This is a genomic window from Streptomyces sp. NPDC102467 (assembly GCF_044765445.1).
Lineage (GTDB): Bacteria > Actinomycetota > Actinomycetes > Streptomycetales > Streptomycetaceae > Streptomyces.
Genome location: NZ_JBIWKA010000007.1, coordinates 150,714 through 207,223, shown reverse-complemented (window position 1 = coordinate 207,223; position 56,510 = coordinate 150,714). Strand labels below are relative to the sequence as shown.

Below are 56,510 nucleotides of genomic sequence, written 5' to 3'. Positions count from 1 at the left end.
ACCCGTACGGAACTTGGTGCCCTCCGCGCGCATCTGCTCGATGCGGCGGTTGATGTGGCGCTTCTCCATCTTGAACTCGGGGATGCCGTAGCGGAGCAGGCCGCCGATGCGGTCCGCGCGCTCGTAGACGACGACCGTGTGACCGGCCCGCGTCAGCTGCTGGGCGGCGGCGAGTCCGGCCGGGCCCGAGCCGATGACCGCGACGGTCTTGCCGGAGAGGCGCTCCGGGGCCTGGGGCGCGACGTCGCCGCGGTCCCACGCCTGGTCGATGATCGAGACCTCGACGTTCTTGATGGTGACGGGCGGCTGGTTGATGCCGAGCACACACGCCGACTCGCACGGGGCGGGGCAGAGCCGGCCCGTGAACTCGGGGAAGTTGTTCGTCGCGTGCAGCCGCTCCTGCGCCGCGGACCAGTCCTCGCGGTACGCGAAGTCGTTCCACTCGGGGATCAGGTTCCCCAGCGGGCAGCCGTTGTGGCAGAACGGGATGCCGCAGTCCATGCAGCGCGACGCCTGCTTGCTGATGATGGGGAGCAGCGAGCCGGGAACGTAGACCTCGTTCCAGTCCTTGACGCGCTCGTCCACCGGACGGGTCTCGGCGACCTCTCGGCCGTGGTTGAGAAAGCCCTTGGGATCAGCCATTGGTCGCCGCCTCCATCATCTTCTCGGTGATCGCGGTCTCGGAGAGACCCGCTCGCTCGGCGGCGTCCTTGGCGGCGAGCACTGCCTTGTACGTGCTGGGGATGATCTTGCTGAAGCGCTCCACCGACACCGCCCACTCGGCCAGCAGCTTCTCGGCGACCGTCGAGCCGGTCTCCTCCGCGTGGCGGCGCACGACGTCGTGCAGCCACTGCTTGTCGGTGTCGTCCAGGACGTCGACCGCCGCGACGCTCGCGCCGTTCACGTTGTCGCGGTTCAGGTCGATGACGTACGCGACACCGCCCGACATGCCGGCCGCGAAGTTGCGGCCCGTCTCGCCGAGGACCACCGCGTGACCGCCGGTCATGTACTCGCAGCCGTGGTCGCCCACGCCCTCCGAGACGACCGTGGCACCGGAGTTGCGGACGCAGAAGCGCTCGCCGGTGCGGCCGCGCAGGAACAGCTCGCCGCCCGTCGCACCGTAGGCGATGGTGTTGCCGGCGATCGTCGAGTACTCGGCGAGGTGGTCGGCGCCGCGGTCCGGGCGGACCACGATGCGGCCCCCGGAGAGGCCCTTGCCGACGTAGTCGTTGGCGTCGCCCTCCAGGCGCAGGGTCACACCGCGTGGCACGAACGCGCCGAACGACTGGCCCGCCGAGCCGGTGAAGGTGATGTCGATGGTGTCGTCGGGCAGTCCCGCCCCGCCGAACTTCTTCGTCACCTCGTGGCCGAGCATCGTGCCGACCGTGCGGTTGATGTTGCGGATGGCGACCTGGGCGCGGACCGGCTGGGCCTCGGTCTGGTCGCCCGCGGCGAGGGCGTCGGCGGCGAGCTTGATGAGCTCGTTGTCGAGCGCCTTCTCCAGGCCGTGGTCCTGCGTGATCAGCTGGTGGCGCACGGCGCCGTCGGGGAGTTCGGGAACGTAGAAGAGCGGCTCCAGGTCGAGGCCCTGCGCCTTCCAGTGGTTCACGGCCCGCTCGGTGTCGAGGAGTTCGGCGTGGCCGACGGCCTCCTCGATGGTGCGGAAGCCCATCTCGGCGAGGAGCTCGCGGACCTCTTCGGCGATGAACTCGAAGAAGTTCACGATGAACTCGGGCTTGCCTGCGAACCGCTCGCGCAGCGTCGGGTTCTGGGTCGCGATACCGACCGGGCAGGTGTCCAGGTGGCAGACGCGCATCATGACGCAGCCGGAGACGACGAGCGGCGCGGTCGCGAAACCGAACTCCTCGGCGCCGAGCAGCGCGGCGATGAGCACGTCGCGGCCGGTCTTCAGCTGGCCGTCGGTCTGTACGACGATGCGGTCACGCAGGCCGTTGAGCAGCAGGGTCTGCTGGGTCTCGGCGAGACCGAGCTCCCAGGGGCCGCCCGCGTGCTTGAGCGACGTGAGCGGCGAAGCACCCGTACCGCCGTCGTGGCCGGAGATGAGGACGACGTCCGCGTGCGCCTTGGAGACACCCGCGGCGACGGTGCCGACACCGACCTCCGACACCAGCTTCACGTGGATACGTGCGGCCGGGTTGGCGTTCTTGAGGTCGTGGATCAGCTGAGCCAGGTCCTCGATGGAGTAGATGTCGTGGTGCGGCGGCGGCGAGATGAGCCCGACGCCGGGCGTCGAGTGACGCGTCTTGGCGACCCACGGGTAGACCTTGTGGCCGGGCAGCTGGCCGCCCTCGCCGGGCTTGGCGCCCTGCGCCATCTTGATCTGGATGTCGTCCGCGTTGACCAGGTACTCGGAGGTCACACCGAAGCGGCCGGAGGCGACCTGCTTGATGCTGGACCGGCGCGCCGGGTCGTAGAGACGCTCCGCGTCCTCGCCGCCCTCACCGGTGTTGGACTTGCCGCCCAGCTGATTCATGGCGATGGCCATGGTCTCGTGGGCTTCCTGCGAGATCGAGCCGTACGACATGGCGCCGGTCGAGAACCGCTTGACGATCTCGGAGACCGGCTCGACCTCGTCGATCGAGATCGGCTGGCGGCCCTCGGACTTGAAGCCGAACAGGCCGCGCAGCGTCATCAGGCGCTCCGACTGCTCGTTCACCCGGCCCGTGTACTTCTTGAAGATGTCGTAGCGGCGCGAACGCGTCGCGTGCTGGAGGCGGAAGACCGTGTCCGGGTCGAACAGGTGCGGCTCGCCCTCGCGGCGCCACTGGTACTCGCCGCCGATGTCGAGCGCGCGGTGCGCCGGGGCGATACCGGTGACCGGGTACGCCTTGGCGTGACGGGCGGCCACCTCTTCGGCGATGACGTTCAGACCGGCGCCGCCGATCTTGGTGGTCGTGCCGCTGAAGTACTTCTCGACGAAGGCCGCGTCGAGGCCGACGGCCTCGAAGACCTGGGCGCCCCGGTAGGAGGCGACCGTCGAGATGCCCATCTTGGACATGACCTTCAGGACGCCCTTGCCGAGCGCGTAGATCAGGTTGCGGATGGACTGCTCGGCCCCGCCGTCCTCGTCCGCGGGCAGGAACGTGCCGGCGCGGACCAGGTCCTCGACCGACTCCATCGCCAGGTACGGGTTGACGGCCGCGGCGCCGAAGCCGATCAGCAGGGCCACGTGGTGGACCTCGCGCACGTCACCGGCCTCGACGAGCAGACCCACCTGGGTGCGCTGCTTCGTACGGATGAGGTGGTGGTGGACGGCGGCGGTGAGCAGCAGCGACGGGATCGGCGCGTGCTCGGCGTCGGAGTGCCGGTCGGAGAGCACGATCAGGCGGGCGCCGGCCTCGATGGCGGCGTCGGCCTCGGTGCAGATCTCGTCGATGCGGGCGGCGAGCGCGTCGCCGCCACCGGAGACCCGGTACAGGCCGGACAGGGTCGCGGCCTTCATGCCGGGCATGTCGCCGTCGGCGTTGATGTGGATGAGCTTGGCCAGCTCGTCGTTGTCGATCACCGGGAAGGGCAGGGTGACCGAGCGGCAGGAGGCGGCCGTGGGCTCGAGCAGGTTGCCCGCCGGGCCCAGCGAGGAGCGCAGCGAGGTGACGAGCTCTTCGCGGATGGCGTCCAGCGGCGGGTTCGTGACCTGCGCGAACAGCTGGGTGAAGTAGTCGAAGAGGAGCCGCGGGCGGGCCGAGAGGGCCGCGATCGGGGTGTCCGTGCCCATCGAGCCGATCGGTTCGGCGGCCGTCTTGGCCATCGGCGCGACGAGGATGCGCAGCTCTTCCTCGGTGTAGCCGAAGGTCTGCTGGCGGCGCGTGACGGAGGCGTGCGTGTGCACGATGTGCTCGCGCTCGGGCAGGTCGGAGAGCTCGATCTCGCCGGTCTCCAGCCAGTCGCCGTACGGCTGCTCGGCGGCGAGTCCTGCCTTGACCTCGTCGTCCTCGATGATGCGGTGCTCGGCGGTGTCGACGAGGAACATCCGGCCGGGCTGCAGCCGGCCCTTCTTGACGACCTTCGCCGGGTCGATGTCGAGCACGCCGACCTCGGAGCCGAGGACGACGAGGCCGTCGTCGGTGACCCAGTAACGGCCGGGGCGCAGACCGTTGCGGTCGAGAACGGCGCCGACCTGGGTGCCGTCGGTGAAAGTGACGCAGGCCGGGCCGTCCCAGGGCTCCATCAGCGTGGAGTGGTACTGGTAGAAGGCGCGCCGGTCGGCGTCCATGGAGTCGTGGTTCTCCCACGCCTCCGGAATCATCATCAGGACGCTGTGCGGAAGCGAACGCCCGCCGAGGTGGAGGAGTTCGAGGACCTCGTCGAAGGACGCGGAGTCGGAGGCGTCCGGCGTACAGATCGGGAAGATCCGGTCCAGCGTCTCCTGGCCGTGGCCGGCCGAGCCGAACAGCTCGGAGGCGAGCTGGGACTCGCGGGCCCGCATCCAGTTCCGGTTGCCCTTGACGGTGTTGATCTCACCGTTGTGCGCGACGAAACGGTACGGGTGGGCCAGCGGCCACGACGGGAACGTGTTCGTGGAGAACCGGGAGTGCACGAGCGCGATCGCGGAGGCGAAACGGCGGTCGGACAGGTCCGGGAAGAAGGGCTCCAGCTGGCCGGTGGTCAGCATGCCCTTGTAGACGATGGTGCGGGCGGAGAGCGACGGGAAGTACACGTCGGCCTCGCGCTCGGCACGCTTGCGCAGCACGAACGCCGCGCGGTCGAGGGCGATACCCGTGCTGCTGCCGTCCGCGACGAAGATCTGCCGGAAGACGGGCATCGTCGAGCGGGCGGTGGCGCCGAGCAGTCCCGGGGCGACCGGGACCTCGCGCCAGCCGAGGACCGTCAGGCCCTCTTCGGCGGCGATCGTCTCGATCCGCGAGACGTAGGACTCGGTGTCCTCCTCCGGCAGGAAGGCGATACCGACGGCGTACGCACCGGCCTCGGGCAGGTCGAAGTCGACCGCCTCGCGCAGGAAGGCGTCCGGCACCTGGGACAGGATGCCCGCGCCGTCACCCGAGTCGGGTTCGGAGCCGGTGGCACCGCGGTGCTCCAGGTTGCGCAGAACCGTGAGCGCCTGCTCGACCAGCGCGTGGCTCGCCTCACCGGTGAGGGTGGCCACGAAGCCGACGCCGCAGGCGTCGTGCTCGTTGCGCGGGTCGTACATGCCCTGGGCGGCAGGGCGAGCATCCATGTGCGACCGGTTCGTGGTGACCCGGCCGTTGTTGGAATGCTGGGACGGCTGGCGCGGCGTACGCATCGGCTCTCCCGTCGTCGTCGTGGCATTTGCGTGCCGAGGGACGACGTTGGCCCTCTGCGAATTACTGGATAAGTACTGCTGATGTGCTGCAGCAGTACTGCTGAAGTGCTCGTGAAGCTCATGCTGCTGCAAAATTTCGTGCAGGTTACATGATGGAACGTATCTCGGGAACCGGATACTCCGTTCCAGCATGCGGACACCGCGGGTGGCGGCGGAAGGTGGCCCTGGCGGACAGATCGGTGACCGGGGGGCCGACGGGCGGTGCGCGCCGCGGGCCTCATTGCCCACAGCGCTTACGGCTCATGCCCCGTGGTCAAGTAGTCGAAACAGTCCGGAAACGACTACTTATGCATTGCCCTGTATAGCCATCTTCCGGCCACGACCTGCGAACCGTCAACCTATTGCGGATCCGAAAAGAGTGCCCAGGAGATACGTCACACCCGCGGCGGCACCGCCCAGGGCCAACTGCCGCAATCCGCTGAACCACCACGACCGCGTCGTCACCCTCGCCACGACGGCCCCGCACGCGAAGAGCCCGAGCAGCGCGAGCACCACGGCCGGCCACAGGTCACTCGCCCCCAGCAGATAGGGCAGGACGGGCAGCAGGGCGCCGAGCGCGAACGAGCCGAACGAGGAGACCGCGGCGACCATCGGCGAGGGCAGATCGCCGGGATCGATGCCGAGCTCCTCACGGGCGTGGATCTCCAGGGCCTGCTCGGGGTCCTTCGACAGCTGCCGGGCGACCTCCGCGGCCAGCTCGGGCTCGACGCCACGGGACACGTACAGCTCGGCGAGCTCGCGCTCCTCGTCGGCCGGATGCTTGCGCAACTCGCGGCGCTCGACGTCGAGTTCGGCCTCGACCAGCTCGCGCTGGGAGGCGACGGAGGTGTACTCGCCGGCCGCCATGGAGAAGGCGCCCGCGGCAAGCCCGGACAGACCGGTGATGATCACCGTCTGCTGCGAGACGGCGCCGCCCGCGACACCGGCCATCAGCGCGAAGTTGGAGACGAGGCCGTCCATCGCGCCGAACACCGCGGGACGCAGCCAGCCCCCGTTGACGTCGCGGTGGGTGTGGTTGTCCCGATGCGCGTCGTGGAGTGTCGCCTCGGTCTCGATGATGGCCATGCTCGTGATCCCCGCTCCCCTAGGTCGTCTACAGAACCCGAAAGTACGCGCGAAAAAACGCCTCCGCTAGCAAGGAAGGCCGTACTTACCTGCGGTTTTGCGCCCTGCGCAACGCACAGAGCAGTCGCCGACCTGGGCCTTCCCGAACTCACCCGTGAGATGGATCACGCGATGGCTCCGTTGACGGAGCGGGAACTCTGACAGCAGGATCTGTAAACGTTTCCAGCTGCCGGAAACGTTTACAGGAATCAGGCGCAAGGGGGCAAAAGAGTGGCAAAAACAGCGGCGTCGCCCCAACGGGGCCAGCCGACGATCGTCTCCATCGCCGAGCGCGCGGGCGTCTCGATCGCCTCCGTCTCCCGCGTCCTCAACGGTCTGGGCGCCCGCCGCGACACCGTCGAGCGGGTCGAGCGCGCCGCCGCCGAGCTCGGCTACGTGCCGAACGCGGTGGCCCGCTCCCTCAAGGACGGCCGCACCCGGCAGCTCACCTTCGCGATGCCCGACATCGGCAACCCGGTCTACGTCGCGATGGTCCGCGCCATCCAGTCGGTGGCGAAAGCGGCCGGCTACCGCCTGCTCCTGCACTCCACGGACGCGGTCGTCGACGACGAGCTGGCCGTCCTGCGCAGCCTCGGCGACCGCACCAGCGATGGCCTCATCATCTGCCCCATCCGCATCACCGACGACCACATCGGGGCGCTCCGCGACGCGGCCGGTCCCGTCGTGGTCATCGGGTCCCTGCCGGACGACGTGCCCGTGGACAGCGTGCGCGCCGACTCCGTCGCGGGCGCCGCGCTGGCCGTACGCCACCTGTACGAGACCGGACGGCGCCGCATCGCCTTCGTCAACGGCCCCGCCGACACGGTCCCCGGCCACAACCGCCACCAGGGCTACCGGGCGGCGCTCGCCGACTGCGGCCTCGGATACGACCCGGCGCTCGTCGTGCACACCGACTTCGGCATCGGATCGGGCGCCGAGGCCACGGACGCCCTGCTGAACCGATCCCCCGACGCGGTCTTCTGCGCCAACGACCAGCTGGCGCTCGGCGCCGCCCGCGCCCTGCACGCCCGCGGCCTGCGCATACCCGAGGACGTCGCCGTCGCGGGCATGGACGACAGCGTCCTCGCGCAGGCCGGCTGGCCCCCGCTGACCAGCGTCGACCTCGGCTCCACCGAGCGTGGCCGACGCGCCGCCGAACTGCTCCTGGAGCGCCTCGGCACCCCTGACTCCCCCACTCCGCACAGCAGCACCGCCCCTCCCCGCCTCGTCGTCCGCGCCTCCACGGGCCGGGCGGCGCCCGACAGTTGAGAGTCGCGAGGTTCGATCCATGAGTCTCACCGCCTCCCGGGACAGTGCCGTCCCGGGCAGCCGCGGCACACCGCCGCCCCGCACCCCGGACCAGCGCAAGAAAGCGCTCGGTCTGGACCGGGGCGCCTGGTTCCTGCTGCTCCCCGCGCTGGTCCCGATCCTGATACTCAGCGTGGGCCCGCTCCTCTACGGCATCGCGCTGGCGTTCACCGACTCGCAGGCGGGCCGCACCTCACCGACCCGGTTCGTCGGCCTGGACAACCTCCTGGACCTGCGCCACGACAGCCTCTTCTGGGAGTCGTTCCGCATCGGCCTGATCTGGGCGGTGTGCGTCACGGCGCTGCAGTTCGTGCTGGCCATGGGCCTGGCCCTGCTGCTCAACGAGAACCTGCGCTTCCGCTGGCTGGCCCGCACGCTCGCACTCGTACCGTGGGCGATGCCGGAGGTGGTGGTCGGCATCATGTGGCGCCTCGTCTACCACTCGGACGCGGGCATCCTCAACAAGACCCTCACCCAGCTCGGCATGATCCACGAGAACATCGACTGGCTCTCGGACCTCTCCTACGCGCTGCCCGCGGTGATCGTCGTAGGCGTGTGGGCGGGCATGCCACAGACGACGGTCGTCCTCCTGGCAGGCCTGCAGAACGTGCCGCACGAATTGCGCGAGGCCGCCCAACTGGACGGCGCGGGCCTGTGGCGCCGCTTCACGACGGTCACCTGGCCGGCGCTGAAACCGATCGTCCTCTCCGTCACGGCGCTGAACTTCATCTGGAACTTCAATTCCTTCGGCCTGGTGTACGTCCTCACCCAGGGCGGTCCGGGCGGAAAGACCCGCCTGCCGATGCTGTTCGCCTACGAAGAGGCCTTCAAATACGGGCAGTTCGGGTACGCCGCAGCGATGGGCCTCGTCATGATCGCGGTGATCGCGGTCCTCCTCACCCTGTTCCTGCGCAAGCGGCTCAAGGAGGACGCAGCATGAGTACGACGCTCCCCAAGGTCCGCGCCCGGCGCGCGGCGGGCCGGGCAGGCCAGTACCTGTCCCTGCTCTGCTACCTGATCTTCCTGGCGTTCCCCCTCCTCTGGCTGCTGTCGACATCGTTCAAGTCCCCGCAAGAGCTGGGCTCGATCAACCCGACATGGCTTCCCCAGCACCCGAGCCTGGACAACTACAGAACAGCTTTCGACGCGCAACCGCTCCTCCACTCGGCACTGAACAGCCTGATCGTCGCGGTCAGCGCGTCGGTGATCTCGGTGGGCCTTGCGGTCCCGGCGGCGTACGTGATGGTCCGCTACCGGTCGCGGGTGAGCCAGGCGGGCACGGTCTGGATCCTGGTCAGCCAGATGTTCCCGTTCGTCCTGGTGATCATCCCGCTCTTCCTGGTCCTGAAGAACCTGCACCTGATCGACAGCATCCCCGGCCTGATCATCGTCTACGTCGTCTGGAACCTGCCCTTCTCGCTCTGGATGCTCCAGGGCTACGTGAAGTCGGTGCCGCGCTCCCTGGAAGAGGCGGCGGCGATGGACGGAGCGGGCCGCCTGCGCACGCTCACGAGCGTGGTGCTCCCCCTGCTGGCCCCCGGCCTGGTGGCGACGCTGATGTTCAGCTTCGTGACGGCCTGGAACGAGTTCTTCTTCGCCCTCGTGCTGCTCAAGTCCCCGGAGAACCAGACGATGTCGGTCATCCTCACCCGCTTCCTCGGCGCCGAGGGCGTCGCTGACCTGGGCCCGCTGGCGGCGGCCTCGGTCCTCGCCACCATCCCCAGCCTGCTCTTCTTCGGGCTGCTCCAGCGCAGGCTGGTGGGCGGCATGCTCAGCGGGGCGGTGAAGGGCTGATGCGCACCCGACGGATCACAGCGGCGGCCACGGCCACCCTCTGCCTCTCCCTCCTGGCCGGCTGCGGCGGCAACGGGAACACGACGAACGGCGAGGTCACCCTCGAATTCCTGAGCCTGGCCTGGCAGAAGGAATCGGTGGACGCCAACAAAGCACTGGTCGCCCACTGGAACGACACCCACGCGCACATCAAAGTCAAATACGTACAGGGCAGTTGGGACAACATCCACGACCAGCTCCTCACCTCCTTCGAGGGCGGCGAGGCGCCGGACATCTTCCACGACGACGCCTCCGACCTCACGGACTTCGCGAACGGCGGCTACCTGGCCGACCTGACGAAGTACCTCCCCGCCTCCTTGCGCAAGGACATCCCCCAGGCCTCCTGGGACACGACGACCTACGAGCACAAGACATACGGCGTCCCGTTCCTCCAGGAACCACGCGTACTGATCGCGAACACAAAGCTGCTGAAGCAGTCCGGTATCCGCCTCCCCACGGCCCAACACCCGTGGACCTGGGCCGAGTTCGAGACCGTCAGCAAAAAGCTGACGCACGACACCAACAAGGACGGCAAGCCGGAGAGCTACGGCGTGGCGTGGTCGATGAAGGAGCCGGTCAGCCAATCGGTGAACCTCTCCCTCTCCACCGACGGCAAGATCTTCTACAAGGACGAGGACGGCAAGAACGAGATCCGTTACGACACCGCGGACTCGGCCGTCGCCCAGCTCATCAACCGGCAGGTCAACAAGGACCGCACCGCACCCAAGTCGGGCCTCGGCATGGCGGGTTCGGACACGCTGCCCGGATTCTTCGCGGGCCGCTACGCGATGCTGCCGCTCAACTTCTCGTACCGCCAGCAGGTCCAGCAGCAAGCACCGAAGAACTTCGACTGGACGGTGCTCCCCATGCCGTCCGGTGCCGGCGGCCTGGCGCAGGGCACGGCCCCCCAGACCCTCTCGGTCTCCCAGGACAGCACGCACAAGCAAGCGGCGGCCGACTTCATCGCCTACCTCACGCAGGCCGAGCACCAGGTCCAACTGGCGCGCGGGGACTGGCTGTTGCCGACGAGCAGCAAGGCGCTCAAGGACCCGTCCCTCACCACGGACAAGTACGGCTGGAAGACGGGAGCCGACATAGCGGCGACCCTGCGCCCGTCCCCGGTGCTCGGGGTGCGCGGCTACGCGGAGTGGAAGGACAAGATCGCCACTCCGGCCTACCAGGAGTACTACAACGGCGCGTTCGGCATCGATGAGCTCCGCAAGCGCCTGGCGGCGGACGGCAACCACATCCTCGACCGCTACCAACGCTGAACCGAGCACGACCCCAGCACGACCCCAGAAAAGAGCACGAACACACCATGAGCGTCAGCGTCGACCCGGATCCTCCCGCGGACGGCACCGCGGAACCCCGCAGGCTGCGCACGGTCCCCCACCCGCCGCCGCCCGGCATGATCTCCCTGCGGGACCGGGCCAGAGGGGCGCTCCTCGGCCTCGCGGTCGGCGACGCGCTCGGCGCCCCCGCCGAGAACATGAAGCCGTCCCAGATCCGCGAACGCTGGGGCCGCATCGAGGGCTTCGTCTCCGCCGACCCGGCGGGGACGGACGACACCGAGTACGCGATCTTCTCCGGTCTGCTGCTCGCCGAGCACGGCGCGGCGCTCACCATCGCCGACGTCGAGGCGGCCTGGCACACCTGGATCGCGGACCGGGACGAGGGACCGTTCAAGGGCGCGGGGTTCAGCGAGCGCGGCACCCTGGAGAACCTGCGCAGGGGCCTCGCGGCGCCCATCTCGGCGCAGCACCGGCACGCGTGGAGCGACGGCCTCGCGATGCGGGCGGCACCTTTCGGTGTCTACGCGGCGGGCCGCCCCGCCGAGGCGGCGCGGCTGGTCTCGATCGACGGCACGGTGTCGCACGACGGCGAGGGCATCCACGGCGGCCGGGCGGTGGCGGCCGGGGTGGCCGCGGCGATGGTGAGCCACAATCCGGACGCGGTCGTGCAGGCGGCCCTCTCGGTGGTCCCCGACGACTCCTGGACGGCCCGTTCCCTGCACCGCGCGGTGTCGGCGGCGCGCCGGGCCCGCCGCGACCCCGACGGCACGCAGCTGTCCATGGAACGGGCGGTGCGCAAGGCCGTCGTCATCGGCGGCTACCCGTGGACGGACCTGGCGCCCGAGGCGGTCGGCCTGGCGTTCGGGGCGTTCGCGGTGGCCCGCGGCGACTTCCGCGAGTCCGTCCTCACGGCCGTGAACATGGGCCGCGACGCGGACACGACGGCGGCGGTGGCCGGAGCGCTGGCGGGTGCCCTGGGCGGCGAGTCCTCGATCCCGGCGCCCTGGTCGGAGGCGATCGGCCCGGTCCGCGGCAGCTGCCTCCCCTCCATGGCGGGCAAGCACATCCTCGACGTGGCGGACCGCCTGACCCCACCCCCACCGGACCGCGAGGGAGCAGTGGCATGACGCCGCGCGGGACCGCCCGGACCGGAGGCGCCCCCACCGGCGCGCACCCGAAACGCGGCCGCCCCACCGGTCCGCGCACGCAATGCGACGGGAGGGGACGTGTCGGGGTGCCCCCGCAGGACACCGCGGGAACTCAGCGCCGGATGACCGCCCATGGCGCAATCAGGGTTGGAGACCAATCCGGCCGAGGAGGCACCCCGACACGGCACCGCCCCACTCACCCCCGTAAGCAAGACGCTGCCAGACCCGGCAGCACCCCAACGCGGCCCCGCGCCCGCTCCACCCGCCCCCGTACGCAAGACGCGCCCAGACCCGGCAGCACCCCAACGCGACCCCGCGCCCGTTCCACCCACCCCCGTACGCAAGACGCGCCCAGACCCGGCAGCACCCCAACGCGACCCCGCGCCCGCCCCACCCACCCCCGTACGCACAACGCGGCCCGCCCGGGCCGCACACCACCGCACGACCGAGAGGCCACCCCGTGACGCCCACGACGACCGCCCAGGCGGACATGACGTCCCGCATCGAGGGCCTCCTGCTCGGCATCGCCGCGGGAGACGCGGCCGGCTGGCCGTCGGGACGACACCGCGCGGCCCGCCTCCCCGACTGGACCCGCCGCCTGACCCGCGAACTCGACACGTTCGCGGAGCAGAACGCCACCACGACGCTGCCCGTCCCGATCGCCCTCAACCAACCACCCGAACCCTTGCGCCTGGGCCCGTCCGACGACGCCGAATGGGCCGCGTTCACGGCCATCGCCGTCCTCGACGCGTACGGCGATGGCCTCGGCGACCTCCCCCCTGACCACCGCGTCCGATCCGCACTCGCCCTGGCCTGGAACACCCTCGCCGACGAGATCGCCGCGGCGGCGGCCAGGGCCGACGAGATCGAGTCGGCCGAGATCCCGCTGCGCGCCCGTATCTCCGTCCGGGCGGGCCTCGGCAACCTCGCCGCCGGACTCCGGCCGCCGGCGACCGGCCACGACAACCCGCACTACTTCGACGACGCGGCCTGCGTACGCGCCGCGGTCCTGGCGGTCGTCCACCCCGGAGACCCCGAACGCGCCGCGGACCTGGCCGAGTTCGACGCCCGTTACACCCAGGACGGCGACGGCGTGCACGGCGCCCGCGCGATGGCGGCGGCGGTGGCGACGGCCCTCGGCGGCGCGTCGGTCGACGCCTGCGTGGAGGCGGCGCTCGCCCAGCTTCCGGAGGGCACCGAGATCCACCGCAACGCGTACCGCGCGGTGGAGCTGGGCCGCACCACGGCAGCGGCCAGGCCGGGCCTGCCCGGCAACGCGTTCGCGCTGGTCCCGGTCCTGGAGCACGAGATCGTCGACCACGTCTACAGCTACGGCATCGCGGCGGCGGAGACGGTCCCGGTCGCCCTGGCCGTGGCGACGGCGGCCGCGGGCGCGGTCATCGAAGCGGTCCCGACGACGGCCTGCCTGTCCCGCGTGGCGGACTCGGCCCCCGCCCTGGCCGGCGCGCTCACCGGTGCGATCGGCGGCGCGGACGCGCTCCCGGGTACCTGGCGCGACGCCTGCCGCACGCTCGCGGGCTGCGCGCTCCCCCACCTGGCGGGCACGGACCTCATCGAGCTGGCCGCACGCCTGGCGGCCACGCACACCGGTCTCACCCTCAACTCCCTGAACTCACCTGCTGCGGAAGGAACTTCGGCATGAGCACCGCCCCCACCACCCCGTCCCCGTCCCTGGAGGACCGCACCACGGGCGCCCTCGTCGGCGCCGCTGTGGGCGACGCGCTCGGCGGCCCGGTCGAGGGCTGGACGCCGGAGGCGATCGCGGAGCGGCACGGCGGCCGGGTGCGCGGCATCGTGGAGCCGTTCTACAAGGACGACTGGAAGACGGCCCGCCCGATCGCCCCGTACCACAAGGGCGACGGCCACGTCACGGACGACACCTTGATGACGCACGCGCTGATCCGCGTGTACGAGAAGGTCCGCGACCACCTGGACGCGTACGCCGTGGCGGACCACCTGGTCCCGGACCTGATCACGACCCCCCGCTGGATCCCGGAGCTGGAGGCGGAGGCCCTCCCGCTCCAGCGCATCTTCCTGGCGGAGAAGTGGATCGTGGCCCGCATCCACTACGGCCACATCGACCCGCGCGAGGCGGGCGTGGGCAACATCGTCAACTGCGGTGCGGCGATGTACATGGCGCCGGTGGGCGCGGTCAACGCGGGCAACCCGCTGAAGGCGTACAACGAGGCGCTGGACGTGGCGGGCGCGCACCAGAGTTCGTACGGTCGTGAGGCGGCGGGGGTCTTCGCGGCGGCGGTGGCGGCGGCGTACAAGCCGGGCGCGACACCCACCACCGTGGTGGACGAAGCGCTGGCCCTGGCGAAGGACGGCACGAAGGCGGCGATCGAGGCGGTCTGCGAAGTAGCAGCGGGCTACGACGACTTCGAAGAAGCCCTCGTCCCCCTGCGCGAGGCAGTGACCCCCTTCGACACGGTCGGCCCGGAGTACCGCAAGCCGTCGCTCGGTGCCCGCCGCCCCTCCCGCCTGCACGCCATCGAGGAACTCCCCGTGGCGCTCGGCATGTTGCTGGTGGGCCGCGGCGACTTCCGCCAGACAGTGCTCGGCTCGGTCAACTACGGCCGGGACTGCGATTCGATCGCCACGATGAGCGGCGCGATCGTCGGTGCGCTGTACGGGGAGGGCGCGGTGCCCAAGGAGTGGAGCGCCGAGATCGCGCGGGCCAGCAAGCTGGATCTGCACGGCCCGGCGGCGGCCCTGACCCGGGTCACCCGCGAGGTGCACACGCGGGACCTGGAGCGCCGCCGCGCCCACGAGTCCGCGTTCGCGACGATCGCGGGACTGTGAGGCTGCGATGCTGCGCCTGACCTGGGTACAGCCCGAGGACCTGCTCGGCCACGAACTGCGCCAGGCGGCGCAGGACGGCCGCGACGCGTCCGCGATCCAGCGGCGCTGGACAGCGGCGGGCGGCCACCTGGCACCGGAGCGGGCGGGCGCCTCGCCCGCCCCCGGCGACCCCGCGCTGCGCGACCTGGCGGGGCAGCTGCTGGACGAACTGGCGGCGCTGCGGTCCCCCGGTGTGGCTGCGGAGCCGACGGACCTGGCCGAGATCAAAAAAATCTGCGAGAGCTGGCCACAACCCAGAACGCCCCCGCACGCACCCCCGACAGCACAGACGCCCCCGACAACACAGGCGACATACGACGCCCTACATGCGGCATGGCTGGGCCGGGCGGCCGGTTGCCTGCTGGGCAAGCCGGTCGAGAAGCTGCCCCTCCAAGGCATCCGCGCCGTGGCGAAGTCCACCGGCAACTGGCCGCTCCACACCTGGTTCACGGAGATCGGCCTCGACCCGGAGATCGCCGCCGCCCACCCCTGGAACCGCCGCAGCGCACCGACCTCGCTGGCCGAGAACATCGACGGCATGCCCGAGGACGACGACCTCAACTACCCGCTCCTCCAGCTACTGCTGCTCCAGCGGCACGGCGCCGGCTTCACCACCGAGGACGTGGCGAAGCTGTGGCTCGACGAGCTGCCCGCGGGCCGCACCTTCACGGCGGAGCGCATCGCGTACCGCAACCTCCTCGACGGCATCGAACCCCCCGCGACCGCTTCGCACCGCAATCCGTTCCGGGAGTGGATCGGCGCGCAGATCCGCGCGGACGTCTTCGGGTGGACCAACCCGGGGGACCCGGCGCGCGCCGCCGAGCAGGCGCACCGGGACGCGGTGCTCACGCACACGGCGAACGGCGTGTACGGGGCGATGTTCACCGCGGCGGTCATCGCGGCTGTCCCGGGCTCGCACGACATCCACGAAGCGCTCTCGACGGGCCTGACGGTGGTACCACCGGGCTCGCGGTACGCGCGGGCGGTCCGGCTCGGTATGGAACTGGCCCGCACCCACCCGGACTTCGACACCGTCGTGGACGAGCTGCACCACGCCTACGCCGACCACCACTGGGTGCACGTCCTGCCCAACGCGGCCCTGCTGGCCGCGGCGCTCACTCATGCCGACGGCGACTTCGCGGGCTCCATCTGCCGTGCGGTGTCCGGCGGTTGGGACACCGACTCCAACGGTGCGACGGCGGGTTCGATCGCGGGCCTGCTCGTGGGCCGGCCCGACGCGCTCGGCGCGACGTGGACGGCGCCGCTGAAGAACCGCCTCGCCACCACGGTCGCCGGATTCGACGGCACCGGCTTCGACGAACTGGCCAGGCTCACTCTGGAGGCAGGCGCATGACGACCCATCAAGAGCCCACAACGGAAGGCCCGTTGAAAGGCCTACGCGTCCTCGACCTGGCCACCCTCTTCGCGGGTCCGCTCTGCGCCACGATGCTCGGCGACTTCGGCGCCGAGGTCGTCAAGATCGAGCATCCCCGCAAGCCGGACCCGTCCCGGGGCCACGGCCCGTCCAAGGACGGCATCGGCCTGTGGTGGAAGCACCTGGGCCGCAACAAGAGGAACCTCACCCTCGACCTCTCCTCCCCCGGCGGCCGCGAGGTCCTCCTCAAGCTGGCCGCCGAGTCGGACGTGATCATCGAGAACTTCCGCCCCGGCACCCTGGAGAAGTGGCACCTCGGCTGGGAGGAGCTGAGCGCCGCGAACCCGCGCCTGGTCCTGGCCCGCGTCACCGGCTTCGGCCAGTTCGGCCCGTACGCCCGCCGCCCCGGATTCGGCACGCTCGCGGAGGCGATGAGCGGTTTCGCCGCGATCACCGGCCAGCCGGACGGCCCGCCGACGCTCCCTCCGTTCGGCCTGGCCGACTCGATCGCCGCGCTCGCCACCTCGTACGCCGTGATGGCGGCGCTGCGCGGCCGGGACGTGACGGGCCGCGGGCAGGTCGTCGACATGGCGATCATCGAGCCGATGCTGGCGATCCTCGGCCCGCAGGCCACCTGGTACGACCAGCTCGGCTACGTCCAGCCGCGTACCGGCAACCGCTCCACGAACAACGCGCCCCGCAACACGTACCGCACCAGCGACGAGAAGTGGGTCGCGGTGTCGACCTCCGCCCAGTCGATCGCGGAGCGGGTGATGCGGCTGGTCGGCCGGCCCGAGTTCATCGACGAGGAGTGGTTCGCGACGGGCTCGGGGCGGGCCGGGCACGCGGACGAACTCGACGCGGCGGTCGGCGGCTGGATCGCGGCCCACACCCGCGACGAGGTGGTGACGGCCTTCGAGAAGGCGGAGGCGGCGATCGCCCCGATCTACGACGTCCGCGATGTACTGCGGGACGAGCAGTACAAGGCCCTGAACTCCATCACCGAGCTGCCCGACCCGGAGCTCGGCACGGTCAAGATGCAGAACGTTCTCTTCCGCCTCTCCGAGACGCCGGGCGCCATCAAGTGGGCGGGCCGACCGCACGGCTCGGACACGGACGAGATCCTCGACGGCCTCGGCCTGTCGGAGGCGGACATCGCGGCACTGCGGGAGGCTGGTGCGGTATGAGCGGCATGAACAGTTTGTACCTGACCTGGCTGTACGTCCCCGGGGACCGGCCCGACGTCGTCGCGAAGGCACTCGGCTCGGGCGCCGACGTGGTCCTGGTCGACCTGGAGGACGCGGTCGCACCCGACCGCAAGGCGTACGCGCTCGACGCGACCGCGGAGCTGCTCGCCGACAAGCACAAGGTGCCGGTGCACGTCCGGGTGAACGCGCTCGACGGGCCCCTAGCCGAGCGGGAAGTACGGCGCCTCACCCCGCTGCCCGGACTGGACGCGCTGCGCCTGCCGAAGGTGCACGGCACGGCCGAGCTGGCCCGGGTCGCCGACTGGGCCCTCGAAGTCCCGCCTCTGTACGCCCTGTTGGAGTCCGCGGTCGGGGTCGAGCTCGCCTACGAGATCGCGTCCCACCCCGCTGTGCACGGCATCGCGCTCGGCGAGGCCGATCTACGCGCCGACCTCGGCGTCACCGACGCGGGCGGCCTCGCCTGGGTGCGCGGCCGCGCGGTGGTGGCGGCCCGCGCCGCCCATCTGCCGCCCCCGCCGCAATCCGTCCACCCGGACATCCGGGACACGGAGGGGCTGGCCCGTTCCTGCGCGGAGGGCCGCACGCTCGGCTTCTTCGGCCGCACCGCGATCCACCCGCGCCAGCTCCCGGTGATCGAGGAGGCGTTCCGCCCGACGGAGGCGGAGGTGGCCGCGGCCCAGGACATCGTGCGGGCGGCGGCCACGGACGCGGGCGCCCTGGCTCTCCCTGACGGCCGCTTCGTGGATGCGGCGGTGGTGGCGGGGGCCCGGCGCACCTTGGCATTGGCGGCGCGGACCAGCACCTCGAGCCCGTCCGGCGCTTAACGGCAGAGGGCGCCGAACCTCCCGGTTCGGCGCCCTCATCGACGTACAGCGGCCAACGCTCAGATCTTCTTGGCCCCGGCCTCATCCTTGGCGCCGGCATCGGCGGACTTGTCCAGCTCAACGGCCTCACTGGAAGCGGCCTCGCTGGAGGCGACCTCGCTGGAGTCAGCCTCATCCGGGTCCCCGCCGGAGGCAACCGCGGCAGGCTCGACGATCTCCTCGCGCCCCGGCCGCACCTTCGCCGAGATGACCAGGTAGACCACGGCGAGCACGAAGACGAACAGGGCCGTCCAGTTGTTCAGGCGCAGGCCGAGGATGTGGTGCGCGTCGTCCACGCGCATGTACTCGATCCAGAACCGGCCCACGCAGTACGACGCCACGTACAGCGCGAACGCCCGCCCGTGCCCCAGCTTGAACTTGCGGTCGGCCCAGATGACGAGCACCGCGACGCCGACGCACCACAGGGACTCGTACAGGAACGTCGGGTGGTACGTGCCGGGCACCCGCCCGTCCGTGTTCGAGGTGATCTTCAGCGCCCACGGCACATCGGTCGCCCGGCCGTACAGCTCCTGGTTGAACCAGTTGCCCCAGCGGCCGATGGCCTGCGCGAAGGCGATGCCGGGCGCGAGGGCGTCGGCCCAGGCAGGGAGCGGGATGCCCCGGCGGCGGCAGCCGATCCAGGCACCGACCGCGCCGAGCGCGATGGCGCCCCAGATGCCGAGGCCGCCCTCCCAGATCTTGAAGGCGTCCACCCAGTCACGGCCCTCGCTGAAGTACAGCTCGTAGTCCGTGATCACGTGGTAGAGACGCCCGCCGACCAGGCCGAACGGCACCGCCCAGACCGCGATGTCGGCGACCGTGCCGGCCTGCCCGCCGCGGGCGATCCAGCGCTTGTTGCCGAGCCAGACGGCCACGAAGACGCCGATGATGATGCAGAACGCGTAGCCGCGCAGTGGGATGGGCCCGAGGTGGACCACGCCCTGCGACGGACTGGGGATATAGGCAAGTTCCATGGCAGGGTCGACGCTACCGTGCCGGGCCGCGGACACGAGGGGCAGCCCGGCAACGTCTCCATAACAAGGGCCGGCCACAAGGGCCGACCCGGAACAGCGCCTACTTGTCGGCGTCCTGCACCATCTGCTTGAGCTTCGCCGGGGTCATGCTCTGGTCGTTCATGATGCTCTTGCCGTTGAGCAACACCGTCGGGGTGCCGCTGTGGCCCGCGTCCTGGAACGCCTTGTAGGACTTCTGGATCCAGCCGTCGTGCTTGCCGTCGTTCACACAGGACTTGAAGGAGTCGGTGACGAGCCCGTCGACCTTCCCTGCCAGGCCGATCAGCTTGCCGTTGTCCGCGAAGGTGTCCTCGGTCTCCTTCGGCTGGTTCTCGTACAACACGTCGTGGTAGTCGGTGAACTTGCCCGCGTCCTGCGCGCACGCCGCCGCGTTCCCCGCGCGCAGGGATCCGCTGCCGCCCATGTTCGAGTCGATCAGCGTGACCGTGTGGTACTCGGCCTTCAGCTGTCCGGCGTCGGTCAGCTCATGGATCGTCGAGCGGAATCCGTCCTCGAAGGACTTGCAGGCGGGGCAGCGGAAGTCCTCCCACACCGTGAGCGTCGACTTGGCACTGTCCTTGCCCACCGGGACGGCCAGATCGTCCTTGCCCGAGGCTCCCTTCGGCGCGGCCGCGGAGCCGGACGTGGAGCCGGAGCTGTCGTCGCCGGAATTCGCGGCGACCACCCCGATCACGGCGGCCAGGCCGAGCACGCAGACGACGGCGGCGCCCACGATCAACGTTCGGCGCCGCTTCTCCGCGGCTCTCTGCTTCTCGCGCTCTCCGGCCAGCCGGTCACGGGCCGCGCGCTTTCCCTCACGGTTCTTCTCGCTCACACCTGCGCCAACGAACCGGGGAGGCACGAGCGTGCCTCCCCGACCCACTTCCACCCATATGGGTGATGCGCCGCATAATGCGACTAAGCGTTGCCCCGTACGCCCGCCGCGAGTTCGGCGGCGAGCTCCCGGACCGCCGCGAGGCCCGCGGCGGCGTCGTCGGCGTCCAGCATCCGCTTGACGAACGCCGAGCCGACGATGACGCCGTCGGCGAAGGTGGCGACCTCCTTGGCCTGCTTGGCGTCGGAGACGCCGAGGCCGACACAGACCGGCAGGTCGGTGGTGGCCTTGGTGCGGCGCACGAGGTCCTGGGCCTGGTTGCCGACGGACTCGCGGGTGCCGGTGACACCCATCAGCGAGGCCGCGTAGACGAAGCCCGAACCGGCCGCCGTGATCGTGGCGAGCCGCTCGTCCTTGCTGCTGGGCGCGACGACGAAGACGGTCCCGAGACCGTGCTTCTCCGCGTGCTCGCGCCAGCTCGCCGACTCCTGTACGGGCAGGTCGGGCAGGATGCAGCCGGCGCCGCCCGCCTCGGCGAGTTCGGTGGTGAACCGCTCGACGCCGTAGATGTAGATCGGGTTCCAGTACGTCATGACGAGGACCGGCTTGCCGGTGGCCTCGTGCGCCTCGCGGACGGTCCGCATGACGTCCTTGATCTTCAGGCCGCCGCGCAGCGCGATGTCGTCGGCGGTCTGGATGACCGGCCCGTCGAGCACCGGGTCGGAGTGCGGCAGCCCCACCTCGACCACGTCGGCGCCGCCGTCGAAGGCGGCCTTGACGGCCTCGATGCCGCCGTCGACCGTCGGGAACCCGGCGGGCAGGTAGGCGATGAGGGCGGCGCGGCCCTCGGCCCTGGCCGCGGCCAGGGTGTCGGACAGCAGTTGGATGTTCCCGCTCACTTCGCGTCCCCCTCGATCTCGGCGGTGTCGGCGGCGTCGGCCGCGACCTCGGCGTCGGCGCCCTCTTCGTACAGGCCGAAGTACCGGGCGGCGGTGTCCATGTCCTTGTCGCCGCGCCCGGACAGGTTGATGATGATCAGCCCGTCCTTGCCGAGCTCCTTGCCGACCTCGAGGGCGCCCGCGAGGGCGTGCGCGGACTCGATGGCCGGGATGATGCCTTCGGTGCGCGACAGCAGGCGCAGGGCCTGCATCGCGGCGTCGTCGGTCACGGCGCGGTACTCGCCGCGGCCGCTGTCCTTGAGGAAGGCGTGCTCGGGGCCGATGCCCGGGTAGTCCAGACCGGCCGAGATCGAGTACGGCTCGGTGATCTGGCCCTCCTCGTCCTGGAGGACGTAGGAGCGGGAGCCGTGCAGGATGCCCGGCTCGCCCGCGGTCAGGGTCGCCGCGTGCTCGCCCGTCTCGATGCCGTGGCCCGCGGGCTCGCAGCCGACGAGGCGGACGTCCGCGTCCGGGATGAAGGCGTGGAAGAGGCCGATGGCGTTGGAGCCGCCGCCGACGCAGGCGATCGCCGCGTCGGGCAGCCGTCCGGCCCGCTCCAGGATCTGGCGGCGTGCCTCTACGCCGATGACGCGGTGGAAGTCGCGGACCATCGCCGGGAACGGGTGCGGTCCCGCGACCGTGCCGAACAGGTAGTGCGTGCGGTCGACGTTGGCGACCCAGTCGCGGAACGCCTCGTTGATGGCGTCCTTGAGGGTGCGGCTGCCGGACTTCACGGCGATGACCTCGGCGCCGAGCATGCGCATGCGGGCCACGTTCAGGGCCTGGCGCTCGGTGTCGATCTCGCCCATGTAGATGGTGCATTCGAGGCCGAACAGCGCGCAGGCGGTGGCCGTCGCGACGCCGTGCTGGCCCGCGCCGGTCTCGGCGATGACGCGGGTCTTGCCCATGCGCTTGGTGAGCAGGGCCTGGCCGAGCACGTTGTTGATCTTGTGCGAGCCGGTGTGGTTCAGGTCCTCGCGCTTGAGGAAGACCCGGGCGCCGCCGGCGTGCTCGGCGAACCGGGGCACCTCGGTGAGGCTGCTGGGGCGGCCGGTGTAGTTCACGAGGAGGTCGTCGAGCTCGCGGGCGAACTCGGGGTCGTTCTTGGCCTTCTCGTACTCGACGGCGACCTCGTCGACGGCGGCGACGAGCGCCTCCGGGATGAACTTGCCGCCGAACGCGCCGAAATAGCCCTCGGCGCTGGGGATGTGACCCTCGGGGTCAGGAATGAAGTACTCGCTGGGCATGCGTGAGCCTCACGGTGGGATCGGTTGAAAGAAGTAATCGCCGTGGGGGCTTGGGTAGTTACGTGACTGCGAGCCGTTCGTGGTCGCTCGTGCCGTTCCCCGCGCCCCTAACGGGGCGCTCGCCATCGCATGCCGTTGATCTGACCCGGCTCCGCGCCGATGTGGTAGCGGACCCGGCGTCCCCGCACACGCCGCGCAGGCGCCCGGCAGCCGCGCGGGCGGCAACCGGGGGCGAGACGGGCGGAGATCGGCATCGTTCGGGTCAGCCCCGTCCGTGCCGCAGCGCGGGGTGCGCGCCGGCGGCGACCAGGTCGGAGACGGCCGAGCGGGGGTCGCGGCCGGTCACCAGGGACTCGCCCACGAGGACGGCGTCCGCGCCGGCGTTGGCGTACGCGATGAGGTCGTGCGGGCCGCGCACGCCGGACTCGGCGACCTTGACGATGTGGTCCGGGATGTCCGGGGCGACGCGCTCGAAGACGCCGCGGTCGACCGAGAGGTCCTTGAGGTTGCGGGTGTTGACACCGATGATCTTGGCCCCGGCGTCGACGGCCCGCTCCACCTCGTCCTCGTCGTGCGCCTCGACGAGCGGCGTGAGACCGATGGACTCGGCGCGCTCGATGAGGGACTCCAGAGCGGGCTGGTCCAGGGCGGCCACGATCAGCAGGGCGAGGTCGGCGCCGTACGCGCGGGCCTCCCACAGCTGGTACGAGGTGACGATGAAGTCCTTGCGCAGGACCGGGATGTCCACCTTGGCGCGGACCGCTTCGAGGTCGGCGAGGGAGCCGCCGAAGCGCCGCTGCTCGGTGAGGACGGAGATGACGGCCGCGCCGCCCGCCTCGTAGTCGGCGGCGAGGGCGGCCGGGTCGGCGATCGCGGCCAGCGCGCCCTTGGAGGGGCTGGACCGCTTGACCTCGCAGATGACCTTGACGCCGTCGCCGCGCAGGGCGGCGACCCCGTCCTTGGCCGCGGGAGCCTTCGCCGCGCGCTCCTTGAGCTCGTCGAGGCTGACCCGCGCCTGCCGTTCCGCCAGATCGGCACGGACTCCGTCGATGATCTCGTCGAGCACACTCACGCGGGCGGACTTCCCTTCTTGCGGTTCGGTTCCCTGAGCAACCGAGTGGTCACTGTGATGGTATCCGGAGGAGGGCGAAGGCTCCGCATCCGGTTGACCGCGGTCCCACTACCTGGACAAACGTCGATGATCAAGGGCGTAGGAAGCCACCCATGGGCAGGTTCCGGACAACGGTGAAGGCCAGCACGACCGCGCCGAGCGCCCAGAGGTGCACCCGTCCGAGACCGAGGCCGAGCGGCCGCCCGCGGGCCGCCCGGATCGCCCACACGGCCCACACGACCGCGAACAGCGCGTAGCCGGCCACGGCCAGGGCATTGGCGCCCAGCGCGCCGCTCAGGTCGCCGTGCACGAATGCGTGGGCGCTGCGCAGTCCGCCGCAGCCGGGGCAGTAGACGCCGGTGGTCCGCAGGAGCGGGCAGGCGGGATAGTGGCCCGCCTCGTTCGGGTCGACCGCGCCGACGTAGACGAAGGCCGCGGCGACGCCGCCGAGGATCCCCAGCGGGACGGCGGTACGGCGCAACAGCCCGGAGCGGGCGGTGTCGGCGGCGGGGGCGGTGTGGGTCGGGTCGACGGTCACCCGTGGATTCTCCCCCGGTGCCCCGCGCTCCGCCCCTCGGACGCGCGAAGGGGCGGGGCGGCGATTCTCTCGCCGCCCCGCCCCTGTCACGTACCGAGAAGGTGTCAGGCCTCCGAGGCGGCGGTGTGCCCGGCCGTCTTGGCGGGCAGCTTCAGCTCGGCGCGCCGGGGCTTGCCGAGGCCGGCCGCGCTCATCGCGCCGCCGACGATCGGGGCGAGCACCAGCAGCGCCATGCCGACCCAGAAGCCGACCGGCTGCACCATCACCATGAAGGCGCCCGCGACGATGAAGCCGATGAAGGCGATGATGACACCGGTCCAGGCGGCCGGGGTGTGTCCGTGGCTGCTGTCCGCCATGGCTTGCTCCTCGTTGCTTATGGCCTGTGCGGCCGCACCCGGTCCTCGCTCGGGGCGAGAGGGCGTACCGCGTTCAAGAGTTGTGCGGGTCCATTGTCCCGCACGCGCGCGTACGGAACGAAACCGGGGTCAGGCGGTGCCCGTCGGGTCCTCGCCGCGGTCGAGGGCCTTCCACAGTTCCTCGGGGCGCTCCGGGTCGACGGCCTTCTGCCTGCGGGCGCGGGGCGCGCCGTCGCGCTCGTAACGGCCGCCCATGGAGGGCCAGGCCGCGCCGTAGACCACGGCGAGGATTCCGGCGATCAGCAGGAGGGCGCCGCCGCCGGCCGCGACGTAGGGCCAGGCGGTGTGGCTGAGGGCGTCGATGGTGGACGACGCGTCGCCGGAGGCCGAGGCGGCCTTCTCGTCGAGTGCGGCGCTGTCGTCGGCGCCGAGCATGGCCGCGGCGACGGCGCCCGCGCCGCTGAGCGCGAGCAGCGCGGCGACCAGGACGCGGCCCGCCCGGCGCACCGCGAACACGGCGACGAGGGCGGCCAGCCCCACGATGGCGAGGGACGCGGGGACTCCGGTGACGTCGCTGCCCTTGGCGGTCAGCGGCAGCTTGCCGCCCGCGACGGCGGCGACGCCGGAGCACCACTCCTGCCTCGACGCGAGCAGCGCCACCGCGGCGCCCGCGGCACCGAAGAGCAGGGCGACGCCGAGACTGCGCCGGCCGTTCTTGCTCGGTCCGGCGGTCTCGGCGGCTTCGGTTCGGGGGTGCGGTACGGCAGTCACGTACTCCACTATCGCCTGTCCGTACAGGTGTGTGCGCCCCTAAGGCGGGAGGCGTGGGTCACTTCACACCGTGGTCCGGGTCACTTCGCCCCGCTGCCGGCGGCGCCGAGGCGGTTCGCCGTGTGCACGGCGCGCAGTACGGCGGCGGCCTTGTTGCGGCACTCGGTGTCCTCGGCGACCGGGTCCGAGTCGGCGACGACACCCGCACCGGCCTGGACGTATGCCGTGCCGCCCCGCAGCAGTGCGGTGCGGATGGCGATGGCCGTGTCGGAGTCGCCCGCGAAGTCGAGGTAGCCGACGCAGCCGCCGTACAGGCCGCGCCTGGACGGCTCCAGTTCGTCGATGATCTGCATCGCGCGGGGCTTGGGGGCGCCGGAGAGGGTGCCGGCCGGGAAGCAGGCGGTGAGGACGTCGAAGGCGGTGCGGTCCCCGGCGACCTGGCCGGTCACGGTGGAGACGATGTGCATGACGTGCGAGTACTTCTCGACGGACATGAAGTCGACGACCTCGACGGAGCCGGGCTCGCAGACCCGGCCGAGGTCGTTGCGCCCGAGGTCGACGAGCATGAGGTGCTCGGCGCGCTCCTTGGGGTCGGCGAGCAGTTCCTCGGCGAGCGCCTGGTCGGCCTGCGGGGTGGCGCCGCGCGGCCGGGTCCCGGCGATGGGGTGGACCATGGCGCGGCCCTCCTCGACCTTGACGAGGGCCTCGGGGGAGGAGCCGACGACGTCGAAGCCGTCGAAGCGGAAGAGGTACATGTACGGGGACGGGTTGGTGGCCCGCAGGACGCGGTACACGTCCAACGCGCTTGCCGTACAAGGGGTTTCGAACCGCTGCGAGGGCACGACCTGGAAGGCCTCGCCCGCCCGGATCCGCTCCTTGATGTCGTCGACGGCGTCCCTGTACTGCTCGCCGCCCCACAGCGCCGTGAAGTCGGGGAGCTCGGAGGGCGGGAGCGCGGCCGGGGCGCTGTCCACCGGTTTGCCGAGGTCGGCCTCCATGGCGTCGAGCCGGGCCACGGCGTCGGCGTAGGCCTCGTCGACGCCTGTGTCGAGGTCGTTGTGGTTGATCGCGTTGGCGATGAGCAGGACGGATCCGTCCCAGTGGTCGAGCACGGCGAGGTCGCTGGTGAGCAGCATCGTCAGCTCGGGCAGGTTCAGGTCGTCCCGCTCGCCGGGGCCGATCTTCTCGAGCCGGCGCACGATGTCGTAGCCGAGGTAGCCGACCATGCCGCCGGTGAACGGCGGGAGCCCCTCGTAGCGCGGGGTGTGCAGTGCCTCGATGGTGGCGCGCAGGGCGACGAGGGGGTCGCCGTCGACGGGGACGCCGACCGGCGGGGTGCCCAGCCAGTGGGCCTGGCCGTCGCGCGCGGTCAGGGTGCCGGCCGAGTGCACGCCGACGAACGAGTATCTGGACCAGGACCGCCCGTTCTCCGCGGACTCCAGGAGGAACGTGCCGGGCCGCTCGGCGGCGAGCTTGCGATAGAGACCGACGGGTGTGTCGCCGTCCGCGAGGAGCTTGCGGCTGACGGGGATCACTCGGCGGTCGGTCGCGAGCTTGCGGAAGGTCTCGAGATCCATGGGAGGAGCTTAGGTGTTAAGCGGAAGGGCCCCTGACCGTGAGTTCGTCGGCGTCGAAGCAGGTCCGGGCGCCGGTGTGGCAGGCGGCGCCCACCTGGTCGACCTTGACGAGGAGGGTGTCCGCGTCGCAGTCGAGGGCGACGGACTTCACGTGCTGGAAGTGGCCCGAGGTGTCGCCCTTGACCCAGTACTCCTGGCGGCTGCGCGACCAGTACGTGCAGCGGCCCGTGGTCAGGGTGCGGTGCAGCGCCTCGTCGTCCATCCAGCCGAGCATCAGCACCTCGCCGGTGTCGTACTGCTGGGCGATGGCGGGGACGAGGCCGTCGGCGCTGCGCTTGAGGCGCGCGGCGACGGTCGGGTCGAGGTCGCTGGACTGGGGCGAGCTGGTCATACGTGCCATTGTGCCGCGCCCGCGCCCCGGGTCCGCGGGGCGTCCACTGTCCGGACGGTGCGGGCGGTCGTAGGGTGGCGTCCATGTCGACCCATGCCAAGCGTGAACGACTTCTCCTCGCCGATCTGTTGGAGGCGGCGGGCCCGGACGCCCCCACCCTCTGCGAGGGCTGGACCGCCCGCGACCTCGCGGCGCACGTCGTGGTGCGCGAGCGCCGCCCCGATGCCGCCGGCGGCACCCTCGTCAAACAGCTCGCCTCCCGCCTGGAGCGGGTGCAGGGCGAGTTCGCGGAGAAGCCGTACGAGGAATTGATCCAGCTGATCCGGACGGGGCCGCCGCGCTTCTCGCCGTTCGCCCTCAAGCAGATCGACGAGGCGGCGAACGTGGTCGAGTTCTACGTCCACGCCGAGGACGTGCGCCGCGCCCAGGCCGACTGGTCGCCGCGCGAGCTCGACCCGGTCTTCGCCGAGGTGCTCTGGTCCCGCCTGGAGCGGATCGCCCGGATGACGGGCCGCAAGGCGCCGGTCGGCCTGGTGCTGCGCCGCCCGGACGGCCAGACGGCGGTCGCGCACCGGGGCGCGCCGGTGGTGACGGTCACCGGGGAACCCTCGGAGCTCCTGATGTACGTGTTCGGCCGCCAGGACGCGGCGAACGTGGAGCTCGACGGCGACAAGGCGGCCATCACCCGGCTGAGCGAGACGAAGGCGCTGGGGTTGTAGGGCGCGGGTCTCAGCCGAGTTCGGCCCTGCGCAGGGGCCGGGAGCAGAGGGCGACGGCGCCGCCCAGCGCGCAGACGCCCGCGCACACGGCGAAGACGGCTCCCGTGCCCCACCGCTCGACGGCCCATCCGACGACGGGGAACGTGAGCGGGGCGACACCGAAGCTGACCAGGGTGGCGGCGGAGGTGACCCGGCCCACGTAGGCGGGGCCCGCGTGGCTCTGGAGCAGCGCCCCGCTCACGGTCCCGGCGAGCCCGAGGGACAGGCCGACGGCGAGTGCCACGCAGGCCGCGCCCGGCACGGACGGCACCTGGGCGAGAGCTGCGATCGCCGCTGAGCCGGACACGGTCACCGCGCCGGTGACGAGCCCGGCGCGGGGCACCCGTCCGCGTACGGTGATCAGGAGTGCGGCGGCCCCGGCGCCGATGCCGAACCCGGCGAGCACCCAGCCCATGCCGGTCGAGCCCCAGCCGCGCTCGCGCGCGAGGAGCGTGAGGCCGAGGTTCATCGGGCCGACGAAGCCCAGGTCGCCGAGGGCGATGACGAGCATGAGGGGCCGCAGGACCGGGTCGTGGGCGATGTGCCGCAGCCCGTCCCACAGTTCCGCCGCGACGGCGCCGCGCTCCTGGCGGTCCTCGGGCGGCACCTCTCCCACCCGCACCGCGAACAGCAGCGGCACCGACGCCCCGATGAGCAACGCGGCGCCGCCGAACGCTCCGGCCGTGCCGCCGAGTGCGATGCCGAGGCCGCCGAGCGGTCCGCCGAGCACGTTGGCGAGCCGGGTCGCGAGGGCGCGCAGGCCCTGGACGCGGGCGAGTTGGCCGCGCTCGGCGATGCGGGCGGGCAGGGCACCGGCGGCGGGCAGGAAGACGGCGTCGACGATCCCGAAGACGACGGCGACCGCGCCGAGGGCCAGGAGTCCGGGGCTGGTCGCGAGCAGCAGCGCGACCGCGGCGACGACGAGCAGACCGCGCACGGCGCTGCTCGCGAGAACGACGCGGCGCGGTCCGTACCGGTCGGCGACCACACCGCCGCCGAGCATGAGGACGGCGCGCGGCACGGCGCTGACGGCGGTGACGATGCCCGCCTGGGCGGGTGTGCCCTGCTGCACGGCCGCCCAGGACAGGGCGAAGTAGTAGAGGTTGTCGCCGATGGCTGACGAGGTGTACGCGACCAGCCAGCGCAGTACGTTGCCGTCGCGATGCGCGGGTATCGCATCCTCAACGGGGCTTCTCTATAACGGAGTTGATGTCACGGGCCGGTCCTCAGTTCCGGAAGGGGAACGCGTAGGTGTGCACCGCGACGTTCTCCCGCCCGTCGGTGTCACCGGCGTCGTCGGCGGCCCGGCCCCGTTCCTCGTAGCGGCGCAGCAGGGCGCGCATCTCGCCCACCAGTTCGGTGAGTTCGGGAGCGGTCAGCCGCATCATGGACTCGGACGACTCGTGGGCACTGGCCCAGGCGTCCTCCCAGGCGATGCGCTGGTCGAGGAAGCGCCGGTACATGTCGGCGCGCTGCTCGAAGAAGAGGCGGCTGGCCGCGGTGTGCGCGGCGGCCTTCTCGGGGGCGTCGCGGAAGTCCGCGTCCCGGATGCTCACGCCGTCGGAGGCGGGCTGCCACCAGCGTTCACGGCCGTCGGCACGCTGCGGCTCGGCCTCCTCGATGAGTCCGTGCTCGGCGAGCTTGCGCAGGTGGTAGCTGACGAGGGCGACGGCCTCGTCGATCTCGTCGGCGAGCTGCGATGCCGTGGCGACGCGGCGCAGGCTCAGCTCTCGGTAGAGCCTGCTGCGCAAGGGATGGGCGAGGGCCTTGAGCGTGCCCAGGTCGGTGATGCGGCGGTCTCTCTCTTTGCCTGCCATACGCCGACCGTAGGTACAAAAGAAAAGTTGCGCAATAAAAATTGCAGAACTCGCGTGAAGGGGGCCCACGCATCAGGATTTACGGGATTCAGCCCTGTGGGCGGCGCAGCCGGTGCGCCTGCAGCGCGAGGGTGAGTTCCACGAGGTCGGCCGGGCGGGTCAGGCTCCGGCCGGTGAGCTGCTCGCAGCGGCGCAGCCGGTTGAGGACGGTGTTGCGGTGGCAGTAGAGGCGAGTGGCGGCGCGCTGTGCGGAGCCGTCGCAGTCGAGCCAGGCGGTCAGGGTGTCGAGCAGCAGCGCCCGGTCGGCGGGCGGCAGTGTGCGCAGCGGGCCGAGGACACGGTCGACGAGGAGGCTGCCGAGCGCGGGGGCCCCGGCCACGAGGGCGGCGGGCAGCTCGTCGTCGAGGAGGACGGTGCCGCCGTCCGCGGGGCAGATCCGCAGCGCGGTCTCGGCGAGGCGCCGGGCGCCCCCGACGGCGGCGAGGCCTTCCACCGCGGAGCTGACGCCGACCCGCATACCGGTTCCGCTGCGGGTCAACGGCCGCCATCTCGCCGCGAGTTGCCGTACGTCGCTGTCGCCCAGGGCGACGATGCCGCGCTCGGCGTCGGGGCCCGGGTGCCACACGGTTGCGGACGCGTCGGTCACGGGCGCCGCACCCCGGCCGCCGGCCACGAGGACCACCGCGTACCGGCCGCGCTCGGGCAGGCCGAGCACCGCGGCGGCCTCGGGCAGGTCGGCGATGCGGGTGGCGCCGTCGAGCAGGGCCGCGGCCATCAGGCGGCGCCGGTTCTCGCGGCGCCAGGTCAGTTCGTGCTCCGCCCGGCGATAGGCCTCGGCGACGCAGGCGCAGTGCTCGTCGACGTAGTCGCGCACATCGGCGGCCAGATGGACGAGCAGGTGCGCGTCCCGCGGGTGGTGCCGGGTCACCTCGTCGACGAGCGCCTGCCAGACCAGCGCGCCGCCGAGCCGGAAGGCGTGCAGCAGGGCGTCGAGCGGGAGGCCGCGCGCCGCGCGTTCGGCGCCGATCCGGGTGGAGCAGGCGCGGGCGGCCTCGCGGGAGGGGGCGGGGTCGAGCAGCGAGGCGATGCTGTGCCGCAGCGAGCGCTGCACCTCCCGCCGTACGTCGCCGGGGTCGGCGTCGATCGCGGTCCGGTACGCCGGTTCCTTGGCGTGCAGTTCGGCGGTCAACCGGTCGGTGAGTACGGGGAGTTGACCCATGAGGGGCAGTGCCGCGCGGCGCAGCACGGCGACCGCGTCGGAGCCGGCGGGGGCGGTGGCGGTCCGGGGGCGGGGTCGGGGACGTACGAGGTGCGCGGGCATCACGGTCCTCCACGGGTCGGCTCGTGCCGGGGCGCGCCTGAGCCGCCCGGAGCCCGAAGAATGACATACCGTCTGGTCGGTCTCCAGCCCTCGGAGATAACGACACGGTGATGCGCACGAAGGGCGACCCGCGAGGACCGGAGGTTCGGACGGGATCGAGCGTGCGGCACGGCGCTCAAGAGTGCGCGACGGTGCCTTCCGCACGGTCCACAAGGCGGGCGAGTTCGACGCGGGAGCGGACGCCCAGCTGCGCGAAGACATTGCGCAGGTGGTGGTCGACGGTGCGCGGGCTCACCGACAGGCGCAGGGCGACCTCGCGGTTGGTGGCCCCCTCCGCGACACAGTGCGCGATACGCAGTTGTTGTGGCGTCAACTCGGCCAGCCTGCCCGGGGGTTCGCCGCACCTCGGGGCCTCTCCGGTGGCGCGCAGTTCGGCGGCCGTCCGTGCGGCCCAGACCGTGGCGCCGCACCGCTCGAAGGCGACCAGGGCATCTCGTAGCAGCACCCGGGCGTGGGCGGGCCGACGGGCGCGGCGCAGCCATTTGCCGTGCAGGTCGGCGGTGCGGGCCCGTTCGAAGTCGCCGCCCGTCCGGTCGTGGCGGGCCAGCGCCTCGGTGAAGCGGGCCTCCGCGCGGACCGGGTCGCCGGCCGCCAACAAAGCTTGGCAGCGCGCCAGTTGGGCCTGAGCCTGCGGATCGTACCCGCGCTCGGCCCACACCGCGAACTCCGCGACGGCGGCCCGCGCCCCGTCCGGGTCCCCGGCGAGCGCCGACGCCTCCACGAAGCACGGCACGGCGAGCATCCGCACCGCGAAGTGCCCGCGCCGCGGCCCCGGCCGCACGAGCGGGCCGAGCCGGGCCGCCGCCTCGGCCGCCCGGCCGCGGGCCAGGTCGGCGCGGGCCAGGGCCCACTGGGCGAGGGTGGCGGCCTGAACGAGGCCGTGCCGGGCGGCGATGTCCTGCGCGGCGCCCGCGTGCCGGGCGACGGTGTCGGCGGTGCTGTCGAGGGAGGCGACCAGAGCGAGGATCGCGTACTGGTGGGCGAGGACGTTGCGCTGCCCCGCGCCGCGCGCGGCCCGCAGCCCCTCCTCGGCATGGGCCCGCGCGCGGGCGTGCCGCCCGGCACGCAGTTCGCCGTACGCGAGCAGCTCCAGGGCCCGGGGCAGCTCGGGCCCCGCGTCGTGGGCGCGGGCGGCGGCGAGGGCCCGGCTGCCGAGGCGGCAGGCAGCCTCCACCTCTCCGGCGACGAGGGCAGCGGCACCGGCCCTCAGCAGGGCGTCAGGGGTGCCCGCCTCGGCCGCCTCGGCGACGACCCGGCGCAGCGCGGCCCGGCCGGCCGTGTAACGGTCGCCGAGGGCAGCGGCCATCCCGAGCCCGAACTCGCGGGCCCCGGCGGCCCCTGCCCGCGACTCCCCCACGGCTTCCCGGTACGCCTCGGCGTCCCCGAGCGCCCACGCCGCCTCCGCGGCGGCGAGCCGGGCGCCGAGCGCCTGCTCCTCCGGGCAGAGCCGGGCGGCCAGCAGGAGCGAGGCGCGGGCATCGGCCACCGGCCCGTCCCGTAGAGCGAGCAACCCGAGTACCAGGGCCGCGCTCCCCCGCACCTCGTCCGGCGGCATCAACTCGCCTACCTGGCCCAGTAGTTCGCGGGCGCGGTGCGGACGGCCCGCGAGGCGTGCCTGGTCCGCCGCGGCGACGAGCCGCTCCGCGCGGACCGCCGGGTCCGCGGTGAGGGCCGCCGCGTGGGCGAGGGCCGTGGCGCGCTCCCCGCGCGAGGAGCCCGACAGCTGGGCGGCGGCGGCCAGCTCGGCGCCGAGCCCGCTGTCCGGGTACGGCGTCGCGAGCGCCCGGTGCAGCAGACCCGCCGCCCGCTGCCGCTCCCCCGCGGCGGCCGCGGCCAGCAGGCCGTGCGCGGCCCTGCGGTGCGCGGGCGGGGCCGCCTCGTACACGGCACGCCTGCCGGGCAGCCGCAGCCGTCCGTCCGGGCACCGCTCCAGGCCCGCGCGCTCGGCGGCGTCCAGGGCGTCCGCGCCGCATCCGGCGGCCGCCGCGGCCCGCAGCACCAGGCCGCCGTCCACGCGCGGCCCCTCGGGGTCGCTCTCGTAGGCGGCTGCGGTCAGCAACAGGACATGTCTCACGGTCACTTAGGTCACCGTACGAAGGAACTGCCGCACGCGCAGCGCCGGTTGGGAACGGACCCAACCGGCGCCGGCCGACACTGTGCTCCCGCACAGTGCGTCAGAACGTCACGACGTATGCGGGCAGTTGCCCCGGTACTCCGCGATCGCGAGGCTCGCCGCGGGCAGCGGGCAGAGGAACTGCTCATAGCGGGTGTCGTCGTCGATGAAGCGCTTCAGCCACGAGATGCTGTACTTCGCGATCGTGGTGTTGGACGAGTTCGGCGTGAAGTGCGTGGCTCCCCTGAGCTCCAGGTACGCCTTGTCGAGCGAACTCGGCAAGCTCGTGTAGAACGGCTCGGAGTGGGTGGCGACCGGAGCGATGGTGTCACCGTCCGCGCCCACGACCAGGGTCGGCGTCCTGACCTCGGGCCAGGTCTTGTCGAGGTTCCAGCCGGTGAGCGGGATCGCGGCCTGCAGCGAAGGCCTGCTCTTGGCGGCTTCGAGGGTGCCACCGCCGCCCATGGAGTGCCCCATGACACCGAGCCTGCTGGTGTCGATGCGGCTGCGCACCGAGCTCGTCTGCGTCAAGTAGTCGAGCGCGGAGAGGAGTTGGCGCCCTCTGCTGTCGGGCTGGTCGAGCGTGGTGTTCGTGTCGATGGTGAAGACGACGAAGCCCTGCGAGGCCAGGCGCGGGCCCAGCCAGGCGATCGACGACTGGTACGCGGTGTAGCCCGGGGAGATCGCGATGGCCCCGAACGTGCCGTCGGCCGTGGACGACGGGTAGTAGATGGTGCCGCCGCCGAACCCGGAGACGCTCAGGGACGACACGGTGGTCTGCGAGACGGCGTACGAGCCGCGCGCCGCCTCGATGCTGGACACGGATGGGGCCGGCCCGCGCTCGTAGGGGTTGTCGGCGGCGGCCTGGGCGGTCGCGGCCTGTGAGGTGGCCAGGCCGCCGATCGCCAACAGGGCGGCAAGTCCCGTACGGATCAGGCGGGTTCGGGTTCGCATCTTCTGCACGATGCGGTCCTCTCGGGGGGGGTGGGTGACACCCGTCCCGGGGCGCCACCGTGGTCTCGGACGGGACCACGGTGGGGCTTGAGCCGTGTGGTGCGCATCGGCGAAATCACCGGTTCCGGCCGGTGGGCGTGCGCCGACCCGTCTGCCAAGTTCGCTTTGTTCGCGGCCGCGGCCCTGGTGGGGGCTGGTCGCGCAGTTCCCCGCGCCCCTGAGGTGCGCACTGCGTGCGCCACCTCATAGGCGCACGCAGTGCGCCTATCCCTGGGCTGCGGCGAAGCCGCATGCCTCAGGGGCGCGGGGAACTGCGCGAGAAGCCCCACCGGGCCGCGGCCGCGAACGAAACAACAACCCACAACGGCGCTGCGGCGTTACCGAACCGGGTAACCCGCCCCCCGCAACGACCCCTTGACCTCACCGATCCGCAGATCACCGAAGTGAAAGACGGACGCCGCGAGCACCGCGTCGGCCCCCGCCCCGACGGCCGGAGCAAAGTGCTCCAACCGCCCCGCGCCCCCCGACGCGATCACCGGGACGGACACGTGCTTGCGGACAGCTTCGATCATCTCGATGTCGTAGCCGTCCTTCGTCCCGTCCGCGTCCATCGAGTTGAGCAGGATCTCGCCCGCCCCCAACTCCGCGGCCCGGTGTGCCCATTCGATCGCGTCGATCCCGGCGGATCGGCGCCCGCCGTGCGTCGTGACCTCGAAGCCGCCCGACTCGGTGCGCCGCGCGTCCACGGACAGGACGAGCACCTGCCGACCGAACCGCTCCGCGATCTCCCGGATCAGCTCGGGCCGGGCGATGGCGGCGGTGTTCACGCCGACCTTGTCCGCACCGGCACGCAGCAGCTTGTCCACGTCGTCGGCGGTGCGCACGCCGCCGCCGACGGTGAGCGGGATGAAGACCTGCTCGGCGGTGCGGCGCACCACGTCGTACGTGGTCTCGCGGTTGCCGGAGGACGCGGTGATGTCCAGGAACGTCAGCTCGTCCGCGCCCTCGGCGTCGTACACCTTCGCCATCTCGACGGGGTCGCCCGCGTCGCGCAGGTTCTGGAAGTTGACGCCCTTGACGACGCGGCCGTTGTCGACGTCGAGGCAGGGAATGACCCGTACGGCGAGGCTCACAGTGCTTCTCCTGCTTGCGGTGCTTCTCCCGCTTGCGGTGCTTCTCCCGCTTGCGGGCGGAACGCCTCGACCTCCACCTCGACGACCAGGCTGGGGTCGACGAAGCCGGAGACGATGATCATGGACGCGGCGGGACGGACGGCGTCGAACAGCTCCTTGTGGGCGCGGCCCACGTCGTCCACGTCGCGGGCATGGGTGAGGTACATCCGGGTGCGCACCACGTGCTCACGGCCCAGGCCGATGGCCTCCAGCGCGTCGAAGGCGACCTGGAAGGCGTTCACCGTCTGCTCGTAGGGCGCGCCCGCGTCGATCACGCCGTTGACCACGGACGTGCAGCCGGACACCAGGACGAGCCCGTTCGGCAGTTCCACCGCACGCGAGTACCCGATGGTCTCCTCGAACGGGACGCCCGAGGCGTGCCGCCGCACCTCGCCGGAGGTCATACGGAGACCGCCGCCAGCGCGGCTTCCAGCGTGAACGCCTCGGCGTACAGCGCCTTGCCCACGATGGAGCCCTCGACGCCCAGCGGGACGAGCTCGGCGATGGCGCGCAGGTCGTCGAGGGAGGACACGCCGCCCGACGCGACGACCGGGCGGTCGGTGGCCGCGCACACGGTGCGCAGCAGCTCCAGGTTGGGGCCCTGGAGCGTGCCGTCCTTGGCGATGTCGGTGACGACGTAGCGGGCGCAGCCCTCGGAGTTGAGGCGCTCAAGGGTTTCGTAGAGGTCGCCGCCGTCGCGGGTCCAGCCGCGGCCGCGCAGCGTCGTACCGCGGACGTCGAGGCCGACCGCGATCTTGTCGCCGTGCTCGGCGATGACCTTGGCGACCCATTCGGGGGTCTCCAGGGCTGCGGTGCCGAGGTTGACGCGGGTGCAGCCGGTGGCGAGCGCGGCGGCGAAGGTGTCGTCGTCGCGGATGCCGCCGGAGAGCTCCACCTTGATGTCCATGGCTTCGGTGACCTCGCGGATCAGCGCGCGGTTGTCGCCGGTGCCGAACGCGGCGTCCAGGTCGACCAGGTGCAGCCACTCGGCGCCGGACTTCTGCCAGGCGAGGGCGGCCTCCAGCGGGGAGCCGTAGGAGGTCTCGCTGCCGGACTCGCCGTGCACGAGGCGGACGGCCTGCCCGTCGCGGACGTCGACGGCGGGGAGGAGTTCGAGCTTGTTCACACTGGTCACAGCGTTCCGATCCAGTTCTTCAGCAGCTGGGCTCCGGCGTCGCCGGACTTTTCGGGGTGGAACTGCGTGGCCCACAGTGCGCCGTTCTCCACGGCGGCCACGAACGGCTCGCCGTGTGTGGCCCAGGTGACCTGTGGGGCCCGGAGGTGCGGGTTGTGCACTTCCAGCTCCCAGTTCTGGACGGCGTAGGAGTGCACGAAGTAGTACCGCTCGTCGGCGTCGAGGCCGGCGAACAGGCGGCTTTCCTGCGGCGCACGGACGGTGTTCCAGCCCATGTGCGGCACGATGTCGGCCTTCAGCGGTTCGACGGCGCCGGGCCACTCGTCGAGGCCCTCGGTCTCGACTCCGTGCTCGATGCCGCGCGCGAAGAGGATCTGCATGCCGACGCAGATGCCCATGACCGGGCGGCCGCCGGCGAGCCTGCGGCCGACGATCCAGTTGCCGCGGGCCTCGGTGAGCCCCTTCATGCAGGCGGCGAACGCGCCGACGCCGGGCACGAGCAGCCCGTCGGCGTTCATCGCCTTGTCGTAGTCGCGGGTGATCTCGACGTCGGCGCCCGCGCGGGCGAGGGCGCGCTCGGCGGACCGGACGTTGCCGAAGCCGTAGTCGAAGACGACGACTTTCTTGTTCAGCGCAGAGGTCTTGCCTGAGGTCATGGCAGAGGTCTTGGCAGTGGTCATGGCAGCTGTCAGTTCCAGTAGTCGAGCCGCAGCACGCCCGCGACCAGGCACAAGGCGGCGCTGATCGAGAGCAGGGTGATGAGGCTCTTGCCCATGCCCTGCTTGGCGAACGAGTAGACGCCGCCGAGCAGGAACAGGCCGACGAGGATGAGGACGGTCGCGAGGCCGTTCATGACTAGAGGGCACCCTTCGTGGAGGGGAGGATGCCGGCGGCGCGCGGGTCGTGCTCTGACGCGTAGCGCAGGGCGCGGGCGAGGGCCTTGAACTGGCACTCCACGATGTGGTGCGCGTTGCGCCCGTACGGTACGTGGACGTGCAGGGCGATCTGCGCCTGCGCGACGAACGACTCCAGGATGTGCCGGGTCATCGTCGTGTCGTACTCGCCGATCATCGGCGCCATGTTCTCGGGCTCGGTGTGCACGAGGTAGGGGCGGCCCGAGAGGTCCACGGTGACCTGGGCGAGCGACTCGTCCAGCGGGACCGTGCAGTTGCCGAAGCGGTAGATGCCGACCTTGTCGCCGAGCGCCTGCTTGAAGGCGGCGCCGAGCGCGAGGGCGGTGTCCTCGATGGTGTGGTGCGAGTCGATGTGCAGGTCGCCCTCGGTCTTGACCGTGAGGTCGAAGAGGCCGTGGCGGCCGAGCTGGTCGAGCATGTGGTCGTAGAAGCCGACGCCTGTCGACACGGCCACCTCGCCCTTGCCGTCGAGGTCGATCTCGACGAGGACCGAGGTCTCCTTGGTCGTCCGCTCCACGCGTCCGATGCGGCTCATGCGCCACGCTCCTGAGTGTTCATTTGGGCCTTCTTCACTTCGCGGGCCGCGTCCAGGAACGCGTCGTTCTCTTCGGGGGTGCCGACGGACACCCGCAGCCGTCCCGGCACTCCGTTGTCACGGATGAGGACACCGCGGTCGAGGACGAACTGCCAGACGGCGTGCGGGTCTTCGAAGATCCCGAACTGGATGAAGTTGGCGTCGGCGACGGTGACGTCGAAGCCGAGCGCCTCCAACTCGGCGACCACGCGGTCCCGTTCGTCCTTCAGCTGCTCGACGTAGCCGAGCAGGGTGTCGGTGTACTCCAGGGCGGCGAGCGCCGTGGCCTGGTTGACGGCCGACAAGTGGTAGGGCAGGCGCACCAGTTGGACGGCGTCGACCACGGCGGGGTCGGCGGCGAGGTAGCCGAGCCGCAGCCCGGCCGCGCCGAACGCCTTCGACATCGTCCGCGAGATGACGAGGTTCGGGCGTCCTTCGATCAGCGGCAGCAGCGAGTCGCCGTGGCTGAACTCGGTGTAGGCCTCGTCGACGATCACCATGGCGTCCCGGCCGGCCGCCTCGTACAGCGCGAGGACGTCCTCGGCCGCGACCGCGTTGCCGGTGGGGTTGTTGGGGCTGGTGATGAAGACGACGTGCGGCTTGTGCGTCCGGATCGCCTCGATCGCGGCCGGCACGTCGAGCGAGAAGTCCGCGGTGCGCGGGGCGCTGATCCAGCCGGTGTTCGTGCCGCGGGCGAGCAGCGGGTGCATCGAGTACGAGGGCTCGAAGCCGAGGGCGGTGCGGCCGGGGCCGCCGAACGCCTGGAGCAGCTGCTGGAGGACCTCGTTCGACCCGTTGGCCGCCCACACCTGCTCGAAGCCGACCTCGTGGCCGGTGGTGCGGGTGAGGTACTTCGCCAGCTCGGTCCGGAGCTCGACCGCCTCCCGGTCCGGGTAGCGGTTGAGGTTCCGGGCGGCCTCGGCGACGCGCTCGGCGATCCGCGCTACGAGCGGCTCGGGCAGCGGGTACGGGTTCTCGTTCGTGTTCAGCCGGACGGGCACGTCCAACTGGGGCGCTCCGTAAGGGGACTTGCCGCGCAGCTCGTCCCGTACGGGGAGGTCGTCGATGCCGGTCACGAGGTCTTCGGAACCTTCCACTCGAAGCGGGCCTTGAGCGCCGCACCGTGCGCGGGCAGGTCCTCGGCCTCGGCGAGCGTCACCACGTGGCGGGTGATCTCGGCGAGTGCGTCCTTCGTGTAGTCCACGACGTGGATGCCGCGCAGGAAGGACTGGACCGACAGGCCGGAGGAGTGGCAGGCACAGCCGCCGGTCGGCAGGACGTGGTTCGATCCGGCGGCGTAGTCGCCGAGGGAGACGGGGGACCACGGGCCGACGAACACGGCTCCCGCGTTCCGCACCTTCGCGGCCACGGCGGCCGCGTCGGCGGTCTGGATCTCCAGGTGCTCGGCCCCGTAGGCGTTGACGACGGCGAGGCCGTCCTCGACGGAGTCGACGAGGACGATCGCGGACTGCTTGCCGCTCAGGGCGGGGACGATCCGCTCGTCGCGGTGCTTGCTGACCGCGACCTGCGCGTCCAGCTCCTTGGCCACCCCGTCGGCGAGCTCCTCGGAGTCGGTGACCAGGACGGAAGCGGCCAGCGGGTCGTGCTCGGCCTGGCTGATCAGGTCGGCGGCGACGTGCACCGGGTCCGCGCCGGCGTCGGCGAGGACGGCGATCTCGGTCGGTCCGGCCTCGGAGTCGATGCCGATGACGCCGGTGAAGTAGCGCTTGGCGGCGGCGACCCAGATGTTGCCGGGGCCCATCACCATCGGTGCGGACGGGCAGGACTCGGTGCCGTACGCGAACATCGCCACGGCGGTGGCGCCGCCGGCCGCGTACACCTCGTCGACGCCGAGCAGGGCGCAGGCGGCGAGGATCGTCGGGTGCGGCAGGCCGCCGAACTCCTTCTGCGCCGGGGAGGCGAGCGCGATCGAGGGGACGCCGGCCTCCTGGGCAGGGACCACGTCCATGATCACGGAGGACGGGTAGACGGACCGGCCGCCGGGCGCGTAGAGCCCGACGCGGTCCACCGGCACCCACCTCTCGGTGACCGTGCCGCCGGGCACGACCTGCGTGGTCTCGGTGGTACGACGCTGGGCGCGGTGGACGATCCGGGCCCGCCGGATGGACTCCTCCAGGGCGGCGCGGATCTCGGGGTCCAGGGTCCGCAGGGCCTCGGTGATGGCCTCGACCGGCACCCGCACGTCCCTCAGCGCGACCCCGTCGAACTTCTCCGCGTAGTCGATCAGCGCCGCGTCGCCACGATGATGCACGTCCTCACAGATCGGCCGCACCTTCTCCAGGGCGGCCGTGACGTCGAAGTCGGCACGGGGCAGCAGCGAGCGCAGGGCCTGGCCCTCGGGGAGGGTGGCGCCGCGCAGATCGATTCGAGAGATCACGGATCAATTCTCTCAGACGCCGCTTCGCCGTCGGTGGCCCGTATCAATGACTGATACGTGTCCGGTTTCGGCCGTTGTTCCGGCACCGGAAGACGACCTTCACCGTTAGCGTTCAGACGGTCACTCAGCGGGCATGAACGGTTGTACGAAACCCACGAGTAGCAGGTGGCCAAGGTGACCGGGGGCCGCATGAGTCGTCGGGGTTGCACGGGTGGCGCGGGTTGTCTGAGTTGCGTGCGTTACATGGATGGCATGAGGTGCATGGATTGCATGAGGTGCACGGATGGCACGAGGTGCATGAGTTGCGCGGGCTTCACGGGGAGGAAGAACAGTCGTGGTCGACGTGACGACCGGCAGCGGCAGCGGAGACGTGCCGGACGGGCTGAGCGCCGCGGAAGTGGGCATGTGGCTGGCATTTCGCAACGGCACTGTCCTCGACCTGCGCAGCGGGAACTCGGCGGTGGACGATCCGCACGGCGGCCACGCCTGGGGACCCGAGCGCAGCGTACGGGCGCGGATCGTGGCCTGGCTGCTGCTCGACGGGCCGCCCGCCCTCTCCGGCCGGGTCTCGTCCCTCAAGCTCCAAGGCGTGCAGATCACGGACGTGCTCGACCTCGCGGGCGGCACGATCGTCCCGTACCTCGAACTGAAGCAGTGCCGTTTCGAGAAGGAGGTGCTGCTGCCGGAGGCGCACTTCACGACGGTCCGGATCGTCGACTGTTCGGTGCCGCGTCTGGAGGGCGCCCGGGTGCACACCGAGGGCGATCTGCATCTGACGCGCTGCCGGTTCCACAACGGTGTCCGCCTGACCGACGCCCACATCGGCACCGACCTCCTGCTCAACCAGGCCGTCGTGTTCCGCGACCGGCTCGGCAAATCACTGATGGCGGACGGTCTGTCCGTCGGGCAGGACCTGCAGGCCGAGATGGTGCAGACGCACGGCGAGGTCAGCCTGCGCGGCGCCACGGTCGGCGTCTCGCTCTCGCTGCGCGGCAGCCAGTTGAGCAACACCCGGGGGCGGCACGCCCTGAACGCCCCGCAGATGACGGTCGAGCGCACGCTGTACCTGACCCCTGCGGGCCTCGGCAATCCGTTCCAGACCAGCGGCGCCACGCCCGCGCGCGGCACCCGCGTACAGCGCTTCGCCTGCGTGGGCGGCGTCCGGCTCGACGACGGGCGGTTCGGCGACGCGGTCGACCTGGACTCGGCGCGCTTCACGCTCGAGCACGACCAGGAGATCTCGCTGCGCCGTATCCAAACCCCTGAGCTGCGCTTTCTCGGCGAGAAGCCGCTGCGTGGACGGGTCGTGCTGTCCGGCGCGAAGATCGTCAATCTGGTCGACAAGGCGGCGGGCTGGCCCGGCCCCGGCCAGCTGCGCATGGGCGGATTCACGTACGAGAACCTGATCCCGTTCGGCCCTTTCCCGCTCGCCCAGCGCCTCGACTGGCTCGCCGCGGCGACACCCGAGTACAACCCGGAGCCGTACGAACGGCTCGCCACGGTGCTGCGCAACAGCGGCGAGGACGCCGACGCCCGCGAAGTGCTCCTCGCCAAGCAGCGGCGCCGCCGCGAGACGCTGCCGCCGGCGGCGAAGGTGTGGGGCTACCTCCAGGACTGGACGGTCGCCTACGGGTACCGGCCGGGCCGGGCCGCGGTCTGGATGGCGGTGCTCTGGGCGGTCGGCTCGTTCGCCTTCAGATACGCCTCCCATCCGCCGATCCAGCGGGGGCAGGGCCCGCACTGGGACTCGGCCCTGTTCGCCCTCGATCTCCTCCTGCCCGTGATCGACCTCGGCCAGTCCAGCAGCTGGCAGCTACAAGGGGGCTGGCAGTGGGCGGCCGCGATCATGGTGATACTCGGCTGGATCCTGGCGACGACGGTGGCGGCGGGCGCGACACGGCTGCTGCGCCGCAACTAGACACCGGCAACCAGGGACCGGCAACCAGGGACCGGGACCGACCGGCCGAAACCTTTACCGCCCGCCAGGCAACCTTCGGCCCTCTTCAGCCGTCATCCCAGCGCAGTCCCTGTTTTCGTACGTAGACACACAGCCACACAGCCACACAGACACGTAGAGGAGGCCCCCGTGCCCTTCCTGCGTGCCTTCATCCGGACCGCCCGCATGATCCGCCACATCGGAGCCCTGGGCGCGGGCCTGCCGCCGGACGACGATGTCCTGCTCGACGCCCCGGACGAGCGCCTGGCCCCCGCTCTCGTCGCCGCCGGGGGCGGGGAGTACGGCCCGGCCGCCAAGGTCCTCGCCCACACCCGCGAGGCGGCCGAGTGGGAGAACCGCGACCGTTACGTACTGCGCCTCGCCGCGTTCGCCGCCTCCCGCACGGAGTGGTTCGAGTCCTGGCAGGCGGCGTCCCCGCACGATCCGGACCTGCTCCTCGTCAAGGCCGAGCTGGCGGTGGGCCGGGCCTTCGACTCACCGGCCCGCGCCGAGCTGCTCCGCGACGTCACCCCGCTGATCCTGGCCGCCGCCGATGCCGACCCGGGTGACCCGGTCCCCTGGCGCGTGGCCCTGGACCACGCCCGCGGCACCAACGCCCCGCATGCCGTCTTCACGGAGGTGTGGGCCGAGGCGGTACGCCGCTCACCGCACCACTACGGCTGCCACGTCGCGGCGCTGCGCTACTTGTCGGCCGCCTGGTACGGCTCGCACACCGAGTGCTTCGACTTCGCCGAGCGCGCCGCCAAGGACGCCCTGCCCGGTTCCCTCCTGCAGGCGCTGCCGGCCCGCGCGGCCCTGGCGTACCTGACGACGCGGGCCCCGCAGGGCATCCCGCGGGCCCGCCTCGACGCGGCCGCCGACCTTGCGATCGGGCTCTCCCGCACGTACGGGACGGCCGACCCCTGGCCCGCCGAGGTGCGCAATCTGCTGGCCTGCGTGCTGATCGAGATGGAGCGCTGGCAAGACGCCCTGGAGCAGTTCCGGCTGCTCGGCCCGTACGCGACGTCGTTCCCCTGGGACCGGCTCTCGGACGATCCGCTCGGCCGGTTCCTGGAGCTGCGGGACGGGGCGCGCCTCGAGGTCGCGGCCGCGCTGCCACTGCGCGGCGGGCCGGGCGGCTCCGACGCCCATTAGGCTTGAGCGTCGTGACCACCGTCCGGCTTCCGCTCTTCCCGCTCAACTCGGTGCTGTTCCCGGGACTCGTCCTCCCGCTGAACGTCTTCGAGGAGCGTTACCGCGCCCTGATGCGCGACCTGCTGAAGGCATTTCCTGCCGACCCGACCGACCCCGACTCCGATCCGGCCGTCTCGGACGAGCCGCGCCAGTTCGTCGTCGTCGCGATCCGCGACGGCCACGAGGTCGCGCCGGCGTCGTCCGGCATGCCGGACGACATCACCACCAAGGAAGCGGGCTCGGGCCCCGCGGCCGGCTTCGGCGACGACCCCCTGGCGTCCTTCCACGCGACGGGCTGCATCGCGGACGCGGCGACCATCCGCGAGCGCGCCGACGGCAGCTTCGAGGTGCTGGCCACCGGCACCCGCCGGGTGAAGCTGCACTCGGTGGACGCCTCGGGTCCCTATCTGACCGCCGCGGTCGAGGAGCTGCCCGAGGAGGACGGCGACGAGGCGGGCGCCCTCGCGGAGGGTGTGCTGCGCGCGTTCCGCTCGTACCAGAAGCGGCTTGCCGGTGCCCGTGAGCGGTCCCTGGCGACGGGCGCGGAGCTGCCCGACGAGCCGTCGGTGGTGTCGTATCTGGTGGCGGCGGCCGCGGTGCTGGACGTGCCGACCAAGCAGCGCCTGCTCCAGGCGCCGGACGCGGCGTCCCGGCTGCGCGACGAGCTGAAGCTGCTGCGCGCCGAGACGGCGATCATCCGGCATCTCCCGTCGCTGCCCGCGACAGAGCTGACGAGACAAGCGACCAGCCTCAACTGACGGTAGGGACAGGCACGTTGGCGAAGAAGGCCAAGAAGCAACAGCAGCAGTCCGCAGGGACGCCCGCGACGGTGGCGCTCACCGCCGCCGGGACGGCCTTCACGGTCCACGCCTACGACCACGACCCCGCCCACCCCTCGTACGGTGAGGAGGCGGCCGAGGCGATGGGCGTCTCCCCCGACCGGGTCTTCAAGACGCTCGTCGCGGACGTCGACGGCAGGCTGACCGTCGCGGTCGTCCCGGTGGCGGGTCAGCTCGACCTCAAGGCGCTGGCCGCCGCGGTCGGCGGCAAGCGCGCCGCCATGGCCGACCCGGCGCTCGCCGAGCGCACCACCGGCTATGTGCGGGGCGGGATCTCGCCGCTGGGCCAGCGCAAGAAGCTGCCCACGGTCGTCGACTCCTCGGCCGGCCTGCACGCGACGATCTGCGTCTCCGCGGGGCGCCGCGGCCTCGAAGTCGAGCTGGCGCCGAGCGACTTGGCGGCGCTCACCGATGCCGTACTCGCTCCCGTCGGACGTGCGTGACCTCTCGACGCGGCGGGCCGCTTCGGCTAAGCACCAAGGACATGTCGAAGAAGACGCGCAAGCGCAAGTGGCGGATCAAGAAGGGCAAGGCCAACCACGGGCACCGGCCCGCCTGACGATCAGCGACAGCGCCCCGGAACGCGATGGCCACGGAGGCCGCGTTCCGGGGTGACAGCCCTCCTGCCGAACCCTTGACACCGCTGTCGGCGGTATCGCACTGTCACCTCACCGCTGGACATCCCACGTCCTACCTATCGACGCTCTACCTATCAACGTTCCACTGCCGACGTCCTACCTGTCGTCGTCGCCGCCACTCGCACCAGGAGACCACCGCCATGACTCTCCGCACCCCCTTCCCCGCCCCGTTCCGCGGCGTCGTCCCGCCCCTGGTCACGCCGCTCACGCCGGGGGGCGAGGTGGATGTCGCGTCGGTGCGCCGCCTGGTCGGACACCTCATCGACGCCGGGGTGCACGGCCTCTTCCTGCTGGGCTCCAGTGGCGAGGCGCCGTACCTCACGGACCTCCAGCGGCGCACCGCGCTGGAGGCCGCGGTGGAGGCGGCGGCCGGGCGGGTCCCAGTGCTCGCGGGCGTCATCGAGACGACGACCGCGCGGGTCCTGGACCGGGCGGAGGATGCGGTGAAGGCGGGCGCGGACGCACTCGTGGCGACCGCGCCGTTCTACACGCGCACCCACCCGGCCGAGATCGCCGACCACTTCCGGCGGCTGCGCGCCGGCACGGAGCTGCCCGTGTTCGCGTACGACATCCCGTCCGCGGTGCACAGCAAGTTGAGCCGCGACACGATCCTCGCCCTGGCCGCCGACGGCACGCTCACCGGGCTCAAGGACTCCAGCGGCGACGAGGGCTCCCTGCGCCGCCTGCTCGCCCCGCTGCGCGCGGCCGCGCCCGCCTTCACCGTGCTCACCGGTTCCGAACTCACGGTGGACGGCGCCCTGCTGGCCGGCGTCGACGGCGTCGTCCCGGGCCTCGGCAATGTGGACGCCCACGGTTACGTACGTCTCTACGAAGCCGCCCGGGCCGGCGACTGGGACACCGCACGGCGCGAACAGGACCGGCTCACCGCGCTGTTCGCGATCGTGGACGCCGGTGACCCGGCCCGGATGGGCGGCTCGTCCTCGGCGCTCGGCGCGTTCAAGGCGGCCGTCCATCTGCAGGGCATCATCGACTGCCCCGCGACCGCGGCGCCCCAGGTCCCGCTGAGCAAGGCCGAGTTCACCTACGTACGCCGCCTGCTGACCGAGGCGGGTCTGCTGTAGCTCCCGGACCGCTCTCAGGCTCCGGGCGCGCCCTCCACGTTCCGCGGCGGGTGATCGTAGTAACCGGCGTACGGGTCGGGGTCCCTCGGCCCGAACAGGCCGGTGAGCCCGAGGTGGACCACCATCGCGGCCAGCGGCCACGCGAGCAGCGCCCCCTTGGCCTTGAGCTCCAGGGGCGCGTCGAACACGACCCCCTTGCCGACCTCCTTGGCGTGCGCGGCGACGTCCTGCGCGGGGCCGAGCCAGACCCCGAACCGCCAGGCGATCACCCCGCCGAGCAGGCTGCCGAGGGCGAGCCCCACGACCAGGGGGATCCCCCCGCGCTTGCGCCACAGAAAGACGACGGCCGCGGTCACGGCGCCGAAGGCGAGACCGAGCAGGGTGAACGTTCCGTCGACCCCGATGGCCTGCTCGCCCTCGGTGTCCTTGAGGTAGACCGCCGTACTGTCCGACACGAGCGGGATCCGCGGCGCGAGCCACAGCCACAGCGCTCCGAGCAGCAGGCCGACGACGGCGACGCCCACCGTCACGACGGCGGCCTCGCGCAACTCGGTGCGCAGTCCGGGCCCCTCGTCCTGGGGAGAGGGCGGCACGGGAGGCAGATGTCCGGTCATCGGGTCGGGGGCCTGCCACGGGTCACTGTGCCCGTTGTTGTGCGGGGGCTGATGGGGCGGCGGCGTCAGCGGTGCGGTCACACTGCCATCGTGCCAGGCGTCCCTGTCGGGCGCGTCACCGGACGGCTGCCCGGCGGTAGGCCCACGTCGCCACGGCCAGCGAGGCGACGCCGACAGCGGCGCAGACGCCCAGGTCGAGCAGGACGGCGGCCCAGTCGGGGTGGCCCCCGAAGGTCCGTGCGAGCGCCTCGACGCCGTAGGTCGAGGGCAGCAGATCACGCGCGTACTGTACGAATTCCGGCATCCGGTCGGCGGGGAGCACGCCGAGCAGCAGCGCTGCCGACATGCCCAACTGGCCGAGCAGTGTGGCGATTTCGGGCCGTGGCGCGAGCAGTCCGAGCGCGGCGCCGAGCCCGGACAGGGCGGCGCCGGCCAGTGGGATCACGGCGACGAGCACCCACAGGTGGGTCAGCGGCAGGTCGAACATGGCGCAGCCGACGACCCCGGTGATCACGGTGCCGGGCACGGTGAACGAGGCGTAGGCGCCCGCGGCGCCGAGCACCACGGATGCGGGGGGCACGGGCAGGGTCGCGTAGTGGTCGAGGCCGCCGTCCGCGCGCAGCTGTCCGAAGTACTGGGCGAGCAGGTTGAGCGCGACGAACGCGACGACCAGCACCGCGGAGCCGGCCACGACGGCCCGCGCCTCGCTGCCGCCCCGGTCGACCACACCGCGCATCAGGATCATGATCCCGATGGACTGGAAGGTCGCGACGAAGAGCAGCGGGATCCGGGCCACCCGGGCCCGTGAGAGCTGGGCCCGGTAGACCGCGGCGAGCGAGGGCAGGAACTTGGCCCGCGGCGCGAGCCCGTCCTCGGCGCTCACGGCCGACGGCGGTTGGTCTTCGGTGCGCTGCCGCAGAACCTCCGCGGATACGACACTCATGCCTTCACCAGGCCCTTCACGCTGCTGCGGCTCCCGCCGAGTGCCAAGTACACGTCTTCCAGGCTCGGGGTGGCGAGCGTGAAGTCGTCGAGATAGTCGAAGGCCGGGCCGCCGGTGACCGCGGCGACGGCCGAGCGGGCCTCGTCGGGCGCGAGCCTGAGCGACCAGCGCCGCCCGGCCTCCACGGCGTGCTCGCGCAGCCTGGCGACCTCGGGCAGCTGCGTCGGTGCCTCCTGGCGCCACAGCAGCTCGACCCTGACCTCGCCGGCGACGCGGTCCTTGAGCCCGGCCGGGGAGTCACAGGCGATGACCCGGCCCTCGTCGAGCACGGCGACGCGGTCGAGCACGGTCTCGGCCTCGATGACGTTGTGGGTGACCAGCAGGACGGTCGTCCCGCGCTCGGCCCGCCGCCGGTCCACGGCGGCCCAGACGGCACGCCGCGCGACGGGGTCCATGCCGGTCGTCGGCTCGTCGAGCACGAGCAGGGGCCGCTCGCCGACCAGCGCGGCGGCGAAACACGCGAGGCGCCGCTGCCCGCCGGAGAGCTTCTTCAGCGGGCGCGAGGCGAGCGGGGTGAGCCCCAGCTCCTCCAGTACGTCGTCGCGCTCGGCGCGGGCGTCCTTGAGGGGGAGCCCGCGCAGCCGTCCGGTGGTCTCGGCGGCGAGGGAGACGGTCAGCTCGTCGAGGGCGGTCGATTCCTGCCCGAGGTAGGCGAGGATCCGCGCGGCCCGCTCGGGGTGGCGCACGATGTCGTGCCCGAGGATGTGCACGCTGCCGGTGTCGGGCCGCATGAGCCCGGTGAGCTGCCGTACGAGCGTGGACTTGCCGGCTCCGTTGGGGCCGAGCAGGCCGAAGATCTCGCCGCGCCGGATGTCGAGCCGCACGTCGTCGGTGGCCCGTACTTGAGGGGTTCCGGGCGCTCCGCGCCGCCCGCGAGCGGCGGGATAGGTCTTGCTCAGACCCCGCACCGCGCACACGACAGCGTCCCGTTTATGGTCCGGGGCGGCATCATCGGTGCGCGTACTCACGAGGAACGAGAGTACGGGGTCCGGGCCGCCTCATTGCGCGCGGGGCCGGACATATTAGGCGGGCGGCCCGTCCGAGCTGCGGAAATGTCAGCTGCCCGCGGGCGCGTGCTCCGCGGTCCGCACATCGATCTCGCGCCAGAACCCGGCCCTGATCGCGTACCGGTCGTGCTCGTCGATCTGGTCGTCCTTGTGGGCCAGCAGCCCGAAGCGGGCCGCGTACCGGAGCAGCTCGCCGTCGATCCGGTGCGGCACCCGCGGATACATGGTCGACAGTTTCTGCAGCTCCACCTGCTCGCCGAGGCGTGCCATCCACCGGCGTGCGAACACCTGCCCCACCTCGTACGGGTCGCCGCTGACCGCGGTGATGTCCTCCTCGCGGTCGGCCCACCGCTGCTCCGCGGTGGTGAGCTGGGCGAGCGTGGGCAGGGATGCCGCCTCGGGGGGCTCACCGCCGCCTCCGGGGCCGCCGGGGCGCTCCGCCCACCCTTTGTCGGAGGACCAGCGCAGTGTCGCGTTCGCGGGGTGCTGTGCGGCTGTCCCGGCGACCGCGCCGGGTGCGCGCAGCGCGGCCAGGTCCTTCGGCGTGGGGACGCCCTTGGCGGCGCCTGTGCGGTCCTCCGCGTCATGCCCGGTCCGCGCGGCGGGCTCGTGCTGTACGGGCGGCGCGTCCGCGCCTTCGCTCACCGGGCGCCCTGCGCCGTGGGCCGACTCGGGCAGCGGCGCCGAGAGGATCGCGGCGATCTCGGGCCGTGGCACGGGCGGCGGGGCGCAGATCCCGCTGAGTTCCTTGGCACGGACGGCCTTGGTGATCCAGGTCCGGTCGAGCACGCGCCGCTCGTCGGCCTCGGCGACCAGGTCCTCGGACTGGTTGTAGTCGCCGTCGGCGGCCTGGACGGCCCACAGGTGGACGGCGACGCCGTGCTCCTTGGCGGCCATCATGCCGGGCAGCAGATCGCCGTCCCCGGTCACGAGGACCACGTCCGAGCAGGCGCGGTTGCGCGCGAGTTCGGTCAGCTCGGCGTGCATGGCCGCGTCCACGCCCTTCTGCGCCCAGCGTCCGTCGCTGCGGGTCAGGGCGCCGAGCCTGACGGTGACCCGGGGCATGACGCGCAGCCTGCGGTGTTCGGGCTGCGGGACGCGGTCGGGGGCGCCGTCGAACCAGTAGATGCGCAGCAGCTGGCGCTCGGTCTCGGCCTCGGCGCGTTCGCGCAGGCCCTGGATGAGGGCGGCGTGATCGACGTGGATCCGGGAGCGGGAGGGCTCGCCCGCGAGGAGGCTCGCGGCGGCCCCCAGGAGATATCCGGCATCCACCAGGACGATGCAACGGTCCACGCGATCCACCCTCTTTCGCCGACTTCCAACAGTCCGGACGCGCTCACGGGGCGGCGCCCGCGGGTTCGCTTCGGGTTTCCTTCGAGTCTGCCCGACCGCACGGGGGTTAACGGCCCGAACTCGATCTTCGGCGTGGCGGATGGCGTGAAGGTGGGACGGATACGCCCCGACACCCCTTGTCACACAGGGTAATTCCCCGAAATGCGCTCTTTAGGGCGCTATGTGAATCTGAATCCGACCCTGGCCCCTAGAGATCTCCCTTAGGAGGAAGATCATCATGGCCAAGAACAAGAACCGTAAGCAGGCTGCCGAGCAGAACCGCGCGTCGTCCGCGGACCAGGCGCCGGAGCAGTCCAAGTCGTCGTCGGCCCCGGACGCGGAGCCGTCGATGGAGTCGCAGATCATGGGCAACCCGTCGGACGTCGCCCGTAAGCACCAGCGCCGCTTCGGTCACAACTGACGCATCGCTTAAGGCATTTGGCACGTAGCGAGGGGCGCACCCCAGGATCCGGGGTGCGCCCCTCACGTACGTGATGCTCCGGGTCAGCCCGCCAGGCAGGCCGGGCCGAGCAGCACCTTGAGGTCGCCGTAGAGCGCCGGGTCCGGCTTCACGCGGTGCCGGTCGAGGCGCAGCACCGTGGTCTTGCGCGGGCCCTGGAGTTTGATCCGGACCTCGCTGTCGCCCCGGTGGTTGCTGAGGATCTCGCCGAGCCGGCTGATCATCGGCGGGGTGACCTTGAGCGCCGGGATGGTGAGGATCACCGGCGCGTTGGTGCCCGCGTTCGACAGGTCGGGGACCTGCATCTCCATGGCGACCAGGCGCGGTACGTCCTCGCGCTTGTCGAGGCGTCCCTTCACGAACACCACGGCGTCCTCGACGAGTTGGGTCGACACCAGCTGGTACGTCGCCGGGAAGAACATGCACTCGATGGAACCGGCGAGGTCCTCGACGGTGGCGATCGCCCAGGCGTTGCCCTGCTTGGTCATCTTGCGCTGCAGGCCCGAGATGATGCCGCCCACGGTGACGACGGCGCCGTCGGAGAAGTCACCGCCGGTCAGCTGGCCGATGCCCGCGTCCGCCTTGTCGGAGAGCACGTGCTCCAGGCCGAACAGCGGGTGGTCGGAGACGTACAGGCCGAGCATCTCCCGCTCCTGGGCGAGCAGATACGTCTTCTCCCACTCGTCGACGGAGAACTCGACGTCGAGCCCGAAGCCCGGCTCGCTGCTGTCCTCCTCGCCCATGCCGCCGAAGAGGTCGAACTGCCCCTCGGCTTCCTTCCTCTTCACCGCCACCACGTTGTCGATCATCGGCTCGTACTGCGCGGTGAGGCCCTTGCGGGTGTGCCCCATCGTGTCGAACGCGCCCGCCTTGATGAGGGATTCGGTGGTGCGCTTGTTGCAGGCGGCGGCCTCGACCTTGTCGAGGTAGTCGGGGAACGAGTCGAACTTCCCCTTCGCCTTGCGCGAGCGGATGATCGAATCCACCACGTTCGTACCGACGTTGCGGACGGCCTCCAGGCCGAAGAGGATCACGTCGTCGCCCTGGGCGGCGAAGTTGTGCACCGACTCGTTCACGTTCGGCGGGAGCACCCTGATGCCCATCCGACGGCACTCGTTGAGGTAGACCGCGGACTTGTCCTTGTCGTCCTTGACGGACGTGAGCAGCGCGGCCATGTACTCGGCCGGGTAGTTGGCCTTCAGGTACGCGGTCCAGTAGGTGACCAGGCCGTACGCGGAGGAGTGCGCCTTGTTGAACGCGTAGCCGGCGAACGGCACCAGGACGTCCCACAGGGCCTGGATCGCCGCGTCGGAGAACCCGTTCTTCTTCGCGCCCTCCTGGAACAGGACGAAGTTCTTCGCCAGTTCCTCGGGCTTCTTCTTGCCCATCACGCGGCGCAGGATGTCGGCCTCGCCGAGCGAGTAACCGGCGATGATCTGCGCGGCCTTCTGTACCTGCTCCTGGTACACGATGAGGCCGTAGGTCAGGCCGAGCGTCTCCTTCAGGGGCTCTTCGAGCTCCGGGTGGATCGGCGTGATCTCCTGCCGGCCGTTCTTGCGCTCGGCGTAGTTCGTGTGCGAGTTCATGCCCATCGGGCCCGGCCGGTACAGGGCCGAGACGGCGGAAATGTCCTCGAAGTTGTCGGGCTGCATCTGGCGCAGCAGCGAGCGCATCGGGCCGCCGTCGAACTGGAAGACGCCGAGGGTGTCACCGCGGCAGAGCAGTTCGAAGGTCTTCGGGTCGTCGAGCGGGAGCGAGAGCATCTCCAGGTCGATGCCCTTGCCCGCCCGCACCATCTTGACGGCGTCGTCCATGATGGTCAGGTTCCGCAGGCCCAGGAAGTCCATCTTGAGCAGCCCGAGCGACTCGCACTGCGGGTAGTCCCACTGCGTGATGGTGACGCCGTCGGTGTGCCGGGTCCAGAGCGGGGCGTGGTCGACGATCGGCTCGCTGGACATGATCACGCCGGCCGCGTGCACGCCCATCTGCCGGACCAGGCCCTCGACGCCCTTGGCGGTGTCGATGACCTTCTTGACGTCCGGCTCGTTCTCGTACATCCCGCGGATCTCTCCCGCCTCGCCGTAGCGCGGGTGCTGCGGGTCGGTGATGCCGGAGAGGTCGATGCCCTTGCCGAGGACGTCGGCGGGCATCGCCTTGGTGAGGCGGTCCCCCATCGCGTACGGGTAGCCGAGCACGCGCGCGGAGTCCTTGATCGCGTTCTTGGCCTTGATCTTGCCGTAGGTGCCGATCATGGCGACCTTGTCGGCGCCGTACTTCTCCGTCACGTACCGGATCACCTCGACGCGCCTGCGCTCGTCGAAGTCGATGTCGACATCGGGCATGGAGACGCGCTCGGGGTTGAGGAACCGCTCGAAGATCAGGCCGTGGGTGATCGGGTCGAGGTCGGTGATGCCCATGGCGTACGCGACGATCGAACCGGCCGCCGAACCACGCCCCGGGCCCACCGCGATGCCGTTGTTCTTGGCCCACATGATGAAGTCGGCGACGACCAGGAAGTACCCCGGGAACCCCATCTGGATGATGATGTCCATCTCGTACTCGGCCTGCTTCTGCCGGTCCTCGGGGACGCCGCCCGGGTAGCGGCGGTCCATGCCGACCCGGACCTCCTCCTGGAACCAGGTGACCTCCGTGAAGCCGTCCGGGATGTCGAACTTCGGCATGAGGTCACGCTTCTCGAACATGCCGGTGGTGTCGATCTGCTGCGCCACCAGGAGCGTGTTGCGGCAGCCCTCCTGCCAGGCGTCCGAGGAGTCGACGGCGTACATCTCCTCCGTGGACTTCAGGTAGTAGCCCGTCCCGTCGAACCGGAAGCGGTCCGGGTCGGAGAGGTTCTTGCCGGTCTGGATGCAGAGCAGGGCGTCGTGCGCGACGGACTCGTGCGCGTATGTGTAGTGCGAGTCGTTCGTCACCAGCGGCGGGATGCCGAGCTTCCTGCCGACCTCCAGGAGGCCGTCACGGACCCGGCGCTCGATCTCGATGCCGTGGTCCATCAGCTCCAGGAAGTACCGGTCCTTGCCGAAGATGTCCTGGTACTCGGAGGCCGCCTTCAGTGCCTCGTCGAACTGGCCGAGGCGAAGGCGCGTCTGCAGCTCACCGGAGGGACAGCCGGTGGAGGCGATCAGCCCCTCGGACCACTGGCTGATGGTCTCCTTGTCCATACGCGGCCACTTCTGCAGCCAGCCCTCGGCATACGCGTCCGAGGACAGCTTGAAGAGGTTGTGCAGGCCCGTGCTGTTCGCCGCCCAGATCGTCTTGTGGGTGTAACCACCCGAACCCGACACGTCGTCGCGCTTCTGGTGCGGCTGCCCCCACTGGATCTTGCGCTTGTTGCGCCGCGACTCCGGGGCGACGTAGGCCTCGATGCCGATGATCGGCGTGACGCCCGCCTTCTGGGCCGTGTGGAAGAAGTCGTACGCCCCGTGCAGGTTGCCGTGGTCGGACATCGCGATATGGGACATGCCCATCTCGTTGCACGCGTTGAACATGTCCTTCAGCCGCGCGGCACCGTCCAGCAGCGAGTACTGGGTGTGGACGTGCAGGTGCGTGAAGGGCGGCTTTGACACGGTTGGAGCTCCAATAGCGGTGGCACGGCGACGGGGGCGGGGGACAGCTTGGAAGTCTACGACCGGCGTGTGACAAGCGACGGGCACTCCGGAGTACGGTCAGGCGTTGGACGGGGCAGAACACCCGTCCTGTGTGTCACACAAGCCACGCACCACCTGTACCAGGAGGCACCCGGCGATGTCGGTCCCGCAGCCCACCGCTGAGCAGCGCGGCGAGGAAATCCTCGCCGTCTTCGACACCGCGTTCGGCGAGCTCCTCGCCGCGGACCCCGCCGCGTTCCGGGTCAAGTTCCGCAAGATGGCGGCCTCGGCGTTCGCGTTCTACCGCGGCACGGCGTGCCTCTTCTACGGCGACGTGGAGCGCGAGCAGCACGGCGGGCCGTACCTGGACGACCGCACCAGCCGGGTGTGGATCCACGGCGACCTGCACGCGGAGAACTTCGGCACGTACATGGACGCGACGGGCCGGTTGATCTTCAATGTGAACGACTTCGACGAGGCGTTCGTCGGCCCCTTCACCTGGGACCTCAAGCGCTTCGCCGCCTCCGTGGCGCTGATCGGCTACTCCAAGGCGCTGGGCGACGACCAGATCACCGACCTGGTGCGCACGTACGCGGAGGCCTACCGCGAGCGCATCCACGCGCTCGCCACGGGCGCCAAGAGCGACGAGGTGCCGCCCTTCTCCCTGGACACGGCCGACGGCCCGCTCCTGGACGCGCTGCGCGTGGCCCGCTCGCTGACCCGCTTCGGGCTGCTCGACTCCATGACGGAGATCCGCGACTTCGAGCGCCGGTTCACCGAGGGCGGCGGCTCCATCGAGCTGGACGCGGCGACGCGCTACAAGGTGCTCGCCGCGTTCGACGGCTACCTGGAGACGCTGCCGGAGTCGTCGCTGACGCGCCCGGACTCGTACCGCGTGAAGGACGTCGTCGGGCGCCGCGGCATCGGTATCGGCTCCGCGGGGCTCCCCTCGTACAACATCCTCCTCGAGGGCAACAGCGACGCCCTGGAGAACGATGTCGTGATCTACATGAAGCAGGGCCAGACCCCGGCCGTCTCCCGGCACATCACCGACCCGGCGATCCGCGACTACTTCCAGCACGAGGGCCACCGCACGGTCATCTCGCAGCGCGCCCTGCAGGCCCACGCCGACCCGTGGCTGGGCTGGACCGAGCTGGACGGATCGGGCCAGCTCGTCGCCGAGGTGTCGCCGTACGCGGTGGACCTGGACTGGGGCGACATCGACGACCCGGAGGAGATCACGGCGGTCGTCGCCGACCTCGGCCGGGCCACGGCCGCGATGCACGCGGCGGCGGACGACCTCTCCGGCCAGTCCCTCGTGCCGTTCTCCACCGAGCGCGCCATCGACGCGGCGATCGCCGCCGACGAGGACGGCTTCGCGGGCCTGCTGGTCGACTTCGCGCACTCCTACGGGGCACGCGCGCGTGCGGACCACCAGATCTTCGTGGACCTGTTCCGCAACGGCCGGATCCCGGGCCTGTAACGCACAGGCACCCTTTAGGCACCGCCTACAGGAAGCCATGGCACACTCCTCCGCGATGGACGACATATCAGGGGCCGTTTCCGGGGCCCAGCTCAGAGCCGTGCGCGCGGCACTGTTCACGACGCTCGTCGTGACGCTCTCCGCCGCGTCGCACGTCCTGCTGTCCCGGGCCCCGCTGCCGCTCACGACGGTCGCCGCGATCGCCGTCGCCGTCTTCGTGATCGCGTACGCGCTGGCCGGCCGTGAACGCGGCTTCGGCCGGATCGCGGCGCTGCTCGTGCCGCTGGAGCTGGCCGCCGACACGGTCTTCACCACCGGCCAGCACGTCTGTTACGGCGAAGCGGGCGGCCCCGTCGCCGGTCCCCTGCGCTCGTTCGGCTTCGACGTGCTGTGCGGCGGGACCGTCGGCACGCCGCTGGCCCGGATGACCGGCGGCACGACCGACGAGGCCGCCGCCCTGCTCGCCCACAGCGACCCGGCGGCGTCCTGGCTGCTGCTCGGCGCGCACGTCACGGTCGGGCTGCTCGCGGCCGGCTGGCTGCGCCGCGGCGAACAGGCCCTGGCCCAACTGCTGCGCGCGGTGGCCGCGTTCGCGTTCCGCCCGCTGCTGATCGCCTTCGCCACGGTCGCCGTCGACCGGGAGCCGGCCCTGAAGCGGCCACGCCCCGCCGCCCGCGTACGGGTCGCCCGCACGCGCCTCCAGTTGCACTCCGTGGGACGGCGCGGACCGCCGTGCCTGGCTGCCTGAGCCTGAGCACGACAGCCCCCCGAACACCTTTCACGAACCCACGGAGCAACAGATCATGAGCAAGCGCAACAGCCAGACGGCGAAGACGGCGGCCCGCGAGCGGCTGCGGGTCGAGCGCGAGCGCCAGGCCAAGAAGGACAAGGCGAAGCGCCAGGCGATCGTCGCCGGCTCCATCGTCGCCGTCCTGGCGATAGCCGGCGTCGCCAGCTACCTGGTGATGCAGGGCAACAAGCCCTCCTACTGGGAGGCCGCGAAGG

Annotated in this window: 52 protein-coding genes (2 of these 52 cut by a window edge); 20 read left to right on the top strand and 32 right to left on the bottom strand. The window is 71.5% G+C overall.

The features are described 5' to 3' along the window. From ACIREE_RS16310 to ACIREE_RS16300, 3 genes are all read right to left on the bottom strand, one after another. Positions 1-642: the beginning of a glutamate synthase subunit beta gene (locus ACIREE_RS16310; RefSeq protein ID WP_404151642.1), read on the bottom strand. Its footprint begins 822 nt before the window's first position; 642 of the gene's 1,464 nt are visible here — the first part of the coding sequence; its start codon is at positions 640-642; its stop codon lies beyond the left edge, outside the window. Next, on the bottom strand, positions 635-5,263 hold the full coding sequence (gene gltB / locus ACIREE_RS16305) for a glutamate synthase large subunit (RefSeq protein WP_404151639.1): 4,629 nt from the start codon (positions 5,261-5,263) through the stop codon (positions 635-637). Before gltB ends, ACIREE_RS16310 begins: the two co-directional genes overlap by 8 nt. Before the next feature lie 393 nt (positions 5,264-5,656). Beyond that, on the bottom strand, positions 5,657-6,388 hold the full coding sequence (locus ACIREE_RS16300) for a VIT1/CCC1 transporter family protein (RefSeq protein WP_404151636.1): 732 nt from the start codon (positions 6,386-6,388) through the stop codon (positions 5,657-5,659). 270 nt (positions 6,389-6,658) lie between these two features. Here ACIREE_RS16300 and ACIREE_RS16295 point away from each other — a divergent pair, with 270 nt between their 5' ends. The 10 genes from ACIREE_RS16295 (at position 6,659) to ACIREE_RS16250 (ending at position 18,280) form a co-directional block, all read left to right on the top strand. Continuing rightward, entirely contained in the window at positions 6,659-7,696 is a 1,038-nt protein-coding gene (locus ACIREE_RS16295; RefSeq protein ID WP_404151634.1) for a LacI family DNA-binding transcriptional regulator, read from the top strand. Between the two features lie 19 nt (positions 7,697-7,715). Beyond that, positions 7,716-8,675 (top strand): carbohydrate ABC transporter permease, encoded by a 960-nt coding sequence (locus ACIREE_RS16290; protein ID WP_404151632.1) that lies wholly within the window; start codon positions 7,716-7,718, stop codon positions 8,673-8,675. Continuing rightward, entirely contained in the window at positions 8,672-9,529 is an 858-nt protein-coding gene (locus ACIREE_RS16285; RefSeq protein WP_404151630.1) for a carbohydrate ABC transporter permease, read from the top strand. Before ACIREE_RS16290 ends, ACIREE_RS16285 begins: the two co-directional genes overlap by 4 nt. Next, a complete protein-coding gene (locus ACIREE_RS16280) occupies positions 9,529-10,839 on the top strand; it encodes an ABC transporter substrate-binding protein (protein WP_404151628.1) in 1,311 nt (436 codons plus the stop codon). The genes ACIREE_RS16285 and ACIREE_RS16280 overlap by 1 nt, the downstream gene beginning before the upstream one ends. A gap of 47 nt (positions 10,840-10,886) precedes the next feature. Then, complete coding sequence (locus ACIREE_RS16275) at positions 10,887-11,987, top strand: ADP-ribosylglycohydrolase family protein (protein WP_404151625.1); 1,101 nt, start codon at positions 10,887-10,889, stop codon at positions 11,985-11,987. Between the two features lie 481 nt (positions 11,988-12,468). After that, entirely contained in the window at positions 12,469-13,671 is a 1,203-nt protein-coding gene (locus ACIREE_RS16270) for an ADP-ribosylglycohydrolase family protein (RefSeq protein WP_404151622.1), read from the top strand. Next, on the top strand, positions 13,668-14,834 hold the full coding sequence (locus ACIREE_RS16265) for an ADP-ribosylglycohydrolase family protein (protein WP_404151619.1): 1,167 nt from the start codon (positions 13,668-13,670) through the stop codon (positions 14,832-14,834). The genes ACIREE_RS16270 and ACIREE_RS16265 overlap by 4 nt, the downstream gene beginning before the upstream one ends. Before the next feature lie 7 nt (positions 14,835-14,841). Further along, entirely contained in the window at positions 14,842-16,227 is a 1,386-nt protein-coding gene (locus ACIREE_RS16260; RefSeq protein ID WP_404151616.1) for an ADP-ribosylglycohydrolase family protein, read from the top strand. Continuing rightward, complete coding sequence (locus tag ACIREE_RS16255; protein ID WP_404151613.1) at positions 16,224-17,435, top strand: CaiB/BaiF CoA transferase family protein; 1,212 nt, start codon at positions 16,224-16,226, stop codon at positions 17,433-17,435. The genes ACIREE_RS16260 and ACIREE_RS16255 overlap by 4 nt, the downstream gene beginning before the upstream one ends. 5 nt (positions 17,436-17,440) lie before the next feature. After that, positions 17,441-18,280: an HpcH/HpaI aldolase/citrate lyase family protein gene (locus ACIREE_RS16250; protein WP_404151610.1), complete on the top strand. Its 840-nt coding sequence runs from the start codon at positions 17,441-17,443 to the stop codon at positions 18,278-18,280. Between the two features lie 59 nt (positions 18,281-18,339). Here the strand turns inward: ACIREE_RS16250 and lgt are convergent, their stop codons facing one another. The 11 genes from lgt to hisI form a co-directional block, all read right to left on the bottom strand. Further along, positions 18,340-19,293: a prolipoprotein diacylglyceryl transferase gene (gene lgt / locus ACIREE_RS16245; RefSeq protein ID WP_404151608.1), complete on the bottom strand. Its 954-nt coding sequence runs from the start codon at positions 19,291-19,293 to the stop codon at positions 18,340-18,342. Positions 19,294-19,393: 100 nt separating this feature from the next. Continuing rightward, positions 19,394-20,167: a DsbA family protein gene (locus tag ACIREE_RS16240; protein ID WP_404151605.1), complete on the bottom strand. Its 774-nt coding sequence runs from the start codon at positions 20,165-20,167 to the stop codon at positions 19,394-19,396. 83 nt (positions 20,168-20,250) lie between these two features. Continuing rightward, positions 20,251-21,066 (bottom strand): tryptophan synthase subunit alpha, encoded by an 816-nt coding sequence (gene trpA / locus ACIREE_RS16235; protein WP_404151603.1) that lies wholly within the window; start codon positions 21,064-21,066, stop codon positions 20,251-20,253. Next, positions 21,063-22,352 carry a tryptophan synthase subunit beta gene (trpB, locus tag ACIREE_RS16230; RefSeq protein WP_404151600.1) on the bottom strand — a complete coding sequence of 430 codons (1,290 nt, stop codon included), beginning with the start codon at positions 22,350-22,352 and terminating at the stop codon, positions 21,063-21,065. The genes trpA and trpB overlap by 4 nt, the downstream gene beginning before the upstream one ends. A gap of 107 nt (positions 22,353-22,459) precedes the next feature. Further along, entirely contained in the window at positions 22,460-22,606 is a 147-nt protein-coding gene (gene trpM, locus ACIREE_RS16225; RefSeq protein WP_404151597.1) for a tryptophan biosynthesis modulator TrpM, read from the bottom strand. An 8-nt stretch (positions 22,607-22,614) separates the two neighbouring features. Further along, on the bottom strand, positions 22,615-23,424 hold the full coding sequence (gene trpC, locus ACIREE_RS16220; protein ID WP_404151594.1) for an indole-3-glycerol phosphate synthase TrpC: 810 nt from the start codon (positions 23,422-23,424) through the stop codon (positions 22,615-22,617). 130 nt (positions 23,425-23,554) lie between these two features. Then, positions 23,555-24,001: a DUF2752 domain-containing protein gene (locus ACIREE_RS16215; protein WP_404151592.1), complete on the bottom strand. Its 447-nt coding sequence runs from the start codon at positions 23,999-24,001 to the stop codon at positions 23,555-23,557. A gap of 104 nt (positions 24,002-24,105) precedes the next feature. Beyond that, positions 24,106-24,357: an HGxxPAAW family protein gene (locus ACIREE_RS16210; RefSeq protein ID WP_404151589.1), complete on the bottom strand. Its 252-nt coding sequence runs from the start codon at positions 24,355-24,357 to the stop codon at positions 24,106-24,108. Positions 24,358-24,486: 129 nt separating this feature from the next. Beyond that, a complete protein-coding gene (locus tag ACIREE_RS16205; protein ID WP_404151586.1) occupies positions 24,487-25,137 on the bottom strand; it encodes a TIGR02234 family membrane protein in 651 nt (216 codons plus the stop codon). 71 nt (positions 25,138-25,208) lie between these two features. Then, positions 25,209-26,705, bottom strand: coding sequence for an anthranilate synthase component I (locus ACIREE_RS16200; RefSeq protein WP_404151583.1), 1,497 nt, complete (start codon positions 26,703-26,705; stop codon positions 25,209-25,211). A gap of 16 nt (positions 26,706-26,721) precedes the next feature. Further along, positions 26,722-27,105 (bottom strand): phosphoribosyl-AMP cyclohydrolase, encoded by a 384-nt coding sequence (gene hisI, locus ACIREE_RS16195; RefSeq protein ID WP_404151580.1) that lies wholly within the window; start codon positions 27,103-27,105, stop codon positions 26,722-26,724. Positions 27,106-27,179: 74 nt separating this feature from the next. Between hisI and ACIREE_RS16190 the strand changes: the two genes are divergently transcribed. Beyond that, entirely contained in the window at positions 27,180-27,815 is a 636-nt protein-coding gene (locus ACIREE_RS16190) for a TIGR03085 family metal-binding protein (RefSeq protein WP_404151577.1), read from the top strand. Between the two features lie 10 nt (positions 27,816-27,825). Here ACIREE_RS16190 and ACIREE_RS16185 read toward each other — a convergent pair whose 3' ends face one another. The 13 genes from ACIREE_RS16185 to hisD all read right to left on the bottom strand — a co-directional run bounded on the left by ACIREE_RS16185 (position 27,826) and on the right by hisD (position 40,312). Next, positions 27,826-29,028, bottom strand: coding sequence for an MFS transporter (locus ACIREE_RS16185; protein WP_404152306.1), 1,203 nt, complete (start codon positions 29,026-29,028; stop codon positions 27,826-27,828). 52 nt (positions 29,029-29,080) lie between these two features. Further along, complete coding sequence (locus ACIREE_RS16180) at positions 29,081-29,671, bottom strand: ArsR/SmtB family transcription factor (RefSeq protein ID WP_404151574.1); 591 nt, start codon at positions 29,669-29,671, stop codon at positions 29,081-29,083. Positions 29,672-29,759: 88 nt separating this feature from the next. After that, on the bottom strand, positions 29,760-30,992 hold the full coding sequence (locus tag ACIREE_RS16175; RefSeq protein WP_404151571.1) for a PucR family transcriptional regulator: 1,233 nt from the start codon (positions 30,990-30,992) through the stop codon (positions 29,760-29,762). A 175-nt stretch (positions 30,993-31,167) separates the two neighbouring features. Beyond that, complete coding sequence (locus ACIREE_RS16170) at positions 31,168-33,132, bottom strand: LuxR C-terminal-related transcriptional regulator (protein WP_404151568.1); 1,965 nt, start codon at positions 33,130-33,132, stop codon at positions 31,168-31,170. A gap of 102 nt (positions 33,133-33,234) precedes the next feature. After that, positions 33,235-34,119: an alpha/beta hydrolase family protein gene (locus ACIREE_RS16165; RefSeq protein WP_404151566.1), complete on the bottom strand. Its 885-nt coding sequence runs from the start codon at positions 34,117-34,119 to the stop codon at positions 33,235-33,237. A gap of 377 nt (positions 34,120-34,496) precedes the next feature. Continuing rightward, on the bottom strand, positions 34,497-35,252 hold the full coding sequence (hisF, locus tag ACIREE_RS16160) for an imidazole glycerol phosphate synthase subunit HisF (protein WP_404151563.1): 756 nt from the start codon (positions 35,250-35,252) through the stop codon (positions 34,497-34,499). Then, positions 35,249-35,695, bottom strand: a complete 447-nt coding sequence (locus tag ACIREE_RS16155; protein WP_404151560.1) for a RidA family protein — start codon at positions 35,693-35,695, stop codon at positions 35,249-35,251. Before ACIREE_RS16155 ends, hisF begins: the two co-directional genes overlap by 4 nt. Then, entirely contained in the window at positions 35,692-36,417 is a 726-nt protein-coding gene (gene priA, locus ACIREE_RS16150) for a bifunctional 1-(5-phosphoribosyl)-5-((5-phosphoribosylamino)methylideneamino)imidazole-4-carboxamide isomerase/phosphoribosylanthranilate isomerase PriA (protein WP_404152303.1), read from the bottom strand. The genes ACIREE_RS16155 and priA overlap by 4 nt, the downstream gene beginning before the upstream one ends. 5 nt (positions 36,418-36,422) lie before the next feature. Next, positions 36,423-37,106 carry an imidazole glycerol phosphate synthase subunit HisH gene (hisH, locus tag ACIREE_RS16145; protein ID WP_404151557.1) on the bottom strand — a complete coding sequence of 228 codons (684 nt, stop codon included), beginning with the start codon at positions 37,104-37,106 and terminating at the stop codon, positions 36,423-36,425. A gap of 8 nt (positions 37,107-37,114) precedes the next feature. Further along, positions 37,115-37,279, bottom strand: a complete 165-nt coding sequence (locus ACIREE_RS16140) for a hypothetical protein (RefSeq protein ID WP_404151554.1) — start codon at positions 37,277-37,279, stop codon at positions 37,115-37,117. A gap of 2 nt (positions 37,280-37,281) precedes the next feature. Further along, positions 37,282-37,875, bottom strand: coding sequence for an imidazoleglycerol-phosphate dehydratase HisB (hisB, locus tag ACIREE_RS16135; RefSeq protein ID WP_404151552.1), 594 nt, complete (start codon positions 37,873-37,875; stop codon positions 37,282-37,284). Continuing rightward, entirely contained in the window at positions 37,872-38,990 is a 1,119-nt protein-coding gene (locus ACIREE_RS16130; protein ID WP_404151550.1) for a histidinol-phosphate transaminase, read from the bottom strand. Before ACIREE_RS16130 ends, hisB begins: the two co-directional genes overlap by 4 nt. Continuing rightward, positions 38,987-40,312, bottom strand: coding sequence for a histidinol dehydrogenase (gene hisD / locus ACIREE_RS16125; RefSeq protein WP_404151547.1), 1,326 nt, complete (start codon positions 40,310-40,312; stop codon positions 38,987-38,989). The genes ACIREE_RS16130 and hisD overlap by 4 nt, the downstream gene beginning before the upstream one ends. Before the next feature lie 403 nt (positions 40,313-40,715). On the opposite strand from hisD, the gene ACIREE_RS16120 reads away from it, so the two are divergent. The 5 genes from ACIREE_RS16120 (at position 40,716) to ACIREE_RS16100 (ending at position 46,001) form a co-directional block, all read left to right on the top strand. Further along, complete coding sequence (locus ACIREE_RS16120) at positions 40,716-42,230, top strand: oxidoreductase (protein ID WP_404152300.1); 1,515 nt, start codon at positions 40,716-40,718, stop codon at positions 42,228-42,230. A 168-nt stretch (positions 42,231-42,398) separates the two neighbouring features. Continuing rightward, positions 42,399-43,403, top strand: coding sequence for a hypothetical protein (locus ACIREE_RS16115; RefSeq protein ID WP_404151545.1), 1,005 nt, complete (start codon positions 42,399-42,401; stop codon positions 43,401-43,403). A gap of 11 nt (positions 43,404-43,414) precedes the next feature. Further along, positions 43,415-44,200 carry an LON peptidase substrate-binding domain-containing protein gene (locus ACIREE_RS16110; protein WP_404151542.1) on the top strand — a complete coding sequence of 262 codons (786 nt, stop codon included), beginning with the start codon at positions 43,415-43,417 and terminating at the stop codon, positions 44,198-44,200. A 17-nt stretch (positions 44,201-44,217) separates the two neighbouring features. Next, positions 44,218-44,724, top strand: coding sequence for a Cys-tRNA(Pro) deacylase (ybaK, locus tag ACIREE_RS16105; RefSeq protein WP_404151540.1), 507 nt, complete (start codon positions 44,218-44,220; stop codon positions 44,722-44,724). Between the two features lie 335 nt (positions 44,725-45,059). Then, positions 45,060-46,001: a dihydrodipicolinate synthase family protein gene (locus tag ACIREE_RS16100; protein ID WP_404151536.1), complete on the top strand. Its 942-nt coding sequence runs from the start codon at positions 45,060-45,062 to the stop codon at positions 45,999-46,001. A 14-nt stretch (positions 46,002-46,015) separates the two neighbouring features. Here the strand turns inward: ACIREE_RS16100 and ACIREE_RS16095 are convergent, their stop codons facing one another. The 4 genes from ACIREE_RS16095 to ACIREE_RS16080 all read right to left on the bottom strand — a co-directional run bounded on the left by ACIREE_RS16095 (position 46,016) and on the right by ACIREE_RS16080 (position 49,918). Next, the gene (locus tag ACIREE_RS16095; protein WP_404151533.1) at positions 46,016-46,696 is read right to left on the bottom strand and encodes a DUF2567 domain-containing protein; all 681 of its coding nucleotides are present in this window, start codon (positions 46,694-46,696) and stop codon (positions 46,016-46,018) included. 34 nt (positions 46,697-46,730) lie between these two features. Continuing rightward, the gene (locus ACIREE_RS16090) at positions 46,731-47,558 is read right to left on the bottom strand and encodes an ABC transporter permease (RefSeq protein ID WP_404151530.1); all 828 of its coding nucleotides are present in this window, start codon (positions 47,556-47,558) and stop codon (positions 46,731-46,733) included. Beyond that, positions 47,555-48,535: an ABC transporter ATP-binding protein gene (locus ACIREE_RS16085; protein WP_404152297.1), complete on the bottom strand. Its 981-nt coding sequence runs from the start codon at positions 48,533-48,535 to the stop codon at positions 47,555-47,557. Before ACIREE_RS16085 ends, ACIREE_RS16090 begins: the two co-directional genes overlap by 4 nt. Positions 48,536-48,673: 138 nt before the next feature. After that, a complete protein-coding gene (locus ACIREE_RS16080) occupies positions 48,674-49,918 on the bottom strand; it encodes an NYN domain-containing protein (protein WP_404151527.1) in 1,245 nt (414 codons plus the stop codon). Positions 49,919-50,195: 277 nt separating this feature from the next. Between ACIREE_RS16080 and ACIREE_RS16075 the strand changes: the two genes are divergently transcribed. After that, positions 50,196-50,378, top strand: a complete 183-nt coding sequence (locus ACIREE_RS16075) for a hypothetical protein (RefSeq protein WP_404151524.1) — start codon at positions 50,196-50,198, stop codon at positions 50,376-50,378. A gap of 83 nt (positions 50,379-50,461) precedes the next feature. Here ACIREE_RS16075 and dnaE read toward each other — a convergent pair whose 3' ends face one another. Beyond that, positions 50,462-54,001 carry a DNA polymerase III subunit alpha gene (gene dnaE / locus ACIREE_RS16070; RefSeq protein ID WP_404151522.1) on the bottom strand — a complete coding sequence of 1,180 codons (3,540 nt, stop codon included), beginning with the start codon at positions 53,999-54,001 and terminating at the stop codon, positions 50,462-50,464. 178 nt (positions 54,002-54,179) lie between these two features. On the opposite strand from dnaE, the gene ACIREE_RS16065 reads away from it, so the two are divergent. The 3 genes in view from ACIREE_RS16065 to ACIREE_RS16055 are tightly spaced (at most 55 nt apart) and all read left to right on the top strand, a layout consistent with a single transcriptional unit that may run on beyond the window. After that, a complete protein-coding gene (locus tag ACIREE_RS16065) occupies positions 54,180-55,505 on the top strand; it encodes a DUF2252 domain-containing protein (RefSeq protein WP_404151519.1) in 1,326 nt (441 codons plus the stop codon). A gap of 55 nt (positions 55,506-55,560) precedes the next feature. Next, positions 55,561-56,253, top strand: a complete 693-nt coding sequence (locus tag ACIREE_RS16060) for a hypothetical protein (protein ID WP_404151516.1) — start codon at positions 55,561-55,563, stop codon at positions 56,251-56,253. Positions 56,254-56,308: 55 nt separating this feature from the next. After that, positions 56,309-56,510: the 5' portion of a thioredoxin domain-containing protein gene (locus ACIREE_RS16055; RefSeq protein WP_404151513.1), read on the top strand. It continues 617 nt past the right edge of the window; 202 of the gene's 819 nt are visible here — the first part of the coding sequence; it begins with the start codon at positions 56,309-56,311; the stop codon falls past the right edge of the window.

What these genes read in the sequence shown, in the direction of transcription:
- trpB (WP_404151600.1), bottom strand. Translation starts at nt 22,352, where the DNA reads ATGCCCAGCGAGTACTTCATTCCTGACCCCGAGGGTCACATCCCCAGC.
- trpM (WP_404151597.1), bottom strand. Translation starts at nt 22,606, where the DNA reads ATGCCGATCTCCGCCCGTCTCGCCCCCGGTTGCCGCCCGCGCGGCTGC.
- ACIREE_RS16275 (WP_404151625.1), top strand. Translation starts at nt 10,887, where the DNA reads ATGAGCGTCAGCGTCGACCCGGATCCTCCCGCGGACGGCACCGCGGAA.
- ACIREE_RS16060 (WP_404151516.1), top strand. Translation starts at nt 55,561, where the DNA reads ATGGACGACATATCAGGGGCCGTTTCCGGGGCCCAGCTCAGAGCCGTG.
- hisI (WP_404151580.1), bottom strand. Translation starts at nt 27,105, where the DNA reads ATGGCACGTATGACCAGCTCGCCCCAGTCCAGCGACCTCGACCCGACC.
- ACIREE_RS16255 (WP_404151613.1), top strand. Translation starts at nt 16,224, where the DNA reads ATGACGACCCATCAAGAGCCCACAACGGAAGGCCCGTTGAAAGGCCTA.
- hisH (WP_404151557.1), bottom strand. Translation starts at nt 37,106, where the DNA reads ATGACCACTGCCAAGACCTCTGCCATGACCTCAGGCAAGACCTCTGCG.
- ACIREE_RS16175 (WP_404151571.1), bottom strand. Translation starts at nt 30,992, where the DNA reads ATGCCCGCGCACCTCGTACGTCCCCGACCCCGCCCCCGGACCGCCACC.
- ACIREE_RS16300 (WP_404151636.1), bottom strand. Translation starts at nt 6,388, where the DNA reads ATGGCCATCATCGAGACCGAGGCGACACTCCACGACGCGCATCGGGAC.
- ACIREE_RS16140 (WP_404151554.1), bottom strand. Translation starts at nt 37,279, where the DNA reads ATGAACGGCCTCGCGACCGTCCTCATCCTCGTCGGCCTGTTCCTGCTC.
- ACIREE_RS16155 (WP_404151560.1), bottom strand. Translation starts at nt 35,695, where the DNA reads ATGACCTCCGGCGAGGTGCGGCGGCACGCCTCGGGCGTCCCGTTCGAG.
- ACIREE_RS16285 (WP_404151630.1), top strand. Translation starts at nt 8,672, where the DNA reads ATGAGTACGACGCTCCCCAAGGTCCGCGCCCGGCGCGCGGCGGGCCGG.
- hisB (WP_404151552.1), bottom strand. Translation starts at nt 37,875, where the DNA reads ATGAGCCGCATCGGACGCGTGGAGCGGACGACCAAGGAGACCTCGGTC.
- ACIREE_RS16265 (WP_404151619.1), top strand. Translation starts at nt 13,668, where the DNA reads ATGAGCACCGCCCCCACCACCCCGTCCCCGTCCCTGGAGGACCGCACC.
- ACIREE_RS16280 (WP_404151628.1), top strand. Translation starts at nt 9,529, where the DNA reads ATGCGCACCCGACGGATCACAGCGGCGGCCACGGCCACCCTCTGCCTC.
- ACIREE_RS16200 (WP_404151583.1), bottom strand. Translation starts at nt 26,705, where the DNA reads ATGGATCTCGAGACCTTCCGCAAGCTCGCGACCGACCGCCGAGTGATC.
- ACIREE_RS16260 (WP_404151616.1), top strand. Translation starts at nt 14,842, where the DNA reads ATGCTGCGCCTGACCTGGGTACAGCCCGAGGACCTGCTCGGCCACGAA.
- ACIREE_RS16210 (WP_404151589.1), bottom strand. Translation starts at nt 24,357, where the DNA reads ATGGCGGACAGCAGCCACGGACACACCCCGGCCGCCTGGACCGGTGTC.
- ACIREE_RS16100 (WP_404151536.1), top strand. Translation starts at nt 45,060, where the DNA reads ATGACTCTCCGCACCCCCTTCCCCGCCCCGTTCCGCGGCGTCGTCCCG.
- ACIREE_RS16190 (WP_404151577.1), top strand. Translation starts at nt 27,180, where the DNA reads ATGTCGACCCATGCCAAGCGTGAACGACTTCTCCTCGCCGATCTGTTG.
- ACIREE_RS16290 (WP_404151632.1), top strand. Translation starts at nt 7,716, where the DNA reads ATGAGTCTCACCGCCTCCCGGGACAGTGCCGTCCCGGGCAGCCGCGGC.
- ACIREE_RS16250 (WP_404151610.1), top strand. Translation starts at nt 17,441, where the DNA reads ATGAACAGTTTGTACCTGACCTGGCTGTACGTCCCCGGGGACCGGCCC.
- ACIREE_RS16180 (WP_404151574.1), bottom strand. Translation starts at nt 29,671, where the DNA reads ATGGCAGGCAAAGAGAGAGACCGCCGCATCACCGACCTGGGCACGCTC.
- ACIREE_RS16120 (WP_404152300.1), top strand. Translation starts at nt 40,716, where the DNA reads ATGTGGCTGGCATTTCGCAACGGCACTGTCCTCGACCTGCGCAGCGGG.
- gltB (WP_404151639.1), bottom strand. Translation starts at nt 5,263, where the DNA reads ATGCGTACGCCGCGCCAGCCGTCCCAGCATTCCAACAACGGCCGGGTC.
- ACIREE_RS16065 (WP_404151519.1), top strand. Translation starts at nt 54,180, where the DNA reads ATGTCGGTCCCGCAGCCCACCGCTGAGCAGCGCGGCGAGGAAATCCTC.
- ACIREE_RS16165 (WP_404151566.1), bottom strand. Translation starts at nt 34,119, where the DNA reads ATGCGAACCCGAACCCGCCTGATCCGTACGGGACTTGCCGCCCTGTTG.
- ACIREE_RS16090 (WP_404151530.1), bottom strand. Translation starts at nt 47,558, where the DNA reads ATGAGTGTCGTATCCGCGGAGGTTCTGCGGCAGCGCACCGAAGACCAA.
- ACIREE_RS16075 (WP_404151524.1), top strand. Translation starts at nt 50,196, where the DNA reads ATGGCCAAGAACAAGAACCGTAAGCAGGCTGCCGAGCAGAACCGCGCG.
- lgt (WP_404151608.1), bottom strand. Translation starts at nt 19,293, where the DNA reads ATGGAACTTGCCTATATCCCCAGTCCGTCGCAGGGCGTGGTCCACCTC.